Annotated in this window: 28 protein-coding genes and 1 pseudogene; 20 read left to right on the top strand and 9 right to left on the bottom strand. The window is 64.6% G+C overall.

The annotated features are described in order from the left end of the window. Window positions 1-277 precede the first annotated feature (277 nt). On the top strand, window positions 278-1,444 hold the full coding sequence (locus F1735_RS19840) for a hypothetical protein (RefSeq protein ID WP_167238547.1): 1,167 nt from the start codon (window positions 278-280) through the stop codon (window positions 1,442-1,444). A gap of 819 nt (window positions 1,445-2,263) precedes the next feature. On the opposite strand, the gene F1735_RS19835 is transcribed toward F1735_RS19840, so the two are convergent. The 4 genes from F1735_RS19835 to F1735_RS19820 form a co-directional block, all read right to left on the bottom strand. Continuing rightward, a complete protein-coding gene (locus tag F1735_RS19835) occupies window positions 2,264-2,734 on the bottom strand; it encodes a hypothetical protein (protein WP_167238546.1) in 471 nt (156 codons plus the stop codon). A gap of 310 nt (window positions 2,735-3,044) precedes the next feature. Beyond that, window positions 3,045-3,851, bottom strand: a complete 807-nt coding sequence (locus F1735_RS19830) for a PEP-CTERM sorting domain-containing protein (protein WP_222853032.1) — start codon at window positions 3,849-3,851, stop codon at window positions 3,045-3,047. A 60-nt stretch (window positions 3,852-3,911) separates the two neighbouring features. Beyond that, window positions 3,912-4,715 (bottom strand): PEP-CTERM sorting domain-containing protein, encoded by an 804-nt coding sequence (locus F1735_RS35750; RefSeq protein WP_373888553.1) that lies wholly within the window; start codon window positions 4,713-4,715, stop codon window positions 3,912-3,914. A 504-nt stretch (window positions 4,716-5,219) separates the two neighbouring features. Further along, window positions 5,220-5,522 (bottom strand): hypothetical protein, encoded by a 303-nt coding sequence (locus F1735_RS19820; protein ID WP_167238544.1) that lies wholly within the window; start codon window positions 5,520-5,522, stop codon window positions 5,220-5,222. A 244-nt stretch (window positions 5,523-5,766) separates the two neighbouring features. Between F1735_RS19820 and F1735_RS19815 the strand changes: the two genes are divergently transcribed. After that, the gene (locus F1735_RS19815) at window positions 5,767-7,026 is read left to right on the top strand and encodes a hybrid sensor histidine kinase/response regulator (protein ID WP_167238543.1); all 1,260 of its coding nucleotides are present in this window, start codon (window positions 5,767-5,769) and stop codon (window positions 7,024-7,026) included. Between the two features lie 4 nt (window positions 7,027-7,030). Here F1735_RS19815 and F1735_RS19810 read toward each other — a convergent pair whose 3' ends face one another. Then, complete coding sequence (locus F1735_RS19810) at window positions 7,031-9,178, bottom strand: putative bifunctional diguanylate cyclase/phosphodiesterase (protein ID WP_167238542.1); 2,148 nt, start codon at window positions 9,176-9,178, stop codon at window positions 7,031-7,033. A 187-nt stretch (window positions 9,179-9,365) separates the two neighbouring features. On the opposite strand from F1735_RS19810, the gene F1735_RS19805 reads away from it, so the two are divergent. The 4 genes from F1735_RS19805 (at window position 9,366) to F1735_RS19790 (ending at window position 12,758) form a co-directional block, all read left to right on the top strand. After that, window positions 9,366-9,965, top strand: coding sequence for a hypothetical protein (locus F1735_RS19805; protein WP_167238541.1), 600 nt, complete (start codon window positions 9,366-9,368; stop codon window positions 9,963-9,965). Next, entirely contained in the window at window positions 9,883-10,842 is a 960-nt protein-coding gene (locus F1735_RS19800) for a vanadium-dependent haloperoxidase (protein WP_167238540.1), read from the top strand. The genes F1735_RS19805 and F1735_RS19800 overlap by 83 nt, the downstream gene beginning before the upstream one ends. A 25-nt stretch (window positions 10,843-10,867) precedes the next feature. Further along, window positions 10,868-12,052 carry a PHA synthase subunit PhaC gene (locus F1735_RS19795; RefSeq protein ID WP_167238539.1) on the top strand — a complete coding sequence of 395 codons (1,185 nt, stop codon included), beginning with the start codon at window positions 10,868-10,870 and terminating at the stop codon, window positions 12,050-12,052. A gap of 262 nt (window positions 12,053-12,314) precedes the next feature. Next, complete coding sequence (locus F1735_RS19790) at window positions 12,315-12,758, top strand: hypothetical protein (protein WP_167238538.1); 444 nt, start codon at window positions 12,315-12,317, stop codon at window positions 12,756-12,758. Between the two features lie 10 nt (window positions 12,759-12,768). On the opposite strand, the gene F1735_RS19785 is transcribed toward F1735_RS19790, so the two are convergent. Then, on the bottom strand, window positions 12,769-13,392 hold the full coding sequence (locus F1735_RS19785; RefSeq protein ID WP_167238537.1) for an O-methyltransferase: 624 nt from the start codon (window positions 13,390-13,392) through the stop codon (window positions 12,769-12,771). Window positions 13,393-13,732: 340 nt separating this feature from the next. Here F1735_RS19785 and F1735_RS19780 point away from each other — a divergent pair, with 340 nt between their 5' ends. The 12 genes and pseudogenes from F1735_RS19780 (at window position 13,733) to F1735_RS19725 (ending at window position 36,920) form a co-directional block, all read left to right on the top strand. Then, window positions 13,733-16,426: a phosphocholine-specific phospholipase C gene (locus F1735_RS19780; protein WP_167238536.1), complete on the top strand. Its 2,694-nt coding sequence runs from the start codon at window positions 13,733-13,735 to the stop codon at window positions 16,424-16,426. Between the two features lie 27 nt (window positions 16,427-16,453). Beyond that, window positions 16,454-17,110 (top strand): hypothetical protein, encoded by a 657-nt coding sequence (locus F1735_RS19775; RefSeq protein WP_167238535.1) that lies wholly within the window; start codon window positions 16,454-16,456, stop codon window positions 17,108-17,110. A gap of 78 nt (window positions 17,111-17,188) precedes the next feature. Further along, window positions 17,189-17,719, top strand: a pseudogene (locus F1735_RS19770) (ATP-binding cassette domain-containing protein); the annotation flags it as partial. A gap of 119 nt (window positions 17,720-17,838) precedes the next feature. Beyond that, window positions 17,839-18,297 carry a GNAT family N-acetyltransferase gene (locus tag F1735_RS19765; protein ID WP_167238534.1) on the top strand — a complete coding sequence of 153 codons (459 nt, stop codon included), beginning with the start codon at window positions 17,839-17,841 and terminating at the stop codon, window positions 18,295-18,297. A gap of 103 nt (window positions 18,298-18,400) precedes the next feature. Then, window positions 18,401-19,741 (top strand): selenium-binding protein SBP56-related protein, encoded by a 1,341-nt coding sequence (locus tag F1735_RS19760; RefSeq protein ID WP_167238533.1) that lies wholly within the window; start codon window positions 18,401-18,403, stop codon window positions 19,739-19,741. A 1-nt stretch (window position 19,742) separates the two neighbouring features. Further along, window positions 19,743-20,396, top strand: a complete 654-nt coding sequence (locus F1735_RS19755; RefSeq protein ID WP_167238532.1) for an SCO family protein — start codon at window positions 19,743-19,745, stop codon at window positions 20,394-20,396. A gap of 147 nt (window positions 20,397-20,543) precedes the next feature. Continuing rightward, a complete protein-coding gene (locus F1735_RS19750) occupies window positions 20,544-21,035 on the top strand; it encodes a hypothetical protein (RefSeq protein ID WP_167238531.1) in 492 nt (163 codons plus the stop codon). 820 nt (window positions 21,036-21,855) lie between these two features. Beyond that, window positions 21,856-31,161 (top strand): SdrD B-like domain-containing protein, encoded by a 9,306-nt coding sequence (locus F1735_RS19745; protein ID WP_167238530.1) that lies wholly within the window; start codon window positions 21,856-21,858, stop codon window positions 31,159-31,161. A gap of 31 nt (window positions 31,162-31,192) precedes the next feature. After that, window positions 31,193-34,516 carry a hypothetical protein gene (locus tag F1735_RS19740; protein WP_167238529.1) on the top strand — a complete coding sequence of 1,108 codons (3,324 nt, stop codon included), beginning with the start codon at window positions 31,193-31,195 and terminating at the stop codon, window positions 34,514-34,516. Window positions 34,517-34,537: 21 nt separating this feature from the next. Further along, on the top strand, window positions 34,538-35,569 hold the full coding sequence (locus F1735_RS19735; protein ID WP_167238528.1) for an OmpA family protein: 1,032 nt from the start codon (window positions 34,538-34,540) through the stop codon (window positions 35,567-35,569). Window positions 35,570-35,733: 164 nt separating this feature from the next. Continuing rightward, window positions 35,734-36,126 carry a hypothetical protein gene (locus F1735_RS19730; protein ID WP_167238527.1) on the top strand — a complete coding sequence of 131 codons (393 nt, stop codon included), beginning with the start codon at window positions 35,734-35,736 and terminating at the stop codon, window positions 36,124-36,126. A gap of 125 nt (window positions 36,127-36,251) precedes the next feature. After that, complete coding sequence (locus tag F1735_RS19725; RefSeq protein ID WP_167238526.1) at window positions 36,252-36,920, top strand: hypothetical protein; 669 nt, start codon at window positions 36,252-36,254, stop codon at window positions 36,918-36,920. Window positions 36,921-37,006: 86 nt separating this feature from the next. On the opposite strand, the gene F1735_RS36615 is transcribed toward F1735_RS19725, so the two are convergent. Then, window positions 37,007-37,717, bottom strand: coding sequence for a PEPxxWA-CTERM sorting domain-containing protein (locus tag F1735_RS36615; RefSeq protein WP_229505866.1), 711 nt, complete (start codon window positions 37,715-37,717; stop codon window positions 37,007-37,009). A gap of 183 nt (window positions 37,718-37,900) precedes the next feature. On the opposite strand from F1735_RS36615, the gene F1735_RS19715 reads away from it, so the two are divergent. Together F1735_RS19715 and F1735_RS19710 are read left to right on the top strand one after the other, a co-directional pair. Further along, a complete protein-coding gene (locus F1735_RS19715) occupies window positions 37,901-39,961 on the top strand; it encodes a S9 family peptidase (RefSeq protein ID WP_222853031.1) in 2,061 nt (686 codons plus the stop codon). Between the two features lie 22 nt (window positions 39,962-39,983). Further along, window positions 39,984-40,868: a YbjP/YqhG family protein gene (locus F1735_RS19710; RefSeq protein ID WP_222853030.1), complete on the top strand. Its 885-nt coding sequence runs from the start codon at window positions 39,984-39,986 to the stop codon at window positions 40,866-40,868. Window positions 40,869-40,885: 17 nt separating this feature from the next. Here the strand turns inward: F1735_RS19710 and F1735_RS19705 are convergent, their stop codons facing one another. After that, complete coding sequence (locus tag F1735_RS19705; protein WP_229505865.1) at window positions 40,886-42,061, bottom strand: glycosyl hydrolase family 18 protein; 1,176 nt, start codon at window positions 42,059-42,061, stop codon at window positions 40,886-40,888. A gap of 54 nt (window positions 42,062-42,115) precedes the next feature. Next, the gene (locus tag F1735_RS36610) at window positions 42,116-44,029 is read right to left on the bottom strand and encodes a glycoside hydrolase family 64 protein (protein WP_229505864.1); all 1,914 of its coding nucleotides are present in this window, start codon (window positions 44,027-44,029) and stop codon (window positions 42,116-42,118) included. Window positions 44,030-44,725: the final 696 nt, after the last annotated feature.

Below are 44,725 nucleotides of genomic sequence, written 5' to 3'. Positions count from 1 at the left end.
AGGTTGCGCGATTGCTTGACTTCAAAGTGTGGCATGGCAGGTCAGGTGAAAGTATGGGATGCCATATTTTACTTTGAAATCAATGACTTGATCAACTATTGAAGGAGGCGGAACACGGATTCAGGATGAAGAGAAACCCAACGTCGGCTGTGGGGCGACAGTCCTGGTCGCGCAAGCGGGTCTTTTTACCGTGAGGGATTGGACCGGCGGTCCTGCGTCCGCTATGATGGCGGGTCCCGCCCATGAGGGCTGCAGAGCAGGACCGACCGCACATCGCATGAGCACCTACGGCGACTACATTCATCTCCAACGGGAATTTGTCCAGCAGGTGGGCTATGCCGGGAGGGTCGTCGTTCCGGACGACTTGATCGACAAGTTGGCCGCCTTCCTTGACGCCCACGCCTCCGATTCCATCGTGTCCTACTATGCGTGTAGCTTGCTCGAACAATTCTACCGGCGACGCACGCGGGAGCGGTCAGTGCATCTGTTTAATGCTCTCAATGCGACGTTGCGCAACAAACGCCTACTGATCGCGTTGTTCTTGTCGCCCCAGGACCGGCACCCGCTTCCTGCCCGCGTCGAGAACTACGACGCTGGCGCAATCTGGCTTGCGATCGACGATCTCCCGCACGGCTACGACAAGGCCAACTGCATCGGCAGGTTTGCCCATGTCCTGTCGCCCGAGCTTCTTGACAGGGCGTATGCCGCAGTCCTGGCGTTCCCCGAACCTTTTCAAACGCGCGCGCTCGGTGGCCTGTTTCCCCATCTCGATGCGCAGCGCCAGGCGGCGGTGTTCTCCTACCTGTGCGAGCAATTCCGATTGTGGTCGGACGAAGCCGCGTACCGGCTCAAGCTCGTGTTCCCGTTCATGAGCAAGGAACATAGGGCAGCGACGGTGGCGCTGCACGTGGGCGAGGATGTGCCCGAGTCCTGGACTGCCTATCTTGTGATTCGCAATGCGCAGTATCTGCAGCGCGCGGAAGGGGAGCTCCTCGTGGAAACGGCGCGCCGATTCACATCGGCTTACCTGCGCAATCGCTGCCTGCTCAAGCTGGCCGCGTGGCTGCCGGCCGGGGAACTCGATGCGCTGTTTGCTCGATTCATGGACGATGCCAGGAAGCATGCGCCTTCGTCGGAGATGATTCACAATCTGATCCAGTTTGGCGCGGTCATGGAGAACTTGGGGCGTGGCGAAGTGATTCAACTGGCACTGGACCTGATCGAGCGCCTGGACGACACCGAGAGCGATTTGTACAACCAGCAGAAATATGGGCTGCTGCTGTTCATCCTTCCTCTGCTTGGTGAAGATGACCGGACTGCGGTATTCGATATCGCACTGACGGTCAGGGGTGGGTACCGCAAGGGGCTGCTGGCCAGGATGCGCAAACATTTTGATGAGGAGCACAATTTCTGCGAGATCCGAGGGGCGGCCATCTTCTACTAAGGCCGGGCATTGCGCATTCCTGAGGGCGCCATCCTGCCTTATGGCGGCTGCGCCTGGATGCGTACCATGCGCCGTGGTATCTTGATGGTGCCATTCCATGCCACGACACGATCGCCGACTGGCGGCTCGTCAACATCGGCGCACTGATCAACCTCGGAAGGGCTCGGGATAATGAAAGAAGCAGCGCAATCGAACAGCAGTCATGTTGATATGTCGTGGGCGGCAGTCGGCCAGAAGCTGTCGGTTGGGACAAGGGCCCGGTGTATTTCAAGCTGGAAGACGATTTTGCCACGCACGTTCGTCTGACCGCGCCTGCGCCATTTTATGAGCTTCCGCACGGTCACAACTTCGCAAGGGGTTATCTATGCAGCATAGGCGTTTCGGAATCTGGCTGCTTGTCAGCAAAAAGTCATTTGAGGATCCTCGTATCTGGCGCGAAGATTCTCAGTCATACGCATTGCAAACGCCTTTTCAACGGCGCGTCGGTGTGAAGTATGTTGGTAAGGGACATCCTCGATTTCCCGATTGCTTTACTGGCTTTGGGACCATAGGGCCTCGCCACCGCCCACGGTCAATGGCAATGCTTTTTCGCGGCCATTTTCGTCGAGGTCCGGTTAGGCCACAGTCATTTTCGCTGCTGCCCGGCTATCGCGCTGTTTTAGCTCGCGCAACCGGGTATGCGATAATTTCTTCAGGTCGTCTTCGCGCCGTCGATAGCCCAGGTGCTGTGTTCGTGGGCTCGATGAGAACATGTGAATCGCAATGAATAGCCAGGATTGCGTTTTTACACGGCCTGGCCCCGAAGCGGACATAGACAGTTCATTGCACTTGGCCAGCAGAAGGCGCATACGGTGGTGTGCGAGCGATTTCAAACCTTACTGAAATGCCGGCACCCTGGCATATCGCGGACGCTTGCTCGACCTCGAAACCCAAGAAGCAGCCCAGATCCCATTCATGCTTGCCTGCCCGGTACTGGGCCTCGAGTTGAGCAGGCTCAAATCGCTCGGCAAACGCAAGGACCCTCTTTAACTTCATCAGAGACTTCAAGGCCTCAGGTCCAGAACCGATAGAAGCTGTTCCAATGAAGAGATCGCTTATTTGCATCTCCGACAGATCCGGGATGTAGTTGCAGTGTACGGCGCACTCATGTCCACACTCTTTGCAGTGCCAAATTTCCAGGCTCGATTTGTCCACCGGTCTATCAAAGCTGGAATTCCCGCAGTTGAGACATTTCATGTTGCCGCCATTGTCATAAATTTGCGTTGCCCGCCACCTTGCTTGGATCTCCATTCGTCCGCTGTTGGCCCGAAATCGGCCCTTCGTGAGCGTTTAGTCTACCGGATTGCTTGCTCGAATGGAAATTTTGTCGCACTGGCCCAGTTGCGGTGAAGGACCGGAGTCGACCCAAAGCGGTCGTTGCCAAAGAGTCCCGACACTCAGGCCGTCAAGGAGCAGGCAATCCTGGCCTGGCTCAACTACGAAATGCTTTTCGTGCATCTCGACAAGCGGGTGCATGGCATCCCAGCCGCGTCGCGTCGGACAAAGACCTGATGGCAAGGGTAATCGCTGGCGTCGGCGCGAGCGACGCACGGTTCAACCGTCAAGCATCTCGCTGGCTGACGGCCCTGCACGCGGCAGCGCGCGCTCCAACCAGGCCGAGACCGACCAGCAGCATCGCGTAGCTTTCCGGCTCGGGCACCGGCGCGGTCGGGCCGTCCAGCGTGGCCCTGGCGTAGTTATTGAAGTCGACGCGCGCGGTTGCCGCCTCCGCGCCGCTGTACAGGAGGCCCGACAGATGGTACGCGCTGGACCCGAGGTCGGCCGGATCGTCAATATCCGTCCGGAGGATGAAGCTGTCATCGAACTCGCTATAGAAGGTCGCGCCAGTGTCGAGCCATCCGCGCAGCGTTGCTTGTGCCGCCAGCTCGGTGGTGGCGGTGTTCGAGGCCGCCGGATCGACGGCCGCAGCGGCGTTGAATAGAACCCCGGTGTGCGGGGTCAGCGAAAAGCGCAGGGTGACGTCGCTGCTTGCTGCGGCGTACGCATACGCGGACGCGTCGGACGCCAGCGAAGCGCTCAGGCGCGAGTCGGTGGCGCTCAAGTCGCTGCTTGCTTCGCCGTACAGGCCGTGTACGGCGGTCGATCCGTAGCCCTGGCGCTCATCCTTGATGTCATAAGGGAGCGGATAACCATCCCGGTCATAGATGCTGACGGACGAGACATATTTCGATATGACGGTCAGTTCCGGCGCGATGCCGTCATTGGGATTGAGGTCGATCAGGCGCCAGCCGAAGCCGGTGATCGTGGACGTTACTGAAACGCTGCGGGTGTCGGCCGAGGCGTTGGTAGCGCAACCGAGCACGGCGAGGGCGCACAGCGCCCGTGTCAAGGCAGGACAATTGAACACGTTGATTCCTTTGCGGAGTGTTGGAGACATTGGGCTGATGCGATACGATGCGATGCCAGGTCAGCCACCAGCGCGGCGTGCGCGCCGGCGGGCACCGGCGCCCACCAAGGCCAGGCCCGCCAGCAGCATGGCGTAGGTCTCCGGCTCCGGAACAGCCGGGGTCGGACCGTACAGGCTCACGCTGTTCCTATGGGAGAACTCGAAACTGCCGGATTCGGCGCGCTTGTCGGTATGCAGGTAGCCGCTCAGGACGAAGTCGCCGGACAGGGACTGGGCGCCGGATAAGCCCCAGGTGCTGAGGTCGAAGTATTGGCGGAACTGGTTGCTGCCGTTCGCGCTATCGCCGAGCGATCCGCGAAATTCGTGATACGAAAAGGCATAGCTCGACACGATGTCAGACGCGGCGACCCCGGCGTTGCCACTGGCGTTGAACAGCACCCCAGTGGACGGGGTCAGGTCGAAGTGCCAGCTCGATTCGCTGCTACCCCAAGTGCCTGCGGTGTAGTGGGAATCCGACGACAAGTTGGCGCTCAGGTGCGATTCAGCCGCGCCCAGCGCGGCGTTGGCGCCGCCATGCGCCCCGTTGGCGGCAGTGCTGCCGTAGCTGTCGCGTTCATCGTAGACGTCATAGACAAAGTCGGTGTAATCGCTGTCGTAACCGCTGTCGACGTGAATCGTCTGCGAGGTGATGGTCAGCTCGGGCGTAATGCCGTCGTTGAGATCAAGGTCGATCAGCTGCCAGCTGAAGCCGGTGACGTCCGAGAAGGACGACCCGGTGCGGGTATCGGCCCAGGCACTGGCCGAGCACGCAAAAAGCGCCACGGCGCAGCACAGCGTCGTGGGCAGAGTGGAGCGATTGGACACGTTGATTTCTCCGAAAGGTGAGTAGACTCCATAGAGTAACCCGCAATCATGCGAAAAAGCTAACTATGCTGCCGAGCACGCCATCCGTTACGGAAACCTGCAAGCGAGTTGTCGCCAACTGCGATTTTTACGCTGCTTTTTTTGGATTCTGGATTTTTTTCCTTGTTGGCGAGATCTGTGGCGGCCAATTCAAGATCGTCGAAAGGCTGTGATCAGCCCTCAATCGAAGTCGCTTGAGCGGAGTTATCTTCCGATGCACTTGGGCTTCGAACGGCACGACATACCCATTGCGCAGTGTTTGCTTCGGGGCGAAACCGGCCCCTGGGGCATCTTCGGCCAGAAGCGTCCAGGCATTCTTTGCTCGATTCGCTTTGTTGCCGGGCGCTTGGAACCTTAGACTCATCGTCCGCTACATGGGCATTCCCGAAAGGCGCTTGCCCACTCGACTGTTGGCGGTAGGTCGAGAGGTTTTGTCAGGCGTTCCGAGGCACGCTGATGCCGCGCTTACGGCTCGACCTTGACGCAGCGTCCGAACACCTGCACCAGGGTGGTCCAGCCGTTGATGCCGCCTCGGTTGTTACCGATCTGAAAGCGATTGCCGTTGACCGCCTTGACCAGATGCAGGTATTCGTTGCCGTTGACCTTGCACAGGACGATCTCGTCCTTCACCGGCGGCACCGCGCCCAGCGGTTCGACGGTGACCAGCTGGCCCGACCCGATGCGCCCGACCATCGAGGCCCCGCGCGGCCGGAACTGCACGCTCTGGCCGCTCTTGAGTGCTGCAATATAATGTGCCGCCCATCCCATCCGGGTTCCTTGTCCGTTTTTGTGCGCGCTCCATATACCATACGCCGCGCGTACCTTGCCGACGGGCGCTGCTGCGATTATTCGGTGTTTTACATCCGCCCGTAACACTACGCCTTCGTGCTGCACACCACATTTTCACCGGATAGTCGATCCGCATGACGGTGTTCTGTTGAATTAAGTCAACACACATGGCGTTTTGCCGCCATACTTCGGGGAGCCAGTTTCGGCCCGACGAAAGGACGCCATGGCGAACCAGGACAGCAACACAGGATCGCCCCCACCCACCGACCACGACCTTGCCGGCGAGGTGGCCGGCCTGCGCCTGCTGCTGGCCGAGCGCGACGCCGAACTGGCGCGCCTGCGCCTCGAAGCGGGGCAGGTCAAGGAGCGCCGCAGCGACTTCCTCGGCATGCTGGCGCACGAACTGCGCAATCCGCTGGCGCCGATCAGCCTGGCCAACACCATGCTGGCCAAGCTGCCCGAGCCCTCGTCCGGACTGCTCAACCTGCACTCCGTCATCCATCGCCAGCTCCAGCACCTGACCCGCCTGCTCGACGAACTGCTCGACGCGGCCAGCATCGACAGCGGCAAGCTGGTGCTCGCGCGCGCGCCGCTGGAACTGGGCGCCGTGCTGCGCCGCGCCCTGCAGACGGTGCAGGTGCGCATCCTGGAGCGCCACCAGCAACTGCACATGGACTTGCCGGAAGAGCTGCAGGTCCATGGCGACCCGCTGCGCCTGGCGCAGGTGTTCGGCAACCTGCTGATCAACGCTTCCCGGTACACCGGCGACGGCGGCGTCATCCGGGTGGCGGCGCGCGCCCATGAGGGCATGGCGGTGGTCACGGTGGCCGACAACGGCGCCGGCATGGACCAGGGTGAACTGGCCGGCATGTTCGACCTGTTCACGCGCGGCGCCCGTGCCGCGGTCCGCGTTGAAGGCGGGCTGGGCGTGGGGCTGAACGTGGTCCGCAATATCGTCGAGCTGCATGGCGGCAAGGTGATCGGCGCCAGCGACGGCCCCGGCCGTGGCAGCGTGTTCACCGTCTCGCTGCCGCTGCTGGCCAGCGACAGCGCCCAGGCCGCGCTGGCGCCGGGCGCCATGCCCCCAAGCCGGCGCATCTTGCTGGTCGAAGACAACCTGGACGCCAACGATACCCTCGGCCAATTGCTGCTGGGCGAAGGGCACAGCGTCACGGCCGCCTACGACGGCATCGCCGGGCTGGCGCTGGCGCGTACCCAGGTGTTCGACGTGCTGATCTGCGACATCAACCTGCCTGGCTTGAACGGCTACGAGCTGATCGCCCAACTGCGGCGCACGGCCGGTGCCCACATTCCGTTCGCCATCGCCATCTCGGGCTATGGCCGGCAGGAAGAAAGTACGCGCGCCATCGGCGCCGGCTTCGGCCGGTACGTGGTCAAGCCGATCGACATCGACGCCTTGCTGGCGCTGGTGGCGTCGGAGGCGGTCACGCGCTTTATCGCCGCCGCCGGCAATACCCGCTAACAGCTCAGGCGCGGCATCCGGGCGCCGCGCGCAGCAACTGCGCGAAGCATTCCTCGCTGGTCGCTTGCGAAAACAGGAAACCCTGGGCGTAGTCGCAGCCGGCCTGGCGCAGCCAGTCGCGCTGCGCCGCCGTTTCGACCCCCTCGGCGATCACTTTCAGGCCCAGCTTGTGCGCCATCGCAATGATGGTCTCGGCGAAGATCTGGCTGTTCGGGTTGGTGGTGAGCATGTCTTTGACAAATGACTGGTCGATTTTCAGGAAGTCGACCTTGAATTTGTTCAGGTAAGCCATCGACGAGTAACCGATGCCGAAGTCGTCGATGGTCAGCTGCACGCCCGCCTGTTGCAGCCGGGCCAGCTTGTCGCGCACGCCGGGGGAATCGTCGAGCAGCACACCTTCGGTGATTTCGACCGCGATGCGCGCCCCGGCGCGGCCCAGCAGGGCCAGGTCGTCATCCCAGGTATTCTTGACGAGCCGGCTCATGAATTCGACCGGCGACTTGTTCACGCTGATCTGGAACGGCGTGCCGGTCAGCTCGGCCAGGCGCACCGCGCACGGCACCGCCTGCGACAGTACCCAGGCGTCGATTTCGCCGATCAGGCCGGCTTCCTCGGCGATCCCGATGAAGCGCTCCGGCAGCACCAGCGAGCCGTCCGGATGGCGCCAGCGCACCAGCGCCTCGGCCTTGACGATGGCTTCGGTGGCCAGCTCGACGATGGGCTGGTAATACACCAGCAGTTCGCAGCGCGCCAGCGCCTGGCGCAATTCGTCGATCACTTTCAGGCGCGCCCAGGCCGTATCGCGGATGTCTGGCGTGAAATAGCTGAAGCGGTTGCGCCCGCCGTGCTTGGCCACGAACATGGCCTGGTCGGCGTTGCGCAACAGGTCGTTGGGGTGGTGCGCATCTTGCGGGTACAAGCTGATGCCGATGCTGCCCGAGACATGCACCTGCTTGCCGCCGATGGCAAACGGACGCGCCAGTTCGGCCAGGATGTCGCCCACCAGCACCTCGACGAAGGCCGGCTTGCTCACCTCGTTGAGGATGATCGTGAATTCGTCGCCGCCGATGCGCGCCACGGTGTCGGTGGCGCGCACGCAGCCCTGCAGGCGCTGGGCGCAGTGTTGCAGCAGCTGGTCGCCCGCATCGTGGCCAAAGCGGTCGTTGACTTCCTTGAAGCCGTCCAGGTCGATGAACAGCAGGGCCAGCGCAAAGCCCGTGCGCGCGGCGTGCCGCACGTCGTGTTCGAGGCGCTCGCGGAACAGGGTGCGGTTCGGCAGGCTGGTCAGGCTGTCGTAATAGGCGTTGCGCAAGATCTTCGCTTCCGACGCCTTGAGTTCGGAAATATTGCGCGCGGTGCCGGCAATCGAATCGACTTCGCCGTCCTTGTTGATCACTGGCATCAGTACATAGCGGTAGGTGTGCGCGGCGCCATCGGGCGCCGTGCATTGCAGCTCGCCGCGCCCGATGGCGCGCGTCTGCACCACGGCGCCCAAGTCTCGCTCGAGCTGGTCGGCAAAGGCGGGGCAGAAATCGGCTAGCCTGTGCTCGCAGGGATTCTTGCCGGCCGTGCCGAACAGGCGCACCAGCGCCCGGTTGGCGTATAGCACGTGGCCGTCGGTGTCGGCAATGTAGTGCAGGTCCGGGGTGGCCGAGAGCAGGGTGTCGAAACGGTGCGTGATGCCATCTTTTTCGGTGAAATACGCTTCCAGCGACTCTGACAGCGCCTGGTCGATGGCTTCGTTAAAGCGGATCAGGTCCTCGTTGGCCAGGTCGTTGCCGTCGCCGTCGCGGTCGGCCCACAGGCGCATCACGCTGGCGCGCAGGGCGCGGAATTCGGCCACCGTATCGGTGACGGTGAAGCCGGCGCTCATGCGGCCGGAGCCGTGCTTCTCGGCCTGGGTGTCGGCGGCATGGGGCGGCGCCCGTCCGCGCGCCTTGTCGGCCTGTTCGGACGGCGTCTGCGGCCGCTCCAGGTCGGACGCAATGGCGCCCAGCATGCCGGCCGCATGGTCACGCAGGCGTTCGTGCGGCATATGGCGCGCAGCGGGAATGCTGCGCGCAAATTCGTCCCAGTGTTGCAGGATGGCAGGCAGGTTGTTGCGGATAAAACGCGCGATGCGCGTCTTGTCATTCTCAAGTGGCTGGTTCATGGTTTGGTCGCACGTTAATCCTAACGAGTTAGACGGGCAGGCTGCAAAAAAGTTCCGCATGCACCTGACAATTTCTGGGGGAATGGCGACCGCATCCCATTGACGCGATCGTGGGACCGACCGGCCGTGCGGCGCTATCGTCGGAATCGTGGCGCTGTCCGGCGCGTCCCGTCCCGAGGAGGAAAACATGAATCCACTGATCAAGAAGGCTCGCCTGGCATTGCTCGCAACCGTGCTCGGCTGCCATTGCCTGCCCGCACCGGCGCAGACCGGCGCGCTGGCCGCCGCGCCGCCCGCGCAAGCGGCGGCGTCCGCGCCGGCCAGCCTGATGCTCGCCGTGCGCTACTGGAGCGAAGCGGCCTTGCGCGCCAACGCGCTCGATCATACGCCACCGCCGCCCGGTTCGGCGCGCCCCTATTACGAGCAGTACGGGCCGGCGCGTTCCAGCCGCGCGCTGGCGATCTACCACCTGGCCCTGTTCGAAGCGCTCAACGCCGTGCTGCCCAGCTATCCCGGCTACACCGGCATGGCGCAGGCGCCCTCGGACAGCTCGCCCGACGCCGCGCTGGCCACGGCGGCGCGCGCGACGCTGCAAGCGCTGTACCCCGGGCAAGCGCGCGCCGTCGAGCAAACCTACCGGAACGCCATGCTGCGCGTCGGTCCCGGCCGCGCCCGCGATAACGGCGTCGAGACCGGCCGCCGCCGTGCTGGCCATGCACGACCCGCGCGGCGGCCCGGACGACCTCGTGGTCGGCGTCAATTTTTTCCCGAGCAATGCACCGGGTAAATGGCGACCCGATCCCGTGAGCCGCGATCCGCGCGCGCTCGGCGCGTTGTGGCAAGATGCGACGCCGTTCGTGCTACCCTCGGTTCAACCGTTCCGCCCGCCGCCGCCGCCGGCCCTCGCCAGCGCGGCCTATGCCGCCGCCTTCGAGGACGTGCGCCGGCTCGGCGGCGACGGCGTGCGCACGCCCACCGTGCGCACGCCGTCCCAAACCGTGTCGGGCATTTACTGGTCGTACGAGGGCACCCCGCTGATCGGCGTCGCGCCGCGCCTGTACAAGCAGATCGCGCTGCACATCGGTTCGCGCCGCAATCTGTCCGGCCTGCAGATGGCGCGCATGCTGGCGCTGGTCAACGTGGACATGGCCGACACCTGCCTGGTGGTATGGAAAACCAAGTACGCCGAGCAATTCTGGCGCCCGCTGACGGGCATTCGCGAAGCCTCGCCCGGCGCCAGCCCGACCGGCGTGGGCGACGGCAACCCCGCCACCCGCGCCGATCCGTCCTGGACCCCGCTGGGCGCGCAGGCCAGCAACACCAGCGAGCCGGACTTTACGCCGCCGTTTCCCTCCTATCCGTCCGGCCACGCCAGCTTCGGCGGCGCGCTGTTCCAGACCCTGCGGCGCTTTTACGGGACCGATGCGATCGCGTTTTCCTTCGTTTCCGACGAGTTCAACGGTGTTACGCGCGACAACGAGGGCCGCGTGCGTCCGCGCCTGGTGCGCGGCTTCGGGTCGCTCTCGCAGGCCGAATACGACAACGGCCGCAGCCGCATCTACCTCGGCGTGCATTGGGATGTCGACCGCCACGCCGGGCAGCAGGTCGGGCGCCGCGTGGCCGACGACGTCTTCGAACGCGGCCTCGTGCGTCCGGCGCCGTGACCGCTTGCCGGAAAGGAGAGTACCCATGACGACCCTGGAACTGCTCGGCTTCGGCCCGCGCCAGACGCCCTCGCGCATCGTGTTCAGCGCGCCCGGCCTGCGCCTGCGCTGTTACGGCGCCGGCACGCGGCGCCACCCGCCGCTGCTGATCGTGCCGGCGCCGATCAAGCGCTGCTATGTCTGGCACCTGGCGCCTGGGCACAGCGTGGTGCGCCAGGCGCTCGCGCGCGGCGTCGGGGTGTACCTGATCGAATGGACCGAGCTCCCCGCCCGCGCCGGCATGCCCGGGCTGGCCGATTACGCCGGGCCGCTGATCGACGCCTGCGTCAAGGTCATCCAGCGGCGCAACGCTTGCGTGCAGGTGGCGTTGTTCGGGCATGCGCTGGGCGGCGTCCTGGCCGCGCTGCACAGCGCCTGGCGGCCCGGGCACGTGGCGGCGCTGGCCCTGTTCGAGGCGCCCATTAACGTCGATGGCCTGGCGCCGCTCGTGCGGCTCGTCACCGGCACGGCCTTGCTGGCCAGCTTGCCGTCCGAGCGCGGCCGCCCGCTGCCCGGGTCGCTCCTGAGCGCGATCTTCGCCAACGCCGCGCCCGCTGCGTTCTACGCCGGCCCGGCCATCGATGTTGTGGCCAGCGCGCCGTTTCCCGGCCTGCTCGCGACCCACCTGCGGGTGCGGCGCTGGACGCTCGATAAACTGCCGATGTCGCGTGCATTGTTCGACGACGCGCTCGCGCTGCTGTTCGCGCACAACAGCTTCATGCATGGCGACCTGGTATTGAACGGGACGCGGCTCGATCCGGGCCAGGTGCGCGCGCCGCTGCTCAGTTTGTACCGGCCGCTGAGCGCGCTGGTTCCGCCCGGGGCGGTGCTCGGCTTTCATGAGGCAGCCGGCAGCGCGCACAAGGTGCTGTTGCCCTACCTGGGCGATGTGGGAGTGGCGCTGCAGCATGTCGGCGCGCTGGTGGGCGCCGGCGCGCACCAGCTGGTGTGGCCGCGCGTGTTCGACTGGCTCGAGCGGCTTGGCCCACTGTCTACGGCGAGGGCGCCAGTGGCTCGCTCAGCAAGGCTTCGAGACGCAGGTCGTCGCGGTGGAACATGGCCTGGTCGGCATGACCGCCGACCAGGGCGCGCCAGCCGATGTAGACGCCATAGGCACGCTCGCGCCGGTAGCAAGCCTCGGCCCCGCTCTTGCGGCGCGCCTCGGCCATGAATTGCGCAATCTGGGCCGCGCAATGGGTGGTGATGGCCGCATAGCTGTAAAGGCGCGGCAGGTGCGGCGGCACTGGTGTCATGGTAGCCCCCCGGGCCGGGTCGACAGCGGTTCTGGATCATCCTCGGCAATGCATGCCGGGCCACCATCCCATGACGATGGCCTTATCACCTTGGACCGTGCCGCGCTTTCCGTGTTCCCGCGATGTGCTGGGGGGCGAACCGCGCGCCGCGTCCGGGAATATGACAGGTATGATGCGGAAATGGACTCGAAAATAGCGGATGAGGAACGCATCAACTTCAGCGACCGGCTCAAGACGGCCTTGCTGGCCGCCGGCCTGCCGCTCAAGCCCGCGCCGTTCGTGCGCGCCTTCAACCTGCGCGCCGATGGCGCCGCCGTGACGATCCATGCGGCGCGCAAATGGCTCGCCGGAGAGACCCTTCCCACCCATGAACGCATCCTGATCCTGGCCAGCTGGCTGGGCGTGCATGCCGCCTGGCTGCGCTACGGCGACGCCGAAAACGCCGACCAGTCCTTGTCCACGATTCCGGAAGCGTTGCTCTCGACCGTCGATCTGGCCCTGCTCAAGGATATCGTGTCCCTGCCGGAGTCGACCCAGCAGATCGTGCGCCAGATCGTCGACGCGTTCCTGCGCAATCACCGCAGCGCGGGCCTGCGCTCCGGCAAGCACGGTTCACACCAGTAAACGGTTCGGCTCAGCTTTCGCGCCAGCTTGCCCAGTGACGCGCCAGGTCCGCGTCGCGCCCGGCGACCAGTTCGCCCTTGCCAACCTGGACCAGGCTGGTGCTGAAGGCGCCGTCGGCCTTGATGACCTGGACGAAAGGCGCCATCTCGGCTGCGTGCGAGGTGGCGTTGTCGACGATGAGCAGGCCGTGCGGGCGCAGGACGCGCTTGAGGTCGGCCCACCAGCCCGGATACGCGGCGCGCTCCGAATCGAGGAACACCAGGTCGTAGGCGCCGTCGGGAGCCTGCGCCAGCACCTGGCCGGCTTCGCCTTCGCGCTGGGTGATGACGGCGTCCAGGCCGGAGGCGACAAAATTCATGCGCGCCATCGCCAGCTTGTCGGGCGCCATCTCGATGGTGGTGACCTTGCCGCCCCTGGCGGCCACGGCGTCGGCCAGCCACAAGGTCGAATAGCCGTTCGAGGTACCCACTTCGAGGATCGCGCGCGCGCCCAGCGAATCGATCACGTGGGCCAGGAACTGGCCGGTGCCGCGCGTGATGTTGAGCATGCGGCGCCCGCGCTCGTCGTGGGCGGCGTCGTTGGCTTGGCCGAAGTGTTCGATCTCGCTTAACAGTGCTTGCAGTGCCATGTCCATATTGACAATCCTGACTGGTTGATAACCCGGAAATTATCCCATTTTTCCGCGCGGCTGCGTTGGTCAGCCTGAAATAGTGCAAAAAAATACAGCAAGGCGCCCAGCCGCCGATGCGCAAGGTCAGCGGACCCGGTGCAGGTCGGCGTGACCGTCATGCCGTTCACGGTGATGGTGCTGAACCTGCCTTTCAGCTTGGCCGCGCAGACAAGCGCTTGGCCGGCCCGGTCGTCGTCGTCGTGGCTGCCGCACGTCCGAGGAGCGAGCGCCGTTCCGCCGACATGCTGCGGTCATATTCGACATATATGATCGACAACTTTCCAGCGCATCCACGGAGCCACGCATGTCCACCAGCAGACGCACCTTTCTCAGCCTGGCTTCGGCCGGCGCCGCCAGTACCTTGTTCCCCGACCTGATCCGCGAGGCGCTGGCCGTGCCCGCCAATAACGTTACAGGCACCATCGCCGACGTCGAGCACGTGGTCATCTTCATGCAGGAAAACCGGTCATTCGATCACTATTTCGGCAGCTTTCCGGGCGTGCGCGGCTTCGACGATCCGCGCGCCATCACGCTGCCGAGCGGCAAACCGGTGTGGTACCAGCCGGACGCCGCCGGCAGCCACGTGCTGCCGTTCCACTTCGACGCCAAAAACACCAGCGCGCTCTCGCTCGGCACCGACCATTCGTGGAAAGGCGCGCAAGCGACGTGGCAGGGCTGGGACGCCTGGGTCAAGAAAAAGTCGCCGCAGAGCATGGGTTACTTCGATCGCGGCGATCTGCCGTTCTACTACGCGCTGGCGGACGCCTTTTCCATCTGCGACGCCTACCACTGCTCGATCTTCGGCCCCACCGATCCGAACCGTTTCTATTCGCTGTCGGGCACCAGCCGTGGGCGCATGAACTCCCTGGGCAGCCTGTACAACGTCAACGCGGCCGGCTACTACAACAACGATCCCCGCTACGACAACGTGTCGGCCGCCACCACGGCCAGCGCGCCGGCCTGGCGCACCTACGCCGAGGTGCTCGAAGCGAACGACGTCAGCTGGAAGGTGTACCAGGAATGGGACAATTACGGCGACAACTACCTGGCGTACTTCAGGCAGTTCCGGGTCAACCCCGACGGCAGCCGCCTGTCGCCCGACAGCGCCCTGTACCAGAAGGGCCGCGCGCTCGCGCCCGGCTCGACCGAAGCCAATGCGCGCGGCACCAAGGGTGACTGGATGGTGGCCGACTTCGCCGACGACGTGCGCTACAACCGCCTGCCCAAGGTCTCGTGGATCGTCGCGCCCAACGACTACACCGAGCACTCGCCGAACTCGCCCAACGCCGGCGAAAACCTGACGGCGCGCCTGCTGGCGGCGCTGGTGGCCAATCCGGTGGTGTGGTCCAAGACCGTGTTCCTGCTCACCTACGATGAAAACGATGGTTTCTTTGACCATGTGCCGCCCAACATTCCGCCGCTCGACCCGAGCATGGGCCGCACCACGCTCGCTGACGTCGGCGCCGACGAAAACCTGGCCGGCGTGCCGGTGGGCCTCGGGCCGCGCGTGCCGATGCTGGTCATTTCGCCGTGGAGCCGCGGCGGGCGCGTGTGCTCGCAAGTGTTCGACCACACGTCCAAGCTGCGCTTCCTGGAAGAGTGGCTCACGCTCGGCCTGAAGAAGAACCGCGCCAGCGCCACCCTGGACAATATCTCGCCGTGGCGGCGCGTGGTGTGCGGCGACCTGACCTCGGCCTTCGATTTCAAGTCGCCCAACAGCGCCTGGCCGGCCAGCGTGCCCAAGTCGACCGCGTATGCGCTGGTGTCGGGCAAGCCGTATCCGGCCCCGCCCGCCCGGCAAACCCTGCCGCTGCAGGAACCCTGCAAGACCGTCACCGGCACGCGTCATGCCTGCGCGCTGCCGTATGTGCTGGGCGTACACGCGACGGCGGGCGCCGGCAAGCAGATCGAACTGTCGTTCATCAACAGCGGCAAGGCCGGGGCGGCCTTCATCGTGTATTCGAACGCGCGCGGCGACGGGCCGTGGTACTACACGGTCGAAGCCGGCAAGCGCATCGACCGGGAAACGTGGAACTGGAGCGGGGCGCGCTATCACCTGAGCGTGACCGGCCCCAACGGCTTCCTGCGCGAACTGGCCGGCGCCACGGCGCCCGGCGCGGCCAGGCCGGAAGTGCAGGTCAACTACGACCTGGCCGGCGCCAATGTGCATCTGCTGCTCTCGAACGTGGGCGGCGCGGCCGCCTGCACCTTCACCATGATCGACAATGCCTACGGCGCCGCCGTCTCGACCTATGTGGTGGCGGCCGGGCAGCAGCAAGCGGTGCAGTGCCTGCTGGCCGGCAGCTTCGGCTGGTACGACTACAGCATCGGCTGCGATGCCGATCCAGCGTATCTGCGCCGCGTGGCCGGCCACGTGGACAACGGCGCGCCGGGCCGCACCGATCCGGCCATCGGCGCCAACCGCCGCCGCGTGGTCTTGACGGCCAGCGCTGCGGTGGTGATGCGCGGGGCCAGCGTGAGCGTGACGTACGCAGCGCCGGCCGGCAAGCGCGATCCGAAAAACTGGATCGGCCTGTATCCGGCCAACGCCACGCCGGGCGCCGGCCAGCCTGCGCTGCAATGGGCGACTGTGGCGGCCGCCAACGGCACCCAGGCCTTCGATACGGCCAAGCTGGCGGTGGGCGACTACATGGTCTGGTATTTCCATCAGGGCGGCTACGTGGCGCTGGGCGAGGCGGTGACAGTGAGCGTGACGCAGTTTGCCACCAGCACGCCGGCCATCAAACGCGGCGCGCCGATCGGGTTTACGTTCGCCATTCCCGCCAGCCGGGTCGCCGCCAGGAACTGGATCGGCATTTACCGCGCCGGCACCTCGCCGGGAGCGGGCGGCTCGGCCATCTGGCAGTACGTGGCGCAGGCCGGCGCCAGCGTCACCTTCGACAGCAACAGCCTGGCGCCGGGCGCCTACAGCGCCTGGCTGCTGTACAACGACGGCTACGCCGCGCTGGGCGGGCCGCTGACGATCAACGTCGCCTGATCTATATACTTCACCGGAAGAGCAACCATGTTCGAGCGATTCATACAGACGGCCCTGGCCATCACCCTGCTGGCCGCCGCCGCCGGCGCCACTGCGGGCGTGCTGCGCGTCGAGCAGCGCGCCGCGCTGGCGCAGGCCGGCCAGATTCTCCAGTCCAGCAATTTTGACGACTTCGGGGCCGGCTATCACTTCCCCGGCAGCGGTTTCACGCGCGGCGGGGTGCGCTACAACTCGGCCGAAAACCTGGTCGTGGGCGGCGGCACGGGGTTTTCCATCGGCCAGTCGCGGCCGGTGATGTCGAACGAGTACTGGTCGCCGATCGAAGGCAGCATCGGCGCCGACCTGCCTTACACCCTGTTCGGCTTCGACGCGGCGGTGACGGGCGGCAGCGTCGACGTCATCCTGGCGACCAATCTGGGCAGCTACCTGTTCGACGGCCTGCTGCTGCAGGACGGATTGGCGGGGCTGGACTTCCTCGGCTTCCAGGCTACCGGGGGCGAGTATTTTACCGGCTTCGCGCTGCGCAGCATGGGTGAGGGCTACCTGGCCGGCATCACCAACGTGGCGCTGGGCGAGGCGCGCACGGCGTTGCCGGAACCGGGCGCCTTGGGCTTGCTGCTGATCGGGCTGGGCCTGCTGCTGGGAAGGGTGCGCGGCTTTACAGGCACGCCGCTTTTCCATTAAACCCGGATGGCCGCAGCGCTACGCGGCCATGTTTTCGGACCAGTCCACCTGGAGTACCTCCCCCAAATGGTCGTGGGCGGCGGCATGCGCCTTGCCATCACCGGCCCCAACGGCTGCGGCAAGACCAGCTTGCTGCGCATGTTCGCCGGCACGCTGGCGCCGTTGTCCGGCGCCTGCCGCGTGCTGGCGCCGCACGCCTGGCTCGACCAGCACGCCAGCGCGTCGCTGGCGCCGGAGCGCAGCGTGCTCGAGCACCTGGCCGCGCTCGGGTCCACGCTCCCGGTGAGCGACCTGCGCAGCCGCCTGGCCTTGCTGGGACTGGCTGCGGCGCAGGTCGCTGCGCCGCTGTCGCGCCTGAGCGGGGGTGAACGGCTCAAGGCGGCGCTGGCGTGTGCGCTGTGGCGGGGCCAACCGGCGCGCCCGCTGCTGCTCGACGAGCCCACCAATCACCTCGACCTGGCCTCGGTGCGTGCGCTCGAAGAGGCGCTGCAGGCGTAGCGGGGCGCGCTGGCGGTGGTGTCGCACGATGCGCGCTTCCTGGCCAGCCTGGGGCTCACGCACAGCCTGGCGTGGAGCGCGGCGGGCTGGCGCCTGCGCGCGCTGGACTGAGGCGGGCGAGGAGGGGCGTCAACAAAAACACGGGCGGCGCGTTGGTGGTTATGATGGCGGCGGAGCGTTGCTCCGACTTCGCGTCAACCCTTGACAAGACCAACAAACACGACAAAACAATGAAAAAAATCACCACCCGGCTGGCGACGCTGGACGACATCGACCCGCTCGCCACCTTGTTCGACGCTTACCGCCAGTTTTATGCGCTGGACCCGGACCTGGCCCTGTCGCGCCAGTTCATCCTCGACCGCATGCTGGGCCACGAATCGGTGCTGCTCATCGCCGAAGATGAAACGCGTACGCCCGCCGGCTTTTGCCAGATGTACCCGACCTTCTGCTCGCTGGCCGCCGCGCCCATCTACGCCCTGTACGACCTGTTCGTGCTGCCCGAGGCGCGCCATCTCGGCGCCGGCCGCGCCCTGATGCTGGCGGCCGAAGCGCACGCCCTGCGCAACGGCGCCGTGCGGCTCGACCTGACCACCGCCAAGACCAACCTGGCGGCCCAGGGCCTGTACAAGGGGCTCGGCTGGAAGCGCGACGATATCTTCTATGCATACAGCAAAACCCTGGCCGCATAGCTTGATCTGGCACAAGGTCAGGCGAACAATTTTTCACCCATTGCGGAGCAAGGTCAAACAGGCGTACATTAGCGTCTTCATAAGCTTGATCAGGAGATCAGCAATGGGTTCCAGTAAATTTTTACGTTTGAGTTTGCTTGCCGCTGCCGCCCTCGGCGTGGCCGCCGTTCCCGTGGCGGCGCGCGCCGACGAAACCTGCAATTCGCCCTACATGTCGGGCCTGATCAAGGGGCAGGAAGATTACCTGTATGTCTGGACCCTGGGCGTGAAGGGCGTGGGCGACGGTTTCGACAAGATGGTCACGCTGGACGTCAATCCGGCCTCGAAAAAGTTCGGCCAGGTGGTCGCCCAGGTATCGGTCGGCAAGCGCGGCGAGGCCCATCACATGGGCTTTACGGACGACCGCCGCTTTCTCTGGGCCGGCGGGCTGGACGACAGCAAGATCTACGTGTTCGACGTGCATACCGATCCGGCCAGGCCGAAGCTGGTGAAAACGATCGACGACTTCGCCAAGCGCTCGGGCTATGTCGGCCCGCACACCTTCTACGCGCTGCCGGGCCGCATGCTGATCGGCGCGCTGTCGAACGACAAGGACCGCGGCGGCGTGACCGGCATGGCGGTCTACAACAGCAAGGGCGACTTCATCGCCAAGCACGCCATGCCGACCACGAGCGGCGGCGACGGCTACGGCTACGATATCGCGATCAGCCCGAGCAAGAACGCGATGCTGAGCTCGAGTTTCACGGGCGCGGTCAATTACATGACCGATCTCGGCAAGCTGATCAAGGATCCGGCGGCGATGAAGCAGTTCGGCAACACCATGGTGATGTGGAACCTGAAATCGATGCAGCCCGAAAAAGTGCTGAACGTGCCTGGCGCGCCGCTCGAAATCCGCTGGTCGCTCAAGGAAGGCGACGAGTGGGCCATCACCGCCACCGCGCTGACCTCGAAGATCTGGCTGGTCAAGAAAGATGCGGCCGGCGCCTGGCAAGCCAAGGAAGTGGCCACCATCGGCGACCCGGCCAAGGTGCCGCTGCCGGTCGACCTGTCGATCACGGCCGATGGCAAGGGCTTGTGGGTCAACACCTTCATGGATGGCACCACGCATTATTTTGACATCAGCAATCCGGAAGCCCCGAAAGAAACCTATTCCAAGCGCACCGGTTCGCAGGTGAACATGGTCTCGCAAAGCTGGGACGGCAAGCGCCTGTACATCAGCAGTTCGCTGCTGGCCAACTGGGACAAGAAGGGCGCCGACGACGAGCAGTTCGTCAAGCTGTTCGCCTGGGATGGCAAGGAACTGAAAGAAACCTTCAAGGTCGACTTCGCCAAGCTGAAACTGGGCCGCGCGCACCACATGAAGTTCGGCGCCGCTCCCGGCCGCGCCAGCGCCGATGCGGGGCAGGGCGCGCCGCAGCCCGTCGTGCGCGTGGCGGGCCGCTGACTTGGGCCTGCCGGCATGGGCGCTGGCGCTGGCGGTGCTGACGCCGCCAGCGAGCGCGGCGCCGGCGCAGTTCGCGCTGCCGGCGCCGGGCGCCTACAAGCTCGAACGCATCCACAAGGCGCCCGACGGCATTGTGCTCGACAGCGATGGCAGCCGTCACCGCTTGTCGGAATTTACCACCGGTAAAGTCACGCTGTTTTCCCTGATCTACACCTACTGCACCGACGCCAAGGGTTGCCCGCTGGCGTACGAAACCTTGCACAGCTTGAAGAAAATCCTGGGTCAGGACCCGTACACGCGCGACAAGGTGCGCTTTGTGAGCATGAGTTTCGATCCCGCTTACGATACGCCGCCGGCCATGCGCAGCTACGGCGGGCTTGATGCGCGCGAGCGCGGCGGGGTCGACTGGCGCTTCCTGACCAGCCGCTCGAACGCCGAGCTCGCGCCCATCCTGGACGGCTTCGGCCAGGATGTGTCGGTGGCCGCCGGGCGCGCGCCGGGGCAGCGCGCGCCGACCCTGTCGCACCTGCTCAAGGTGTATCTGATCGATGCCAGCGGCACCGTGCGCGAAATCTATTCCACTTCCTTTCTTCAGCCCGGCGTGGTGCTGAACGACATCCGTACGCTGCTGCTCGAACAAAAAAGCAAGTCTTGATGTGAACGCGTCGCTGCGCCGGGCAGTCCGGAAAATTTCGCGGAAATTTTCAACCAGTATTTCCCCGATATCCTGGCGGGAGATTTTTCGCTATTGTCGGACAATGAACGGCTTGGGGAGGTTTTTTGGGTCTTGTTAATGGATGCGATGGATCTCGATGACGGCGACCCGGTGAAAATCAAGATGGCGGCGTGGGATATCACCTGGCTCGATGATCTGAAAAGAAGGCAAGAAGGAGGGCGCTGGACGGCAAAACAGGAGGAAAGCAGTATCAGGGCGAACATGGCAGACAGGTTCCTCAGTCGGCCAGTTGCGCCAACATGGACCAGCGCGCCGCCGATAGCGCGACCGGCTGATCAGCCGCCCCGCGTCGCCGAGCAGCCTATTCAGGAGGGCGCCTCCATGGACACCGCCGTCACGTATTACCAACGCATTCCATTGTCGCGAGACAAGCCCTCGGTCGTCTACAAGTTTTACAGCGATACGGCGCGCGCGCCCGAACGTTACTCGCCTCCCGATGGGTGGGTTCCTGACAAGAATCTGTATCTTCGCCTGATGTCCGGCGTCATCGACGCATCCGACATTGTCAGCGAAAGGGAGGCTTTGCAAATCATGAAGGACCTCGACGGAGAGTACTAATACCCGCCCAAAAAAGGTGGTGTCGTGGTCCGCGTCGCGCGGCCGGTCAAGGCGCTTGTTCGCGGTCACGCTCTGATCGCCAAGGCATTGGTCGATGGACCATGCGGGGCAGGCCGGGACCCCGGCTACGGCAAAGTCGCGCCTGTTCAAGGAGAATCTGGCGTACTCCGGCAGCACCGTGCGCCAGCCCGGTTCCACTTCTTTTCTTCTGTCCCCCAGGGTGCTGAACCTATCCGCAGGCTGCTGCTCAAGGGCATGTGTACGCCGCGAGGGCGTATTTACTTATTGCAGTCAGAGTGTTTTGTCAATTTCCAAAAATACATAAAAAATGATTAAAAGCACTGAATTGGGCATGTCACATAGTTTCTTTTAAGAAATCCCAGTGCGCCGCACGCTCTTGTCGTCCGTGCAAGGGGCCGATGCAAAAATTGCTCTCTCATAGGGGGAAATCCCTTGCATCGCAGGCGAGGAGGATACGCCGGTGCCGTATGTACCCGCCTATGAAAAAGCAAACTCCCTGCAAAAATTTCCAAGTAGAAATATCTAGAATGTTGACTCTATGCGCACAGACTTGTCGGTGTTGCATTTTTGTCTCATTTCCATTAAGCACTTTGTAAGATGTTGTTTGTATGAATATAATGTCGTCGCGCAAGAAAAGTGTTGTCTTTGCATCCATGTCGTTGCTCCGTAGTCCGCCTTTTCCACCGCGCCGTTCCCGTCCGATTCCCAATCGCAGTCAGCGATGCCGCGTGCATTGCGGGCGATTTATTGCCCGCATTCTCAATTGATGAAGCCAATCATGTTTAAAAGTGCCTTGCCCATGTTGAAGTCCCGATCATCGTCCGTGTTTGCCGGCCTGCTCCGGGTGGCGGCGATCGCCTTGCTCGGCCTGCCATTGCAGGCCGCCGCTGTCGATATGCTGGTGTCGCGCCTGACCGACACGCCGGATCCGGCCGTGCGCGGCGGCACGATTGTGTATTCCGCCTCGGTGACCAACAACACCAGCGACATCGCCAACGACGTCAAGATCGTGTTCACGCTCGATCCGCAGACCAGCTTCGTGTCGGTGAGCGATAACGCCTGCGTGTACGCTGCCGGGACCAACAAGGTCACCTGTAGTTACGCCACGGTGGCGGGCGATGGCGCCGGCGCGGGAACCGCCGACCTCAAGGATATCGACCTGACCGTGCGCACCCTCGCTGGCGCCGGCCAGACGGTCAGCATGCTGGCGGCGGTGAGCACGAGCGATCCGGACAGCAACGCCGGCAACAATTCGCTGTCCCAGCTGACCACCATCGACAACGGCGCCGACCTGGCGCTGGTCCTGAGCGGTTCGCCCGGCAGCCTGATGGCCAGCGGCACCCTGGTGTACAGCGCCAACCTGACCAATAACGGTCCGGATACGGCCGGCGCCACCAAGGCCACCTTCACCCTGAGCCCGAACCTGAGCTACCAGAGCGCGGCCGGTTCCGGCTGGTCGTGCGGCGCGGCGGGGCAGGTGGTGACGTGTACCAGGCCGAGCGCGGCCAAGGGCGCCTTGCCGCTCATTACCATCAACACCAAGGCGACCGGCACCACCACCGGCACCATCACCACCACTGGCGTGGTCACCATCAGCGGCAGCGCGACCGACTTCAACAACAGCAACGACGCGTCCTCGGTCAACACCATCATCACCGTGGGAACCGACCTGGCCGTGACCAAGACCGTCTCGCAAGGCCTGGTCGGCAGCGGCCAGCCAGTCAGCTTCACCCTGGCGCCACGCAACCTGGGCCCGATGACGGCCACGAACGTGGTGGTCAGCGACAGCGTGCCCGCCGGCTTTGTCGTGATCGGCGCCACCGGCACCGGCTGGACCTGCACCGTCAACGGCCAGAACGTCAGCTGCACCCGCCCGAGCTATGCCGTCGGTGCCGCACAGGACATCGTCATCAGCGCCACTGCGCCGAGCGTGCAGGCGCAGACCAGCGCGACCAATACCGCCAGCATCGGCAGCGACACGCCGGATGGCGACACCAGCAACAACAGCGGCTCGGTCAATATCAGCATCGTGCCGGACGGCATCGACCTGTCGATCACCAAGACCAAGACCCCGAACCCGGTTGCCCAGGGCGGCAATATGGTCAGCACCATGCGCGTGACCAACCAGGGTCCGGGCGCGGCGCTTGCCGGTGAAGTCAAGATCGTCGACACCTTGCCGGTGGGCGAAACCTTCGTCGGCGCCAGCGGCGCCAACTGGACCTGCGCGCCGCAAGCCGGCCAGGACATCAGCTGTACCTACAACCTGCCGCTGGCACTCAATGCGCAGACCTCGAACCTGGTCCTGAGCACCACCGCGACCGTCGCCGGCACCCTGACCAATACCGCCTGCGCGGCCTACACCGACAGCATTGGCGCCAAGATCGACCCGATCGCCGCGAATAACTGCGTCAGCGCGACCTCGCAATCGACCCAGACCCCCAACGCCGCCGATCTGCAGCTGACCAAGACGGCCGCCCCGGGCACCCTCAACTGGAACGCGCCGACCATCAGCTACACCCTGACCATCACCAATGCCGGTCCGGGCGAATCGACCAACGTGGTACTGTCCGACCCGATTCCTGGCTACATTCCCAACAAAACCGTGGTGAACGCGGCCAAGAGCGGCGGCACCAGTCCGGCGGGCTTCACCTGCACCCCGGGCGCGATGGTGACCTGTTTCCTGAGCAGCGGCACGATGGCGCTCGGCTCCAGCGTGGAAATCACCGTGACGGTCACGCGTCCCCTGCTCGACAGTAGTGGCCAGCCCGGCAACAAATGGGTGAACGCGGCCAGCGTACGTTCCAACGCACAGGGCGATCCGGTTCCGGCGAATAACGTCGCTACCGCCGACGTGCAAGTCGACCCGGTCGCCGACGTGAGCGTCGTCAACACCGTGACCCCTGGCTCGGTAGCGGCCGGCACCAACGCCACCTATGTGATGACGATCAATAACAATGGCCCGTCGAGCGCGAACGGCGTCACCATCACCGATGTGTTCACGATTCCCGAAGGCTCGATGAGCGTGCTGTCGGTCAGTGCCAGCAACGGCGGCGTATGCCAGCCTTACGATCCGGCCACCCGGACCATCAGCTGCGCCATGGGCAATATGGACTCCGGCGCGACCCGCACGATCACGGTCGTGACGCGTCCCGACTACATGGACAACCAGCCGAATCCGCGCACCATCGGCAGCACCGCCACGGTCGCAACGACCAGCAACGACAGCGACATGGGCAACAACACCTCGTCGAACACGCTGGCAGTCACCCCGGCCACGCTCGACCTGCTGGTCAACAACACCGACAACGTCGATCCGATGGGCTTCGTGCCTGGCGGCGCCGCCTTCCCGGACAACGTGGTCACCTACCGCAACGCCATCACCAACCGTGGTCCCTCGGTCGCCACCCACCTCAAGCTGAGCTATGTCATGAAGCCGCCTGCCGGCAAGACCATGACCTTCCTGGGCGGTAAACTGCTGCCGGATGGACAGGCGTATGCCAATTACTGCAACCAGGTGAACACCCAGGTAACGGGGCCGGCGCAGATGACGGTGAGCTGTAATTTCCCGACTTCCGATATCCTGATGGGCAACAATGCCAGCACCGACCTGTACCTCGACTTCCGCGTCGACAGCCAGCCGACCGGCTCGGGCGACACTTACCAGTCGACGGTCACGGTCTCCTCGCGCGAACCGGAAGCGCTGACGCCGAACAACTCGGCCGACCAGAGCACCACCATCAAGATGCGGGTCGACCTGAAGATGTCCAAGGCCGCCTTCGCCTGGAACGGCGCCGCCAATGTTGGCGCCACGGCAGTGCAGCTGCGCCAGCCATTCTTCTGGGTTTTGACCCTGAACAACGCCGGTCCGGGCAACAGCAACGGCACCGTGATCAATGACGTGCTGCCGGCCGGCCTGACGGTCTACACCGGCGGTGCGACCGCGCCGTACAACGCGGCGCCGTACAACGCGGGCCTGACCTGGAGCACCAACAACGCGGCGCCGACCAGCGGCACCTGCGCCGGCGCCGGCGCCACGATCAACTGCAACCTCGGCTTGCTCGAAGCGAACAAGTCGGCCACCGTGCGCATTCCGGTGATCGCCACCGTCGTCAACCCGGCGCTGGAAAACTGCGGCACCGCCACCACCAGTGACGTCGAACGCACCGCCGTCGACAACCGCGGCTGCGCCACGGTTGCCGTGCAGCCTTCCTCGATCGCCGGCGTCGTGTACGAAGACAGCAACAACGACGCCGTCAAGGCGGCGGGCGAAACCGGCATTACCGGCGTCACCCTGCGCCTGGACGGTAGCGATATCTACGGCAATGCCGTGGCCAACGTCACCACCGTCACCACCGCCGGCGGCGCTTATGTATTCAATAACCTCTCGCCAGGCACCTACAAGGTCACCGAAGTCCAGCCGGCGACCTACCTCGACGGCAAGGATGCCGCCGGCACCGCCGCTGGCACCGCCAGCGACGCCACCGCCGACGAGATCAGCAACATCGTGCTGCCGGCCAGCACCAACGCCACCGGCTACCTGTTCGGCGAACTGAAACCGGCGAGCCTGTCGGGCTTCGTCTTCGTCGACCTCGACAAGGACGCCGTGCGCGACGTGACCGGCATTCCGGCAACCGATGAGAGCGCCGGCGTGACCAGCGTCACCATGACCCTCTCGGGCAACGACGACTTCGGCCCGGTGAACGCCACCGTGCAGACCGGCGTTAACGGTTCGTACAGCTTCGCCAACCTGCGCCCCGGTACCTACCAGGTGGTGCAGCAGACCCTGTCGGGCGTGACCCATACCGGCATGACCATCGGCAGCAAGGGCGGCAACGACGGCGCCACCGTGCTGGCCGCGAATACCCCGGTACTCGGCCTCTCCAAGCGCAGCATCGGCAACGTGGTGCTCGCTTCGGGCGACGCCGCCATCAACAACAATTTCGGCGAAACCGGCCAGGGCCTGGGCGGCGCCGTGTATGCCGACCTGAACAACAATGGCGTCAAGGATGCGGGCGAACCCGGCATTCCGGGCGTGCAAGTGACCCTGTCGGGCAATACCTCGACCGGCGCCAGCGTGTGCGTCGAAATCTCGCCGAACCCATGCACCATCGTCACCGACAGCAACGGCAGCTACAGCTTCACCGGCCTGCCATCGAGCGACGCCACCGGCTACGTGCTGGCCGAGCAAAGCCAGGCCACAGCGCCACTGTCGAACTACGCCGACGGCATCGACGCGGTCGGCACCGTCAACGGCGTGCCGCGCGGCAGCATGACGAACGACAAGTTCAGCGGCATCGTGATCGGCACCGGCCAGTTCGGCAGCAACTACAATTTCGGCGAATCGACGGCCGCCCTGTCGGGCAAGGTCTATCTGGACGCCGACCGCAGCGACACCTTCAATGGCGCCGACACCCCGTTGCCGAACGTGACCGTGACCCTGTCGGGCACCACCGCGACCGGTGCGAATGTGTGTACCATCATCAGCACCTGCGTCGGCCAGACCGACGCCAACGGGAACTACAGCTTCACCGGCCTGCCGGCCAGCAATGGCGCCGGCTACACCGTCGTCGAAACCCAGCCGGTCGACTTCATGGACGCCACCAACACGCTCGGCACCGGCGCCGCCGTGCCCGGCAACCTGGGCGTGATCGGCGACAGCGCCTTCAATGGCGTGGTGCTCACCGCCGGCCAGAAGGGCATCAACTACCTGTTCGGTGAAGCCACCGGCAAACTGAGCGGCTTTGTGTATGCCGACAAGAACAACAACGGCGTCATGGACGCCGGCGAAGACGGTATCGGCGGCGTCTCCCTGGCCTTGAGCGGCACGGCGGCCAGCGGCGGCAACGCCTGCGGCGCGCCGACCTGCACGGCCACCACCAACCCCGACGGTTCGTACAGCTTCAGCTTCCTGCGCAACGCCAACGGCGCCGGCTACACCGTCACCGAAACCCAGCCTGCCGCTTACCTGGACGGCATCACCCGCAAGGGCAAGGTCGGCGCCGCGCCGTGCGCGGCCTGCGTCGACAATGTGGCCAACGTGATCGGCACCATCGCCTACGTGGTGGAAAAGACCCACAGCGACTTTAACTTCGGCGAACTGCTGCCGGCCAGCGTGAGCGGTGTTGTCTACGCGGACAGCAACCAGAATGCCTCGCTCGACAAGGATGAACAGATTGCCGGCGTGAGCGTCACCCTGACCGGCTTTGACGACCACGGCGCGGCCGTCAGCCTGAGCACGACCACCGCGGCCGATGGCAGCTACCGTTTCGACAAGCTGCGTCCGAGCAGCGGCGCCGGTTACACCGTGACCGAAACCCATCCGGCCGGCTTTAACGATTTCCCTGGCAATACCGGCTCGCAGCCGGGCACCATTGGCGCTGTCGCGACCGGCGTAGCCGTACCGAACAGCATCAGCGGCTTGCAACTGGTGCAGGGCGACGCCGCCGTAAACTACAATTTCCGCGAAATCGGCGCCAGCATTGCCGGCGCCGTCTACTTCGACGTCAACAACAACGGCGTGCGCGACAGCACCGAGCCGCCATTCCCTGGCGTCACCGTGCGCCTGGTCGGCCCGACCCCGCGTACCGCGGTCACCGGCGCCGATGGCAGCTTCCTGTTCACCGGCCTGATGGCGGGCAACTACAGCATCGTCGAAACCCAGCCGAACGGCGTGGACGATGGCCGCGATACGGCCGGCTCGCTCGGCGGCACCATCAACGCCCCGAAAAACAGCATCGTCGGCATTAACCTGACGCCAGGCGCGGCAGGCGTAAACTATCTGTTTGGCGAGCGCAATGCGCCTGGCGCCAACGGTTCGCTGGCCGGTACCGTGTATGTGGACGCCAATAAAGATGGCAAGCGCGACAGCGGCGAGCAATTGCTGGCCGGCGTCACCCTGACCCTTACCGGCGTCGATGCCAAAGGCGCCCCGGTCACCATGACCGCGCAAACGGACAGCAACGGACACTACCTGTTCCCGTTCCTGATCCCTGGCGACTACAACCTGGCCGAAACCCAGCCAGCCAAGTGGTCCGATTTCGAGGCTGCGAGCGGCACCAAAATCGGTACCCTGGGCGGCGGCGCGGCCGGCCTGAACGCGGTCACCGCGATCCGGATTCCTGCCGCCGGCGGCGCGGCAACCGGTTACGACTTCCGCGAGTTCGATCCGAACGTGGTCGTCGGTCCGGCCAAGCTCGGCGGTCATGTCTACGTCGACGGCAACAAGAATGCCAAGCGCGAGCCGGGCGAAGCCCTGGCCGGCGTGACCGTCACCCTGACCGGTGTCGACGCCAAAGGCGTGCCGATTCCCGCACGCACCACCCAGACGGGCGCCGACGGCAGCTATCTGTTCGAGAACCTGGTTCCGGGCACCTACACCGTGGTCGAAACCCAGCCGGCCGCTTATGGCGAATTCCCGACCAACACCGGCAGCGCCATCGGCAGCGCCGGCGGCACCCTGGACGCGGGTCCGAACAAGACCACGGCCATCGTGATCGCCAGCGGCACCGATGCGCAAGACTACGATTTCCGCGAAGTGGGCGCCAGCCTGGCGGGCGTGGTGTACCGCGACGACAACCATAACGGCGTGCAAGACGCGGGCGAGCCTGGCATTGCCGGCGTGCCGGTCAGCGCAGTCGGCAGCAAGGGCGAAGCAGGGCGCGCCACCACCGGCGACGATGGCCGCTTCCTGATCGTCGGGCTTCCAGCGGACACCTACAGCCTGGTGGAAACCCATCCGGCCGCCTATATCGACGGCAAGGAAACCGCCGGCAAGATCGACGGCGCCGTGGCAGGCACGGTCGACAACAGCGGCTTCGACGCGAGCGCGCCGAAGAACAGCATCGGCGCGATCAAGCTGGGCGTGGCGCAAAACGGCGTGGATTACCTGTTCGGCGAACGCCGCGCACGCCTGGAAGGCTATGTGTATGTGGACGCCAACAACAACGGCCAGATGGACGCGGGCGAAACTCCGTTGCCGGGCGTACACGTGACGATGACGGGTGGCGAGAACTGCGCGCAAGGATGCGTGGCCGTCACCGGCGTCGATGGCAAGTATGTGTTCGAGAACCTGGTTCCCGGCCGCTACACCCTGCTTGAAACGCAAACCGACCTGCCGACCTCGAAATACATGGATGGCAAGGAAACCGCTGGCGTCGCAGGCGGCCTTGTGGACAACAGCAGCTTCGGCACCGCGCCGTCGCAAAACACGATCGCGCAGATCGACGTCACCAGCGACAAGCTGGCGGCCAACAACGGCGTGATCGGCGGCAACCTGTTCGGCGAGCGCGTGCGTCCGGGTCCTGAAGTCAAGGCCCCGATCATCAGCGGCTATGTCTGGCTCGATCATGACCATACGCGGACCCGTCCGAACAACCACGAAGGCGTGAAGGACTGGACCGTGACCCTGACACAGAACGGCAAACCGATCTGCACGGTCAAGAGCGATGCGAGCGGTTTCTACCAGTTCGACAACCTGCGTTGCCCTGGCTACGAAGGCACGGGCTTGCCGACCGGTCCCGGCTTCGAGATCCGCTTCACCAAGGATGGCAATGGCATGCCGAACGTTCCGACTTCGGCCGGTAACGCGGGCAAGCCGGCCGCTGGCGTGATCCGCGACATCACCTTGCTTGATAACAGCGACATCACCGAGCAGAACCTGCCGCTCAACCCGTCGGGCGTGGTGTACGACAGCGTGACCCGTCAACCGGTGCGTGGCGCGGTTGTCAGCGTCAGCGGTCCGGCTGGTTTCGATCCGGCGCGTCACTTGCTGGGTGGCCTGGAAGCGATCAAGCAGACCACCGGCAGCGATGGTGTGTACCAGTTCGTCCTGCTGAATAACTTCCCGGCAGGCACTTACAAGCTGGCGATCACCGGCTACCCGGTTGCTTATGTACCGGCTGAATCGACGAAGATTCCGTCGTGCCAGGGTGCGGCCTCGGTCATGGCCAACCCGAATCCGGCGCTGATCCAGAAGTCCGACACCGCCCCGGCATCCGGCGTGACCCTGCACAAGCCGAACGCTTGCGTCGGCGCGGTACCGGGCGGTGCGGACACCACCCAGTACTACTATACCTTCACGGTCGGCGCCGATGGCGCGCCGATCCTGAACAACCACTTGCCGATCGACAAAATCGAAGCGGCTGGCCTGGCGCTGACCAAAACCGGCGACAAGCAGCAGCTCGAATTTGGCGAAAGCCTGCTGTACACCCTGACCGTGCGCCAGACCAGCGGCACCGCGGTAGCACAGGCAACGGTGCGCGACAGCCTGCCGGCCGGATTCTCGCTGGTGCCTGGCACCGTCAAGGTCGATGGCAAGCCGGTGGCCGATCCGGCCGTGGTGGCGGGTCCCGTACTGGCCTTCAACCTGGGTCCTTTGGCCAGCAACAAGCAAGCGGTACTGACCTACCGCCTGCGCGCCGGCGTCGGCAGCCTGCAGGGCGACGGCATCAACCGCGCGATTGCATATGCCTGCAACGTGGCCAGCGGCTGCGTCACGCCGGGCTCGTACCAGCCGGTGCCGGACGCTTACCCGTCCAACCGCGCCGAGTACAAGGTGCGCCTGAGCGGTGGCGTGTTCACAAGCCAAGCATGCGTCGCCGGCAAGGTATTCGTCGACTGCAACGCTAACTCGGTGCAGGACAGCGAAGAGCTGGGCATTCCAGGTGTGCGTTTGTACATGGAAGACGGCACCTCGTTCACCACCGATGTGGAAGGCAAGTACAGCTACTGCGGCTTGAGCCCGAAATCGCACGTGATCAAGGCCGACAGCTTGACCCTGCCACGCGGCAGCCGCCTGACCACGACCAGCAACCGCAACCTGGGCGACGCCAACAGCATCTGGCTGGACGCGAAGAATGGCGAGCTGCTGCGCGCCGACTTTGCCGAGGGTTCGTGCTCGGCGCCGGTCATCGAGCAGTTGAAAGCCCGTCGCAGCCAGGGTGGCACGCGCGCGCCGGAAACGGAAGCCGTTCGCCTGCCGGGCCTGAAGTTCGACAGCAAAGCCCCTGCCGCGCCGCGGCAGGCGACCGACAGCGCCAACCAGGAACTGGTCAAGCCACGCCAGGGAGCAATCCCTGCCGGCGCGGGAGAAGCCCGTGCGCAATAAGCAACCATCCCGCCTGGCACAGATGAACATCATGACGAACAAAAAACTTCTTCTTATTCAACGCAGCGGCACCGGTCGCCTGCTGGCGGGCGCGCTGGCAGTCGCCTGCGCTTTCCCGAACGCCGGCGCCCAGGTGCTGCCATCGGCCCCGGCTGACGCTGGTTTGCGCGCCCAGATGGCGGCGCCGCAACTCTGGAGCGGGCGTCTTGACGCCAGCGCCAAGGTGGCGCGCATCCTGGTCGAAACCGACCGCGACGGCGTGCCGGCCGACGGCCAGTCGCCTGTGCGCGTGAGCGTACAGGTGCTGGGCGAAGATGGCCAGCCGCTGGCGGACGACGCGCTGCTGACCCTGGAAGCGTCGGCCGGCCGCATCTTGCTCGACGGTGCCGCCACCGATGCCCTGGGTCCGCAAAACGGCGACGCCAACAAGGTCACGCCCGGCATGCAGCTGCGCGTGAAGAACGGCAAGGCGCAGTTCCGCTTGCTGGCCCCGGCCGCCGCGCAGGAAGTCTTGCTGCGCGTGGACGGTGGCAAGATCAGCACCCAGGGCGTGATCAGCTTTGTCCCGGAACTGCGCCAGATGCTGGCGGTGGGCCTGATCGAAGGCGTGATTGCCAAGCGCAACCTGAACGCTGGCGACCTGGCGCCGGCACGCTTTAACGATGGTTTCGAGCAAGACATCACGCGCTGGAGCCGCCAGTTCAACAGCGGCAAGGCGAATGCCAGCGCCCGTTCCGCGTTCTTTGTCAAAGGCACCATCCTCGGCAGCAAGCTGTTGACGGCCGCCTACGATTCGGACCAGCAGACCCGCGAAAAGCTGCAGCGCGACATCAACCCGAACGAGTTCTACCCGGTCTACGGCGACAGCGCCACGACCGCGTTCGACGCCCGCTCGGCCGGCCGCCTGTACGTGCGCGTGGACGACAAGAAGAGCTACGTGCTGTACGGCGACTTTTCGACCAGCGAAGGCAGCATGTCGTCTGTGCCGGGTCCGAACGTCGGCCTGGAAGCGCGCAAGCTCGGCCAGTACCAGCGCACCGCCACCGGCCTGCGCGGCAACTGGGATGGTACACGCGGCAAGCTGGGCGGCTTTGCCTTCCACGACAATGCCAAGCAGGTGATCGAAGAATACCGCGCCAACGGCAGCTCCGGTCCTTTCGCCGTGCGCAACAATGGCGCGCTGACCAATTCCGAGCGCGTCGAACTGATCGTGCGCGACAAGAACCAGACCGACCTGGTCAAGCAAGTCACGCCCATGCGCCGCCTGGAAGACTACAGCTTCGAGCCATTTTCGGGCCGCATCCTGTTCAAGCAGGCCGTGCCGTCGGTCACGCCCGAAGGCGATCCGCAATCGATCCGCGTGACCTACGAGGTGGAGCAGGGCGGCGACGATTTCTGGGTGATGGGCATCGACGGCGAATACCGCCTGAACGACAGCATCAGCGTCGGCATGGCGTCCGTCGACGACAAGAATCCGCAGTCGCCATACCGCTTGCACAGCGTGAACGCGACCGTGAAACTGGCGCCAGGCACCAGTTTCGTGGCCGAATTCGCCCAGAGCGAATCGACCACCTACAGCGCCAACGGCCAGGTGTTTACCACGCCGAGCGGGCAGGCGGGCGAGTTGTCGCGTTCGGCGACGGGCCAGGCCGCGCGTGTGGCCCTGTCGCACAAGGGCGAGACGGTCGAGGCGCGAGCCTGGTGGCAGCGCGCCGACGACGAATTCAACAACACCGCGGCCGGCATCAGCCCCGGTCACAGCGACGCCGGCGTCAATATCAGCGCCAGGTTCACGTCCACCACCACGGCCTACGCGAGCGCGCTGCAAAGCCGCGACCAGCAAGTGGTTGCCCAGCGCGACGCCGTGCGCGTCGGCATGCTGTGGAAAGCCGATCCGCGCCTGACGCTCGACTTCTCCCTGCAACACATGAAGGAAGAAGGCGAACTGCGCAACCAGCTTGGCATGGCCAGCAACACGGGCGTGGTCTCGAACGCCAACGGACTCAATCCGAGCGGCGGCTTCTTCGGCTTCGGCAACACCAACAGCGCGATCAGCCCGGTCAACGGCGGCGCCATCACCACTTTCGCCCCGGTGGGCGCGACCACCGCGCCGGGTACGCGCGGTACCCTGGACGCCAACACGGTCGCCATCGGCGCCCAGTACAAGGCCACCGACTTGCTCAGCCTGACGGCCGTGGTCGAACATGGCGTGTCGGACAGCAAGCAGAAACGTTACGAACTCGGTGCGCAGTATCAATTGTCCGAGCGCAGCCGTGCGTATGCCCGCTATGAAAACCAGACCGGCCTGGCCTCGCGCTATGCCTTGAATCCCGCCGAGAAGAGCAACGCGTTTGTCGCCGGGGTTGAATCGACCTACCTGCCGGGCGCCAGCATCTTCTCTGAATACCGCCTGCGCGATGCGCTCGACACCGACCTGGCCGACGGGCGCGACCTGCAACTGGCCAGCGGCGCGCGCAATACCTGGAACGTCTCGGAAGGCCTGGCGCTCTCCACCAACGCCGAATACCTGCACGTGTTCGACGGCCGCCAGCAAAAGGGCGTGGCCCTGGCCACGGCGCTCGACTACACCGCCAATCCGCTGTGGAAAGCCTCGGCCAAGCTCGAATGGCGCCGCCTGTTCGACAGCCCGGGCGAGATCGGCAACCAGGCCCAGGACCAATGGTTGAATACCTTGTCCTTCGTGCGCAAGCTCGACCGCGACTGGACCGTACTGGCCCGCAACTACGCCCTGCTGTCGCGCAACAATGACGACATCAGCGGCAAGCCCCTGGCCAACAGCCTGCAAGAACGCGCGCAGCTCGGCTTTGCCTGGCGTCCGGTCGACCATAACCAGTTCAACGGCCTGGCGCGCTACGAGTACAAGAACGTGCGCGATGGTGCGCGCGCCGATGGCGACAATTACGCCGCGCACATCGTCTCGACGCACCTGGACTACCATCCGAGCCGTCCGTGGTGGAGCACCGGCCGCCTGGCCGCCAAGACCAGCCGCGAGCGCAACCTGCCGCAGGGCCAGCAGGCCTACAGCGCGTGGATGGCGTCGGGCCGCGTGGTGTACGACATTACCGAAAACTGGGACGTCGGCGTGCTCGCCGCCTACCTGCACAGCCCGCAGAGCAAGGGCAGCAGCCAATATGCGCGCGGGGTCGAAGTGGGCTACCTGGTCAAGCAGAACCTGTGGTTGTCGGCCGGCTTTAACGTCAGCGGCTTCCGCGAGCGCGACTTAAGCAGCGCGGACTACACCTCCAAGGGATGGTTCGTGCGCCTGCGCTTCAAGTTTGACGAGAATGTATTCAAAGGCAAGGACCCAGAAACGAACCGCACGCTGGCCCGCTAATTTCCTGAAATGAGAATGACGATGAAACCAACCATTATTTCCCGCCCGCGCGCAGTGCTGTTTGCCGCGATGGCCGTGGCCGTGCAAGGCGCCTTTGCGCAAACCTTGAGCGCGCCGGCGCAGCGCATCTCCGACCAGGCGATCGTGGCCGACCAGGCTGGCTACAAGGCCTTGCAGCAGCGCGTGAAAGCGCTCAACGACAAGGGCGTACCGGTGAATCATTACTACCTGTCGAAGGCGCAATGCTGGCTAGACGTGTCGCTGCACGAGTACACGCGCAACGACCGCTCGGCGTTCCCGCAGCAGGCCCTGGAGCAGGGCGCGGCGATTGTCGGCGCGCTGGAAACGGGCGCCACGCCCAATCCGGGCGACCAGACGCCGCTGGTGAACGATGCGGCCAAGTTGCGCGACGACCTGTGGGCGCGCTTCGGCGGCGTCAAGGCTGGCGCGGGCTTTGCCTGCGCGGCGCAGAAGGTCGCTTGCGGCGAAGTCGAGCTGGTGCATGCCGGGAATGAATTCAAGCAGCAGGGCTGGCGCCATGCGAATCCCTACATCCAGATCGCCGAAGACCAGTTGCAGGCGGCGCAAGCGTCGGCGGCGGCCTGCGGCGGCGCCCCGGTGGCGGCTGCGGTAACGCCATTGCCGGGTGTGGCGCCGGTGGTGTCGGTCGAGAAGCTGACCCTGGCGGCCGATGCGCTGTTCAGGTTCGACAAATCGGGCGTGGCCGACCTGCTGCCGGCGGGGCGTGCGCGCATCGACAGCATGATGATCAAGCTCGACGGCGTGTATGCGCAGGTTTCCAGCATCAAGCTGACCGGCTACACCGATCGCCTGGGGACGCAAGCGTACAACCAGCCGCTGTCGGAAAAGCGCGCGGCGACGGTGCGCGCCTACCTGGTGAGCAAAGGTTTCGCCGGCGAGATCGTCAGCGAAGGCAAGGGCGAAGCGGACCAGGTCGAAGCCTGTACCGGCGTTGCGCCACGCGCCGCGCTGATCGGCTGCCTGCAACCGAACCGCCGGGTCGAAGTCGAAGTGACCGGCATCAAGCGGTAACAGCGAAACGGAGTCATGTTTGCGATGGCGCTTGATTGAGCCATCAAAATCAGAAACCACCTACAACCGGGGTCAGAGCTCTAATTAGCAACATTTTTCTTGCTAATTGAAGCTCTGACCCCGGTTGTCCGCTGCCTTCGGTGGATCGCCTTTTTGGATATTCCATGAAAACTCTTAAAGTGCTTTTAGTTATGTCGACGCTCGTGATTGCACCACTGGCGTTCGCGATTGTCGAGGACGATCCCCTTGCGCACTGGGGTCAGGCTTCGCCAGAAGAGCGCGTCGCTGTGATCGAATCCATTGCAAAAAGCATCAACAAAGATGGCAATATCGCGCCCCGGCGATCCGACCTCAGGTTTTTGTTTAACTGCGTGAATGATTACGCGAACAATGTCAGCAAGGACGAGACAATTCGTCAAGCGGTGAAAGGCTGTTGGAATATCGGAAATTTTGACACGAGGTTAACGATCGAGGCGATTCAGAAGGAAAGGGATGATATTGAAGCGGTGAGGAAATCATTCCGGGGCATGAAGCGACCTTCTCCAGACAGTCAATAAAGGGACGCCCGGCATCCTGGCACCGCATTCGGCCCCGCCGGCATGGCGAATGCCATCGGCGCTCGAACACAAGTCGTAATATTTTCCGACAACTGACGCCCCATTTTCAGGCTACAAGGAATCCGATGTCCAACAACATCTCAGTGAAGTTCGACGTTGCCGATTGCACGCTGCGGGAGCAGTCCGAAGATCATCTCGGCTGGAGTAACGCGAACGGCGTCTATATCGTGTTACGTGTACCGAAGAATCCGACGAACTGGTCCTTTGACCCGCACGACATCGACGCCGCCACGCGCTATTTTTCTCAACAGAGCGCCAGCAACGGCGGCGCTTTACTGGAATTGGACGTCGTCAGCGCCGGTGGCCATACCGTGCTGCGAGGGTTGTTCAAGTACCGCTCGCCGCTTCCGGACAGTATGGGAATGATGTTCGTAAGCATTCTGTGGATCCGTCTGGGCAATGCGACGGCACAAATCAATGTTGAGTCCGTCGAGCAAGGCACAACTGGCGTGCGTGAAGCGACTGTGTGCGTGATGACAGGGGAAAGCCCGACTAGTGCGTCGCCAAGCGAGCCCGTGCTGATGGACAGCGTCGACGACATGTTTGCCCATATGCGCGCGCAGCCGCTGCGCGTACTGCCCTCCGACAACAGCGAATATGACCAGATGTTCCCGGAACATCCGCTCTCCAAGGTGCGCCACCGCATGGCGCAGTTGGAGACCACCTTGTCCATTGCGACCAAGGAAGTGGCACGCGCGGCGCCGGCACAAGCGCCGTGGTGGAAATTTTGGTGAGCCAAATGACGAGCGACCTGCTGCGCAGGCCGGTCGCCTGCTCACTCATCTGTTGGAGGTAAGCCGAGCGGTTTTGTCAGGAGCTCTTAAGCGCGCTTGCGGCGGGAGCTCAAGCCCAGGATGCCCAGGCCGGCCAGCAGCATTGCCCAGGTACCCGGTTCGGGTACGGGGGTGACGCTCACTTCGGTCAGCGACTCGAACCGGCTTTGCATGACAATGGTGCTGCCATAACCGGGACTGCCCTCGCCGTTGCCCCTGAAGACGTATTCCAGGCGCGCAGACAGACCCGCCAGGCTGAGATGTTCGGGCAGGCGACCGTCAGGAAGCCATGCAGCGCTCTGGTCGTACAGCGAGATCGAAAAACGGTCGCTGTCGCTCATTGGCGACAGTGTCAACCCGTCGCCCCGATTGTAATAGCCGTCCCATCCACCATTCGACAGGGTCTGCGTCAAACTCATGGAGCTCGACACCGTATGCTGGCTTGGCGATACCGAAAACGTCAGAAAACTCATCGCTGGCGACGGCTTGTAGTAATAGGTATCGGCCGCTGTCGAGCCGGGCAACTGGCTGTCGTTCCACAGGGGGGCGGCGTTGTCGTAGGTGAAGCGCCCCGTGACCCGATCATTTGTCGAAATGACGATGTCCGGCGTCACGTACGCGCTTTCCACATAGTGATCGGCCCCTGCCGCGAACAGCACGTTGACCGTGGCCGTGAATTCGTAGACCTGGATGGCTGCCTGTACGGGCGCGCTGAGTGCCAGTGCCGAGATCAAACATGCTGTTGTGATATGTTTCATGGTATTCCAATAGTCATTTATTGTTGCATTATAGTACATTTCATTTTTGCAATCAATACATGCATTGGCATCGCTGGACCCCTGGTCCCATCTTTCGGCTGCTCTCGCGATACGAACTTGGTATGATGCCGGGGCCATTCTGTATCCGATGGCACTTTCATGACTCTTGGGGACATTGCAATGATGGGACGTTTGTTCATATTGGGAGCGGCCACGCTGGCCGCCGGTAGCGCGCTGGCCGCGCCGCGTGGTTTCACCATCGAAGACCTGGTGAAAATGGAGCGGGTCGGTTCACCGGCGCTCTCGCCCGACGCCTCGCGCGTGGTCTACACGGTGCGCAGCACCAATATGGAAAAGAACCGCGGCAACACCCAGCTGTGGATGATCGACCTGCGCAGCGCCAAGCCGACCCCGGTCAGGCTGACCGAGGGCGAGTCGAACAGCACCGATCCCGAATGGTCGCCCAAGGGCGACGCCATCTATTTCCTGTCGGCCCGCTCGGGTTCGTCGCAGGTGTGGCGCCAGCCGCTCTCGGGCAGCGGCACGGGTGGCGAAGCGGTCAAGGTCACCGACCTGCCGCTCGACGTCGATAACTTCCGCCTCTCGCCGGCCGGCGACCGCCTTGCCATGAGCCTGGCCGTGTTCCGCGATTGCACCGACCTGGCCTGCACCAAGACGCGCCTGGACCAGAAGACCAAAGACAAGTCGAGCGGCAAAGTCTACGACCGCCTGTTCGTGCGTCACTGGGATACCTGGTCGGACGGGCGCAACAATGTGCTCTACAGCGCAGCGATCGACGCCGCCGGCAGGGTCACTGCCGCGCCGGTCAGCCTGTCGGGCAGCATCGACGGCGACGTGCCCTCGAAACCGTTCGGCGACCGCGAAGAATACCGCTTCAGCCCGGACGGCAAGAGCGTCGTGTTCAATGTGCGCGTGGCCGGCAAGACCGAAGCCTGGTCGACCAATTTCGATATCTATCAAACCGCCGCCAGCGGCGGCGCGCCGCGCAACCTGACCGCCGACAATCCGGCCTGGGACAGCAAACCGGCCTTTTCGCCGGACGGGAAAACGCTGGCCTGGCTGGCCATGCGCCGCCCCGGCTTCGAGGCCGACCGCTTCCGCCTGGTCCTGCTCGATGTCGCCAGCGGCAAGAAGCGCGTCGTGGCCGAGAGCTGGGACCGCTCGATTGCCGACTACAAATGGCGCGACGACGGCAAGGCGCTGCTCGCCACCGCCGACGACCTGGGCCAGCACCGCCTGTTCTCGATCGACGCCGCCAGCGGCAAGGTGGCGCCATTGAGCGAGAAGGGCTATGTCAGCGCGTTTGACGCGCGCGGCAAGACCGTGGTGATGGCGCAGGCCAACCTGCAATCGGGTGCGCAACTGTTCAAGAGCGTTAACGGCGGCGCCCCGGTCCAGCTGACCCAGTTGAACAGCGAACTGCTGGCCGATGTCCGCTTCGGCGAATCGGAACAGTTTTCCTTCACCGGCGCCAAGGGCGAAACCGTCTACGGCCATGTGATGAAACCGTGGGACGCCAAGCCGGGCGTGAAGTATCCGCTGGCCTTCCTGGTGCATGGCGGCCCGCAGGGCAGCTTCGGCAATTCGTGGAGCTACCGCTGGAATCCGCAGACCTACGCCGGCGCCGGTTACGCGACCGTGTTCATCGACTTCCACGGCTCGACCGGCTACGGCCAGGGCTTCACCGATTCGATCAGCGGCGACTGGGGCGGGGCGCCGCTGGAAGACTTGAAAAAGGGCCTGGACGCGGCTGTCAAAAAATATGCGTGGCTCGACCGCGAACGCAGCTGCGCGCTGGGCGCCTCGTACGGCGGCTACATGATGAACTGGATCGCCGGTAACTGGCCGGACGGCTTTCGCTGCCTGGTCAACCACGACGGCGTGTTCGACGCGCGCGGCATGGCCTACGCCACCGAGGAACTCTGGTTCACCGAGTGGGAAAACAAGGGTACCTACGTGGACAACGCGGCGCTGTACGAACAGTTCAACCCGGTCCATTTCGTCAAGAACTGGAAGACGCCGATGCTGGTGGTGCAGGGCGACTTGGACTTCCGCATTCCGACCTCGCAGGCGCTCGGCACCTTCACCGCGCTGCAGCGCCAGGGCGTGGAAAGCAAGCTGCTGGTGTTCCCGGACGAGAATCACTGGGTCCTGAAACCGGCCAACTCGGTGCTGTGGCATCACACGGTCAAGGATTGGCTCGACCGTCACCTGGCGCGCTGAGATGGGCGAGCGGCACGGTTGGATGCTTGCGGCGCTGCTGGGCGGGGCGCTCGCGCCATGCGCCGCCGCGCCGGCCGTGCGGGCGCCGGCCGGCATGCCGGCGGCCTTCATCGGCGCGTTCTACCGCGACTATTTTGCCGATCCGGCAGCGGCCAGGAAGCGCCATGTGGACAGCGGGGCGTTTTATTCGAGCGGCCTGCGCGCGCGGATGGCCGCCAACCGCGCCGCCTGCGCCAGGACCGAACGCCAGGACAGCAAATGCGGCTGGGATGTCGACGGCGACGAATTCCTGGACACGCAGGAGAGCGATCCGGCGCTGACCCTGGCCTCGTCCGGCTTCGCGGCCAAGCCGGCCGGCGTCAACGCGGTGGACGTGCGCTTTCGGGTGTTTCCTGGCGATCCGCACTACGAGCGCGCGCTGCGCTATGTGCTGGTGCGCGAAAACGGCCAGTGGCGCGTCGACGATGTGATCGATGAAGAGAAGGGCGCGTATTCGCCCCGCAACGGCTTGCGCCGCCGTATTGCGGACGAAAACAGGCAGGCCAACGCCAGCGCGCTCGACCTGGCCGAGACGGTGCGCTGGGTACACGGCTTTATCCAAAGCGAGGCGGTGGAATCGTTTGCGCGCTTTACCGCGTTTCCGCTGGCCGTGTGCGAGACCAGGGGCGCTTGCCTGTCGTACCAGCGCAACGATGCGCGCCTGCCAGCCCTGGTGCGGCTTCTCGGCCTCAGTTACTACGATAAGGGCACCGTACCACCCGGCGTACCCGCGCGCGCGCAGCGGGCAGGCAAGGCGCCGCGAGAGGGCAGCGTGATGCGCAGCGGCCCGTTCGACTACACCTTCCAGGGCGGCTTGTGGTGGCTGACGCGGGTCGATATGCGGCGCCCGCCGGTCCGTCAACGATAGACCGGCGGGCTTTCCCGTTACGGGTTGATCAGCGGCGCCACGCTGTTGGCGAACACCCAGCCCTGTTCTTCATCGGTATGGATCTGCCAGTTGAAACCGCCGCGGATATCCGGATGGTTGGCCTTGACCTGCTTCCATGCGCTCAACGCCTGCTCGCGGCTCATGTAATTGGCCGCGTTACTGATCCCGAAGCCCACCACCACCCGGTTCGCCCCCAGCAAATTGACCCACTGCCTGACGTTGTCGGCCACATACGCCGGATCGTTCAGGCCCGGCCCGTCGTAGTACTGCGGCGCGGCGTAATCCATCGCCCCGGCGGCCACCATGGCGCGGCAAAACTCCTTGTCGATGTCGTTCCACGGCGCCGGCGGTGCGGAGATGATGAAGCCTGGGTAGCGTTTTTTCAGTTCCAGGCTGATCCAGGTCATTTCAGCGGTATCGGGCTTCTGGTCCGCCTCGAAGGTGTTCCAGTCCATGCCGTCGATCCCGCCCAACTGGGTGTGGATGGCGGCGATGCTGTTGACAAACGCCTGCGATTTGGCGCGGGTCGGAAAATTCATGCCATTGCCGGCGCCGCCCACCGACAGGATGATCTTGCGGCCTTGCGTGGTGCGCGCATACGCAATGTCGGCTTTCAGGTTCGTCGCCGCGCCGCGCCCGTTGCCCGGCGCGCTGAAGGTGACCGCGCCGGTGCTGCCGGGCGAGCCGCCCACGGGAGTCGCGTGGAACAGGTAGATCAGGTTGTAGCGCGGATGGATGTCGCGGATGCGGATCGGGGAGGGCGTCCAGTTCGGATAGTAGCCGCCCACGATCTTTTTCGCCGCCGGCGTGGCGCAGGCGGTCTGCGCCCAGTACCAGGTGCTGATGGTCGGGGTGGTGCCGTCGCTGCCGTTGCCGGCGACCTGCACCACCTTGTAGTAAAGGCCGTTCGGCGCATACAGCACCACCGTCCCGAGCGGGTAATTGACGCCGGCTTGCCAGGTGACGGCGGCGCAAGGCGCCAGCGCTGCCGATGATCCGGCATCCGTGCCGACGCCCTCGACTGCGCCCTTGGTGGCGCTTGGCGCCGCGGACGCCGCCAGCGGCGCCGCCGCGACGGCAGGCGGCGCGTCACCGGACGCTCCACCCCCGCATCCGCCCAGGATGGCGCCGCCGATGGCGGCCATGCCCAGGTATTTCAGTAGTTTCTTCATATCGACTCCGCTTGGAAAAATGAGAACGGACCGCCAGCGGCGGTCCGGGCGGCTTTACCAGCCGATGGTCACCGTGGCCGTGGTCGGCGCGGTGGAGTGTACCGACGAGCTGTAATTCCACACGTCGTCGTAGGCGAAGCCGTAGGCCAGCTTGTTGATGCTGTGGTCATGCCAGAATTTGGCGTACCAGTTGGCCGGCTGGCCGGCCGGGTAGAACCAGGCCGCGTCGCTCCAGCGCGCCGGGTCTTCCACCACATGGCGGTTCAGGGCCGCGCACAGCTGCGCCTGGATCTGCAACTGCTTGTGGTAGGCGGGCGTGCCGCCGACGGTGCCGCTCGGGTCGTTCAGCGCGCCATTGCCGAGCAGCGTCATGGCGGTGGTCGGTTTGCGCACCTTGTAGGTGCCGGCGCCGTCGCTGAACTGGAACACGCCGCCCACCACCTGGCCGGAAAAAGTGCCTTGCGCGTTGGTGAAGACCAGCTTCTGGCTGGTGTACTTGTTCCAGATCGCGTTGATGTAGCCGTCCAGGTAGGTGGCGTTGGCGCCGTTGTTCTGGAAGCTGGCGTGGGCCGGGGCGATGATGCGGTAGGGCGCGTACGGGGCCTGGGCCAGGCCCTTGAACTGGGCCGGCACGCTGGCGACGAATTGCGCGATCAGCGAGGCCCGCGTTTCGGTCTCGCCCACGGTCTGGTCGTAGCCGCCCAGGCCCTGCAGGCGCAGGGTCAGGGGGAAGCCGAAGTGGTCGACCCGGGTCGTGTTGCCGAAGAAGCCGTCCTTGGCCCCGATCGACATTTCGATGAAGTCGAAGTAGACGTCGATGTTCGGATCGGACGGATTTTCGATATTCGCGCCGGCGTAGCCGAGGTTGCCGTTGATGTCGGCATTGACTTGCAGGTACATCGGACTGCCCACGCTCAGGAACAGGCGCGCCGAATTGAGCGGCGCGATGGTGATCGACTTGAGCTGGGCCAGGTTGTGGAAGTAGTTGGTGTACGGCTTGCCGTTCTTGTTGAGCGCACCGTTGTCGCCCAGCGCCATGGGAATGAAGCGCCCGCCGGCATCGACGTGAACGTATTTGCCGGTGCTCCAGTCCTTGCCGATGATGGCCCAGTAGACCTGGCTGTCGGGATATTGCCCGCGCGTGCCGTTGACCATCTTGAAGGTGGTCAGCTGGTTCCAGTTGCCGGGGTCAAGCGGGGGCGGGGTGGAGGTGGACGGCATCGGCACGCCCGGCAGGTAGCAGCGCTTGGGCACGCCGGCGATCGGGTCGCCGAACACGGCGCTGTTGCAGTCGGCGCCGCCGCTCAGGGTCTTGGTGAAGAAGTTGCCGTTGGCCCCGTACAGCAGCACCTGCGTGCCGCTGAAATTGCAGCGCCCGTTTTCAAGGGCGCAGCGGGTCCAGCTGGTCGGCGCGCGGTCGCAATGCTTGGCGCTGCCGGGCAGCGGGTCGCCGAACACGCCGGTGGTGCAGGCCGCGCCGCCGGTCACGGTCTGGGTGAGGTAGGTGCTGCCGGCGCCGAAACGCACGGTCTGCGTGTCGCCGAAGCCGCACTGGCCGTTCTCGTTGGCGCAGAAGGCAAAGCTGCTGGTGATTTCGCAATGCTTGGCCACGCCCGGCGCCGGATCGCTGCCGAAGGTGGCGCTGTTGCAACTGGCCGCCCAGTCGAACTGCTTGCTGGTGAAACTGGAACCGGCCCCGTAGCGCACGCTCTGGTTGCCGGTGAAGATGCACTCGCCGTTCTCGTCGGCGCAGAAGGTCCATTCCGTACTTGAGGGGGGCGCGCTGGCGGCGGCCCTGGCCGTAGCCGGCATGGCGTCCGGGGTGCCGATGTTGCTCGAGCGGACAGTGGTGCTGGCGGACATGCTCGGCGCCGGTGCGGAATCGCCGCCGGAGGACGAGCCGCCGCAGCCGCTCAGCAAACTAATGCCGAGCACGCCGAGGGAGAGGTAATGCAGCAGTTTTTTCATGGGACGGTCACCTTGTCGAACGTGGCCGTTGTCTGCGCTCGCTGGTGCAGCGATGGCGGCCTTTGTGGTTGGATGCGCAGGGGGCGGCGCTGCCGGGCACGCGGAAACTGGCGATCGCGTGCGGTGGTAGCGCTTCCAACAGACGCTGTTGTTCGGCCCCCGGATCGGCATTGAGGGCACGACTCTCGTCCGGCGCATCGATTTGGTGAAGACGCCGCTCAAGTGGTCGCAGTATCACCGCCTATTAAAGCGAGGTCAACAGAGGCGAAACGTAATGTAAATTGGGTAAAAGAAAGGAGGAATGGCGAGCCGGTATCGCTTGTTGGCGCTGGCGCGCGTGGCCCGCGACGCACTGCAAAATTGCCCTGGCGACAGATCCTGACAAGACCACTTGGCGAGGCGGTTTTTTCGTCCACGGCGATGGCGAGTCCCGCCGGATGGGCTCGCTTCCATACCACTTGAGTCGGGATCGGCAAGGCGGACGGCCGTCATTGGCCTGGCATTGGCGACGAATTCGCGTGCCTTGATGGCGCTGTGGAGCCGGATCGATGCTGCCGGCACCTATCTAACCTGAATTTTGCACAAAAAAGGGCAAGAATGCCGTAAGTGATTGATAGAATGGGAGTTATCTAAAAACCTACCCTATCAGCACGAACACACCTTGCCCGACATGAATTCTACCCCAGAGCAGCTCCG

The sequence above is a fragment of the Massilia genomosp. 1 genome, from assembly GCF_011682185.1.
GTDB lineage: Bacteria > Pseudomonadota > Gammaproteobacteria > Burkholderiales > Burkholderiaceae_D > Telluria_A > Telluria_A rubra.
This window is presented reverse-complemented; position numbering and strand designations above follow the sequence as displayed.

Bases quoted from the DNA above. Each gene is read 5' to 3' on its own strand.
- F1735_RS19840 (WP_167238547.1), top strand. From the start codon at position 278: ATGAGCACCTACGGCGACTACATTCATCTCCAACGGGAATTTGTCCAG.
- F1735_RS19835 (WP_167238546.1), bottom strand. From the start codon at position 2,734: ATGGAGATCCAAGCAAGGTGGCGGGCAACGCAAATTTATGACAATGGC.
- F1735_RS19820 (WP_167238544.1), bottom strand. From the start codon at position 5,522: ATGGGATGGGCGGCACATTATATTGCAGCACTCAAGAGCGGCCAGAGC.
- F1735_RS19815 (WP_167238543.1), top strand. From the start codon at position 5,767: ATGGCGAACCAGGACAGCAACACAGGATCGCCCCCACCCACCGACCAC.
- F1735_RS19810 (WP_167238542.1), bottom strand. From the start codon at position 9,178: ATGAACCAGCCACTTGAGAATGACAAGACGCGCATCGCGCGTTTTATC.
- F1735_RS19805 (WP_167238541.1), top strand. From the start codon at position 9,366: ATGAATCCACTGATCAAGAAGGCTCGCCTGGCATTGCTCGCAACCGTG.
- F1735_RS19795 (WP_167238539.1), top strand. From the start codon at position 10,868: ATGACGACCCTGGAACTGCTCGGCTTCGGCCCGCGCCAGACGCCCTCG.
- F1735_RS19790 (WP_167238538.1), top strand. From the start codon at position 12,315: ATGGACTCGAAAATAGCGGATGAGGAACGCATCAACTTCAGCGACCGG.
- F1735_RS19785 (WP_167238537.1), bottom strand. From the start codon at position 13,392: ATGGACATGGCACTGCAAGCACTGTTAAGCGAGATCGAACACTTCGGC.
- F1735_RS19780 (WP_167238536.1), top strand. From the start codon at position 13,733: ATGTCCACCAGCAGACGCACCTTTCTCAGCCTGGCTTCGGCCGGCGCC.
- F1735_RS19775 (WP_167238535.1), top strand. From the start codon at position 16,454: ATGTTCGAGCGATTCATACAGACGGCCCTGGCCATCACCCTGCTGGCC.
- F1735_RS19765 (WP_167238534.1), top strand. From the start codon at position 17,839: ATGAAAAAAATCACCACCCGGCTGGCGACGCTGGACGACATCGACCCG.
- F1735_RS19760 (WP_167238533.1), top strand. From the start codon at position 18,401: ATGGGTTCCAGTAAATTTTTACGTTTGAGTTTGCTTGCCGCTGCCGCC.
- F1735_RS19750 (WP_167238531.1), top strand. From the start codon at position 20,544: ATGGATCTCGATGACGGCGACCCGGTGAAAATCAAGATGGCGGCGTGG.
- F1735_RS19745 (WP_167238530.1), top strand. From the start codon at position 21,856: ATGTTGAAGTCCCGATCATCGTCCGTGTTTGCCGGCCTGCTCCGGGTG.
- F1735_RS19740 (WP_167238529.1), top strand. From the start codon at position 31,193: ATGACGAACAAAAAACTTCTTCTTATTCAACGCAGCGGCACCGGTCGC.
- F1735_RS19735 (WP_167238528.1), top strand. From the start codon at position 34,538: ATGAAACCAACCATTATTTCCCGCCCGCGCGCAGTGCTGTTTGCCGCG.
- F1735_RS19730 (WP_167238527.1), top strand. From the start codon at position 35,734: ATGAAAACTCTTAAAGTGCTTTTAGTTATGTCGACGCTCGTGATTGCA.
- F1735_RS19725 (WP_167238526.1), top strand. From the start codon at position 36,252: ATGTCCAACAACATCTCAGTGAAGTTCGACGTTGCCGATTGCACGCTG.
- F1735_RS36615 (WP_229505866.1), bottom strand. From the start codon at position 37,717: ATGAAACATATCACAACAGCATGTTTGATCTCGGCACTGGCACTCAGC.
- F1735_RS19715 (WP_222853031.1), top strand. From the start codon at position 37,901: ATGGGACGTTTGTTCATATTGGGAGCGGCCACGCTGGCCGCCGGTAGC.
- F1735_RS19710 (WP_222853030.1), top strand. From the start codon at position 39,984: ATGCTTGCGGCGCTGCTGGGCGGGGCGCTCGCGCCATGCGCCGCCGCG.
- F1735_RS19705 (WP_229505865.1), bottom strand. From the start codon at position 42,061: ATGAAGAAACTACTGAAATACCTGGGCATGGCCGCCATCGGCGGCGCC.
- F1735_RS36610 (WP_229505864.1), bottom strand. From the start codon at position 44,029: ATGAAAAAACTGCTGCATTACCTCTCCCTCGGCGTGCTCGGCATTAGT.